At 45.4% G+C, this 44,168-nt stretch carries 44 protein-coding genes; 11 read left to right on the plus strand and 33 right to left on the minus strand.

The annotated features are described in order from the left end of the window. Together AC5EF3_RS11545 and AC5EF3_RS11550 are read right to left on the minus strand one after the other, a co-directional pair. Nucleotides 1-332, minus strand: a 332-nt coding sequence (locus tag AC5EF3_RS11545; protein WP_493548153.1) for a signal recognition particle receptor subunit alpha, incomplete at its 3' end; no start/stop codon positions are given. Between the two features lie 505 nt (nt 333-837). Continuing rightward, on the minus strand, nt 838-1,587 hold the full coding sequence (locus AC5EF3_RS11550) for a helix-turn-helix transcriptional regulator (protein WP_015826361.1): 750 nt from the start codon (nt 1,585-1,587) through the stop codon (nt 838-840). Between the two features lie 235 nt (nt 1,588-1,822). On the opposite strand from AC5EF3_RS11550, the gene AC5EF3_RS11555 reads away from it, so the two are divergent. Then, a complete protein-coding gene (locus AC5EF3_RS11555; RefSeq protein WP_015826360.1) occupies nt 1,823-2,239 on the plus strand; it encodes a TerB family tellurite resistance protein in 417 nt (138 codons plus the stop codon). Between the two features lie 66 nt (nt 2,240-2,305). Here AC5EF3_RS11555 and AC5EF3_RS11560 read toward each other — a convergent pair whose 3' ends face one another. The 7 genes from AC5EF3_RS11560 to cobA form a co-directional block, all read right to left on the minus strand. Then, on the minus strand, nt 2,306-3,043 hold the full coding sequence (locus AC5EF3_RS11560; RefSeq protein ID WP_493548154.1) for a hypothetical protein: 738 nt from the start codon (nt 3,041-3,043) through the stop codon (nt 2,306-2,308). 335 nt (nt 3,044-3,378) lie between these two features. Beyond that, nucleotides 3,379-4,122, minus strand: coding sequence for a phosphoadenylyl-sulfate reductase (locus AC5EF3_RS11565; protein WP_015826358.1), 744 nt, complete (start codon nt 4,120-4,122; stop codon nt 3,379-3,381). Nucleotides 4,123-4,136: 14 nt separating this feature from the next. Next, nucleotides 4,137-4,664 (minus strand): DUF934 domain-containing protein, encoded by a 528-nt coding sequence (locus AC5EF3_RS11570; protein ID WP_493548155.1) that lies wholly within the window; start codon nt 4,662-4,664, stop codon nt 4,137-4,139. Next, nucleotides 4,651-6,306 (minus strand): nitrite/sulfite reductase, encoded by a 1,656-nt coding sequence (locus tag AC5EF3_RS11575; RefSeq protein ID WP_015826356.1) that lies wholly within the window; start codon nt 6,304-6,306, stop codon nt 4,651-4,653. The genes AC5EF3_RS11570 and AC5EF3_RS11575 overlap by 14 nt, the downstream gene beginning before the upstream one ends. A 2-nt stretch (nt 6,307-6,308) precedes the next feature. Beyond that, nucleotides 6,309-6,953, minus strand: a complete 645-nt coding sequence (locus tag AC5EF3_RS11580) for a glutathione S-transferase family protein (protein ID WP_015826355.1) — start codon at nt 6,951-6,953, stop codon at nt 6,309-6,311. Beyond that, nucleotides 6,953-7,273 (minus strand): DUF2849 domain-containing protein, encoded by a 321-nt coding sequence (locus AC5EF3_RS11585; RefSeq protein ID WP_493548156.1) that lies wholly within the window; start codon nt 7,271-7,273, stop codon nt 6,953-6,955. The genes AC5EF3_RS11580 and AC5EF3_RS11585 overlap by 1 nt, the downstream gene beginning before the upstream one ends. Then, nucleotides 7,270-8,088, minus strand: a complete 819-nt coding sequence (gene cobA, locus AC5EF3_RS11590; RefSeq protein ID WP_493548157.1) for a uroporphyrinogen-III C-methyltransferase — start codon at nt 8,086-8,088, stop codon at nt 7,270-7,272. Before cobA ends, AC5EF3_RS11585 begins: the two co-directional genes overlap by 4 nt. 171 nt (nt 8,089-8,259) lie before the next feature. On the opposite strand from cobA, the gene gcvA reads away from it, so the two are divergent. From gcvA to AC5EF3_RS11605, 3 genes are all read left to right on the plus strand, one after another. Continuing rightward, nucleotides 8,260-9,201 (plus strand): transcriptional regulator GcvA, encoded by a 942-nt coding sequence (gene gcvA, locus AC5EF3_RS11595; RefSeq protein ID WP_493548158.1) that lies wholly within the window; start codon nt 8,260-8,262, stop codon nt 9,199-9,201. A 151-nt stretch (nt 9,202-9,352) separates the two neighbouring features. Next, nucleotides 9,353-12,739 carry a hypothetical protein gene (locus AC5EF3_RS11600; RefSeq protein WP_493548159.1) on the plus strand — a complete coding sequence of 1,129 codons (3,387 nt, stop codon included), beginning with the start codon at nt 9,353-9,355 and terminating at the stop codon, nt 12,737-12,739. A 134-nt stretch (nt 12,740-12,873) separates the two neighbouring features. Continuing rightward, complete coding sequence (locus AC5EF3_RS11605) at nt 12,874-13,272, plus strand: chorismate mutase (RefSeq protein ID WP_015826350.1); 399 nt, start codon at nt 12,874-12,876, stop codon at nt 13,270-13,272. Here the strand turns inward: AC5EF3_RS11605 and AC5EF3_RS11610 are convergent. Beyond that, the gene (locus AC5EF3_RS11610; protein ID WP_233356727.1) at nt 13,236-13,604 is read right to left on the minus strand and encodes an Hpt domain-containing protein; all 369 of its coding nucleotides are present in this window, start codon (nt 13,602-13,604) and stop codon (nt 13,236-13,238) included. The genes AC5EF3_RS11605 and AC5EF3_RS11610 overlap by 37 nt on opposite strands. 373 nt (nt 13,605-13,977) lie before the next feature. Here AC5EF3_RS11610 and AC5EF3_RS11615 point away from each other — a divergent pair, with 373 nt between their 5' ends. Next, nucleotides 13,978-14,115: a hypothetical protein gene (locus AC5EF3_RS11615; protein WP_493548160.1), complete on the plus strand. Its 138-nt coding sequence runs from the start codon at nt 13,978-13,980 to the stop codon at nt 14,113-14,115. A gap of 173 nt (nt 14,116-14,288) precedes the next feature. Further along, entirely contained in the window at nt 14,289-16,229 is a 1,941-nt protein-coding gene (locus AC5EF3_RS11620; RefSeq protein ID WP_493548161.1) for a coiled-coil domain-containing protein, read from the plus strand. 64 nt (nt 16,230-16,293) lie between these two features. On the opposite strand, the gene AC5EF3_RS11625 is transcribed toward AC5EF3_RS11620, so the two are convergent. From AC5EF3_RS11625 to AC5EF3_RS11655, 7 genes are all read right to left on the minus strand, one after another. After that, nucleotides 16,294-16,668: a VOC family protein gene (locus AC5EF3_RS11625; protein WP_015826346.1), complete on the minus strand. Its 375-nt coding sequence runs from the start codon at nt 16,666-16,668 to the stop codon at nt 16,294-16,296. Nucleotides 16,669-16,872: 204 nt separating this feature from the next. Beyond that, complete coding sequence (locus AC5EF3_RS11630) at nt 16,873-17,640, minus strand: ABC-type transport auxiliary lipoprotein family protein (RefSeq protein ID WP_015826345.1); 768 nt, start codon at nt 17,638-17,640, stop codon at nt 16,873-16,875. A gap of 17 nt (nt 17,641-17,657) precedes the next feature. Continuing rightward, a complete protein-coding gene (locus AC5EF3_RS11635; protein WP_493548162.1) occupies nt 17,658-18,602 on the minus strand; it encodes an MlaD family protein in 945 nt (314 codons plus the stop codon). A gap of 14 nt (nt 18,603-18,616) precedes the next feature. Further along, entirely contained in the window at nt 18,617-19,393 is a 777-nt protein-coding gene (locus tag AC5EF3_RS11640) for an ABC transporter ATP-binding protein (protein ID WP_493548163.1), read from the minus strand. After that, nucleotides 19,393-20,535: an MlaE family ABC transporter permease gene (locus tag AC5EF3_RS11645; RefSeq protein ID WP_493548164.1), complete on the minus strand. Its 1,143-nt coding sequence runs from the start codon at nt 20,533-20,535 to the stop codon at nt 19,393-19,395. Before AC5EF3_RS11645 ends, AC5EF3_RS11640 begins: the two co-directional genes overlap by 1 nt. A gap of 65 nt (nt 20,536-20,600) precedes the next feature. Beyond that, a complete protein-coding gene (locus AC5EF3_RS11650) occupies nt 20,601-21,761 on the minus strand; it encodes an MFS transporter (protein WP_493548165.1) in 1,161 nt (386 codons plus the stop codon). Nucleotides 21,762-21,874: 113 nt separating this feature from the next. Further along, a complete protein-coding gene (locus AC5EF3_RS11655; protein ID WP_233356726.1) occupies nt 21,875-22,513 on the minus strand; it encodes a hypothetical protein in 639 nt (212 codons plus the stop codon). A 125-nt stretch (nt 22,514-22,638) separates the two neighbouring features. Between AC5EF3_RS11655 and pip the strand changes: the two genes are divergently transcribed. After that, nucleotides 22,639-23,610: a prolyl aminopeptidase gene (gene pip, locus AC5EF3_RS11660; RefSeq protein ID WP_493548166.1), complete on the plus strand. Its 972-nt coding sequence runs from the start codon at nt 22,639-22,641 to the stop codon at nt 23,608-23,610. A 76-nt stretch (nt 23,611-23,686) separates the two neighbouring features. On the opposite strand, the gene AC5EF3_RS11665 is transcribed toward pip, so the two are convergent. The 6 genes from AC5EF3_RS11665 to AC5EF3_RS11690 all read right to left on the minus strand — a co-directional run bounded on the left by AC5EF3_RS11665 (nt 23,687) and on the right by AC5EF3_RS11690 (nt 30,867). Next, nucleotides 23,687-25,090 (minus strand): sodium-dependent transporter, encoded by a 1,404-nt coding sequence (locus AC5EF3_RS11665; RefSeq protein WP_015826338.1) that lies wholly within the window; start codon nt 25,088-25,090, stop codon nt 23,687-23,689. Nucleotides 25,091-25,182: 92 nt separating this feature from the next. After that, nucleotides 25,183-26,322, minus strand: a complete 1,140-nt coding sequence (rodA, locus tag AC5EF3_RS11670) for a rod shape-determining protein RodA (RefSeq protein ID WP_015826337.1) — start codon at nt 26,320-26,322, stop codon at nt 25,183-25,185. Between the two features lie 3 nt (nt 26,323-26,325). Further along, on the minus strand, nt 26,326-28,293 hold the full coding sequence (gene mrdA, locus AC5EF3_RS11675; protein ID WP_493548167.1) for a penicillin-binding protein 2: 1,968 nt from the start codon (nt 28,291-28,293) through the stop codon (nt 26,326-26,328). After that, nucleotides 28,290-28,796 (minus strand): hypothetical protein, encoded by a 507-nt coding sequence (locus AC5EF3_RS11680; RefSeq protein WP_015826335.1) that lies wholly within the window; start codon nt 28,794-28,796, stop codon nt 28,290-28,292. The genes mrdA and AC5EF3_RS11680 overlap by 4 nt, the downstream gene beginning before the upstream one ends. Further along, nucleotides 28,793-29,737 carry a rod shape-determining protein MreC gene (mreC, locus tag AC5EF3_RS11685; protein WP_493548168.1) on the minus strand — a complete coding sequence of 315 codons (945 nt, stop codon included), beginning with the start codon at nt 29,735-29,737 and terminating at the stop codon, nt 28,793-28,795. Before mreC ends, AC5EF3_RS11680 begins: the two co-directional genes overlap by 4 nt. 89 nt (nt 29,738-29,826) lie before the next feature. Next, the gene (locus tag AC5EF3_RS11690) at nt 29,827-30,867 is read right to left on the minus strand and encodes a rod shape-determining protein (RefSeq protein ID WP_015826333.1); all 1,041 of its coding nucleotides are present in this window, start codon (nt 30,865-30,867) and stop codon (nt 29,827-29,829) included. 419 nt (nt 30,868-31,286) lie between these two features. Here AC5EF3_RS11690 and AC5EF3_RS11695 point away from each other — a divergent pair, with 419 nt between their 5' ends. Continuing rightward, nucleotides 31,287-32,516 (plus strand): MFS transporter, encoded by a 1,230-nt coding sequence (locus tag AC5EF3_RS11695; RefSeq protein WP_015826332.1) that lies wholly within the window; start codon nt 31,287-31,289, stop codon nt 32,514-32,516. Nucleotides 32,517-32,584: 68 nt separating this feature from the next. Here AC5EF3_RS11695 and AC5EF3_RS11700 read toward each other — a convergent pair whose 3' ends face one another. From AC5EF3_RS11700 to AC5EF3_RS11720, 5 genes are all read right to left on the minus strand, one after another. Next, nucleotides 32,585-33,253, minus strand: coding sequence for a YiaD family glycine zipper/OmpA-like lipoprotein (locus tag AC5EF3_RS11700; protein WP_493548169.1), 669 nt, complete (start codon nt 33,251-33,253; stop codon nt 32,585-32,587). 206 nt (nt 33,254-33,459) lie between these two features. Next, a complete protein-coding gene (locus AC5EF3_RS11705; protein ID WP_015826330.1) occupies nt 33,460-35,001 on the minus strand; it encodes a 2-isopropylmalate synthase in 1,542 nt (513 codons plus the stop codon). Nucleotides 35,002-35,310: 309 nt separating this feature from the next. Continuing rightward, on the minus strand, nt 35,311-36,036 hold the full coding sequence (locus AC5EF3_RS11710; RefSeq protein WP_015826329.1) for a TVP38/TMEM64 family protein: 726 nt from the start codon (nt 36,034-36,036) through the stop codon (nt 35,311-35,313). Between the two features lie 135 nt (nt 36,037-36,171). Further along, on the minus strand, nt 36,172-36,624 hold the full coding sequence (locus AC5EF3_RS11715; RefSeq protein ID WP_015826328.1) for a DUF3617 domain-containing protein: 453 nt from the start codon (nt 36,622-36,624) through the stop codon (nt 36,172-36,174). A gap of 136 nt (nt 36,625-36,760) precedes the next feature. After that, nucleotides 36,761-37,456, minus strand: coding sequence for a rhomboid family intramembrane serine protease (locus tag AC5EF3_RS11720; RefSeq protein ID WP_493548170.1), 696 nt, complete (start codon nt 37,454-37,456; stop codon nt 36,761-36,763). Between the two features lie 138 nt (nt 37,457-37,594). On the opposite strand from AC5EF3_RS11720, the gene AC5EF3_RS11725 reads away from it, so the two are divergent. Continuing rightward, a complete protein-coding gene (locus tag AC5EF3_RS11725; protein WP_493548171.1) occupies nt 37,595-38,254 on the plus strand; it encodes a hypothetical protein in 660 nt (219 codons plus the stop codon). A gap of 117 nt (nt 38,255-38,371) precedes the next feature. Then, a complete protein-coding gene (locus AC5EF3_RS11730; protein WP_493548172.1) occupies nt 38,372-38,755 on the plus strand; it encodes a hypothetical protein in 384 nt (127 codons plus the stop codon). Here AC5EF3_RS11730 and AC5EF3_RS11735 read toward each other — a convergent pair whose 3' ends face one another. Then, a complete protein-coding gene (locus tag AC5EF3_RS11735; RefSeq protein ID WP_015826324.1) occupies nt 38,756-38,965 on the minus strand; it encodes a hypothetical protein in 210 nt (69 codons plus the stop codon). Between the two features lie 224 nt (nt 38,966-39,189). Here AC5EF3_RS11735 and AC5EF3_RS11740 point away from each other — a divergent pair, with 224 nt between their 5' ends. Next, the gene (locus AC5EF3_RS11740) at nt 39,190-39,861 is read left to right on the plus strand and encodes a hypothetical protein (protein WP_493548173.1); all 672 of its coding nucleotides are present in this window, start codon (nt 39,190-39,192) and stop codon (nt 39,859-39,861) included. 58 nt (nt 39,862-39,919) lie between these two features. Here AC5EF3_RS11740 and ilvC read toward each other — a convergent pair whose 3' ends face one another. Genes ilvC through AC5EF3_RS11760 form a run of 4 tightly spaced genes read right to left on the minus strand, consistent with a single transcriptional unit; the run spans nt 39,920 to nt 44,111 of the window. Next, nucleotides 39,920-40,939, minus strand: a complete 1,020-nt coding sequence (gene ilvC / locus AC5EF3_RS11745) for a ketol-acid reductoisomerase (protein WP_015826322.1) — start codon at nt 40,937-40,939, stop codon at nt 39,920-39,922. A 31-nt stretch (nt 40,940-40,970) separates the two neighbouring features. Then, nucleotides 40,971-41,717: a WecB/TagA/CpsF family glycosyltransferase gene (locus AC5EF3_RS11750; protein ID WP_015826321.1), complete on the minus strand. Its 747-nt coding sequence runs from the start codon at nt 41,715-41,717 to the stop codon at nt 40,971-40,973. 3 nt (nt 41,718-41,720) lie between these two features. Then, complete coding sequence (gene ilvN / locus AC5EF3_RS11755) at nt 41,721-42,305, minus strand: acetolactate synthase small subunit (protein WP_015826320.1); 585 nt, start codon at nt 42,303-42,305, stop codon at nt 41,721-41,723. 24 nt (nt 42,306-42,329) lie between these two features. Next, the gene (locus AC5EF3_RS11760; protein WP_493548174.1) at nt 42,330-44,111 is read right to left on the minus strand and encodes an acetolactate synthase 3 large subunit; all 1,782 of its coding nucleotides are present in this window, start codon (nt 44,109-44,111) and stop codon (nt 42,330-42,332) included. Nucleotides 44,112-44,168 lie beyond the last annotated feature (57 nt).

The following is a 44,168-nucleotide window of genomic DNA, read 5'->3' on the forward strand; positions in this document are numbered from 1 at the left end:
CCTTGCAAACCTGCCATCATGATGACGGCTGGAATATTATCAATGCGAAGCCCTTGGGCTTCTTCATTGCCGCCAAGCATTTCAACCAAGCCATCATTTACGATCTTGATGACTTGCTGTCCCGGCTTCACAGAGCGGATAACATCTTCACCAACGGCTTTAGGCTTAATATCGGCAATGAATTGCTTGACGACATCAAGCGCAACATCAGCCTCAAGAAGAGCTACACGAATTTCACGCAGCGCAGACGACACGTCTTTTTCAGAAAGGGAACCCTTTCCGGTCAGGCCATCAAATACGCCCGAGAGTCTATCTGTTAGCGCGTCAAACATGCGCGATCTCCTTTAATTCTATTGGAATGATGCCGGTTTTAACCATAAGGCCAAGATGGCGTCACTCGCCTTTCCTTGCAACAGTCACGCTCCTCAATTGCACGAATAAAACGCGCACAAAGCAAGTTAACCCCGCTGGGCGCTAGGCGCTGAGCGAGGGTGCTTATGCTGGGCTCATCTGATGAAACAGGGTCGTCCCAGATCAAGGCGCAGGTATAGCTACGCGGAAAGATCGTGGTGTTTAGGCGCAAAGACACAGAAGAGTCAAGGTTGAGACAATTCAACACATTCTCAAGACACTTCATCACCCGCTATATGGAATTTACGTTGAACCAAATAAAAATACGGCCAGCTAATTAGCTGACCGTATTAAGCACGAATATAATGTGCTTGTTGATAGAACACGAATATAGTGTGTTCCTTACGTCCCATTTCAACCCAGAGGTACGCTATATACAATATAGCTAATTGCAAATAAGTCGCAACCTATCAAAATTGATAGGTCTTATATAAAATTCAATCGGATTGCTTTTGCGACAGCATGAGCGTTAGTTGTCGCTTTGAGCTTATATCTAGCATTTCGAATATGCATATTCACCGTGACTGTCGCGATTGAAAGTTCATCTCCAATTCGATCCGGCCGCAGTCCTCGTGCTAGAAATGCGAGACAATCTCTCTCTCTATCAGTTAGTGGTTCTATGCTATATAATAGATCAGCTATGGATTGGGACAGAACTTGGTTCATGAAGTTCATAAAAACCAATATTTCACTCGCCCCAGCTTCCCAGACCTTCAGAAACTCTTTCTCACGCAACTCTGATGCAACCCCAATACCCGCCGGTGGCTTATTATCCATCGGCAAAGACCCTAAAGGAATAACACACCCATTTTGCCAATTTGCCTCAGCAGCGTCTCTTAAATATTTTTCTTCATCGCTGGTAAGCACTTGCATTTTTTTTTGGAGTTCATATCCGACCAATATTGGCGTTGGTCTTTCTTTGCGTAGTTCCCGAACAGCAAAGTCAACTTCTTCATATTTTTCATTCATATAGTGCTCAGCCCAATCGTCACTCATTGTCGAAATGAATTTAAGCGGGGCATCAGCTCTAGAGAAATTCAACGTGTCTAGATATCCAAAATTAAACGACCAGAATCCTTTATTCTCGACAAAACCTTGAATAGCTTTCGTTATTTCTTCCTGACTTTTGGCGGACTGCAAACGATCACAACCATCCATGAAAGTTTGACTAAACATGGTATTCACGGCCTTCTTCACAACAACAGACGTCGAATACCAAATAGACTAGCTCAAAAATGAATAAACTCAATTCGATATTTCCATCAAAGTCACACACTGTGCAGCTGCAATAAAAACATCATCTTCATTTTTAGCAAAAAAATTAAAACTCTTTTTTCTTCAATTAAGCGAGCATTAAAGAGTCTGATGCAAATTAGGGTCATAGGCACACACACTATTGAGGTTCCATTAGATGCTACCATCTAAATTTAGAATGTCTGCAGCTACCCTTCTCATGGGTTTGATCAAAGCTGATCAAACAATCAATGATCAAGAAGTAGACGCAGCCTATGATTACCTGAACAACTTAGGTTCTGATGAACCTGAGCGCCCGTGGGCACCCGGCGATAATGCTGCTTTGGGTCGCACATCTGGCAACCGCCTAAACGAAGCCTTGGGGGCCTTGCGTTATTCTCCTGAAGAAGACCGCATGGACCTTATGGAAGCACTCTGGCATGTCGCTGCTGCGGATGGAAACATCCACGAAGCGGAAGAGGAATTCGTCGCTAGCGCTGCTGAAGCACTCGACCTTCCAAAATCTGTGGTTCAAATTATTCGTCCAGCAATGGGTGATGCTAATTTTGAAATCGCACCGCGTCTCAGCGCCTAATTACAGCGCTTTATTAGATTATGAACACGCCGTCTTAGACCTTATGTCTTGGGCGGCGTTTTTATTTCACTCTCCAACCTGTCCCAAACTAGGTGTTTTTAAGGATGTTGGTGCCCCCCATTGCATTGCAGCTTCACGTGCAGCTTCATTTTTAGGGCGCGGCACAAGACCAGATTGAGTCGCAACCACTTCATAGACAGCTCCATCCGCCATTGGTGCATAAGCACCATTTCCATATATGGCATCTACAGCTTTGAGGTTTTTGAAAATTTCATTCTTGCGAGACAATTGATAGATATCGAGTGCAGCAGATGTACCCACAGGTGATAAATCAAAAGCTTTTGGAGGCGCGTTGTTTTCTTGATTCACTTCATCAAATCGCCCTTGAAGACGATCAAGACGAAAAATAGCATCATACCCGGTAACATTCGCCCAAGGTTTCCACTTCAGAAAACGGGCATCAACACGAAAAGCATCTCCCGTCAGTTCAAAAATGACAGGTTCACCAAAGTCTTCGCCTTGCCCAGTTGGCACGCGCATCGTCGCCGTAAATGCTTGCGGACTAGTTTGTGAAAAAGTAATTTCTGCCGCCGGACGCTCATAGGTTAAACGTGCATAAGTTTGCAAATTCATACCCGCTAAAACAGCCACAGCTGTACCGGATAGAAAGACACCCCCAAACAGGAAACGGCTCAAACCGGAAAACATCTTGAACCGGAATAAACGACCTAAGCCACCGCCAACCATCAAAACACCAATAAGCCCTGTTAGTGCTGGAATTGCCCACCAAATTGAAATATTCATCACAGCATTACCCCTTTGATGCAGCAAACTAACGCGCCCATGGCCAGCTTGTTCCAAGACATGCAGAAATTAACCTGTCATTAACTTGGTTGTTCCGCTCTTAACACGTGATGAATGGATTAGAACAGTCAGATTCATGCCATGAATGAAAAACGGGACTAAATTTCACCTCAATAGCAAACAAAATCAACCTAAAGATGAATGTTTCAACGGAGCATAACCCATGCCCCTTTCTCCAAATTTTACTCTAAAAAGCAGCCTTAAAAGTAAAAAGCACATCCGAACCAAGTTCGAACGTGCTTTCTAACCGCTCATTGTAAGGAACCTCAAATGCCCTAGAAAGGACGAGGACGCCCATTACCTTTTTCAACGTGTAGGCCGCATTCGGTTTTATCCATACCCGCCCAGCGACCTGAACGAAGATCATTTGGATCTTCAGCAGGCTGCGTACATGGCCAACATCCAATTGAAGGATATCCCTGTTCTAGCAATGGGTGACGCGGTAAATTCCGGTTTTTAAAGAATAATTGCACATCTTCAGGTGTCCAAGACGCGAGTGGATTCACTTTATAGCGACCAGCTGCAAATTCAAACACAGGCAATTGCATACGTTCACCACCATGAAAACGCTTTCGCCCAGTTATCCATGCATCATACCCATGCAAAGCAGGCTCTAGCGGTCGCACTTTGCGAATTTCACAACACACATCTGGATCGGTTTTATAAAGATCGTTTTTTGGATCTTCGATCAAGCGCTCTTCTTCATCAGGATGAATAGTTTTCACACCTGTTAGGCCGAGAAATTCGACCAAATCATCACGATATTGAAGTGTCTGATGAAAGTGCATGCCTGTATCAATAAAAAGAACAGGAAAAGATGGGTCCACATCCGCAATCAACGCCAACATCACAGCGCTTTCCGCACCAAATGAGGACACATAACAAATGCGTTCACCAAATTCGCGCTTACGCGCAGCACGGATGATGGTCTGTGCAGACGCATCTCGTAATTCTTTATTCAAACGGAACAAGCGATCTTCGCGTGTTTCATTCGCAGGAATGGTTCCAGTATCGGCCATTAAAGATAGCCTCCTTATTCTGACACCGTTTTTGAAGCCGCATGACGACGCTCAAAAATGGGGACAGTTGCACCTGACGTGCGTTGATATGCATATGTGAAATCGGAGATCGCATCTTCGACCACATTTGACGCTTCACCTGAAGTGGGTTCAAAAACGAAACTGTCAATACCACAACGCGCCATTTGATCCATTTGATCACGCAAAACCTGCCCAATCGCACGCACTTCACCTTTGAATTGAAGGCGACGGCGCAAAAGTTGAGCCTGAGAATAACCGCGACCATCTGTGTATTTACCAAATGTCACTTCAACCAGAGACAAACGGTCAATCACGTCCGTCAGCTCAAGTGCATCATCAGCTTCGCTTAAGCGCACCCCAATGTCGCCATTGCGCGCTAGAATCGCGTCTTTCTCAGCTTTAAAGCGCTCCAAAGATACACATACAGGCCCGTCTGTCGGAATTGTCTGATCTTCTTCAACACACACAAATGCATCTTCAATAATGCCAGCTTTGCCGTTCTCGAATTTAACTGTCGGCATAAAGAGCCTCCTTGAATGGCTCAGCGCCAAGGCGCTCCAGCGTTGAGATAAATTTTTCGTCAGATGCTTCACGAATTTCCAAATATTTCTTGGCCACACGTTCCAGCGCCGGCGTCACTTCTTCATAGCGAAGTCCCGGTCCTTGAATGTCTCCAATACGTGCTTTTTCATCAGCGCGCCCACCAAAGGTGATTTGGTAGAATTCTTCACCTTTTTTATCGACGCCTAGAATACCGATATGGCCAACATGGTGGTGACCACATGCATTGATACAGCCAGAAATATTGATGTGTAACTTACCCAATTCACGGTCATATTTGGAAAACATGTTCTGAATTTCCATCGCAACCGGAATCGAGCGCGCATTCGCAAGGTTACAATAATCAAGCCCAGGACAACAAATCAGGTCAGAAGCCAAATCCACATTGTCAGCCCCAAGACCAGCATCATCTAGTGCAAGATAGACATTATAAACTTCATCCAATTTCACATGCGGCAGCACGATGTTTTGAATGTGGGTAATGCGTAAATCATCAAATGAGTATGCTTTGGCAATATCAGCCACAACTCGCATCTGGGCTGATGTTGCGTCACCCGGCGCGACATTCAACGGCTTCAATGAAATAGTGACAGACGTATATCCATCCACTTTGTGCGCAGACAAATTCGTCTCAGCCCATTTTGCAAACGCTGCATCATTTGCTTTGGCTTCTTCAAACGCTTTTGAGTCAGCTGGCAAAGTTTCAAATGCTGGCGCTTTGAAATAGTCTGAAATACGATCAACTTCTTCTTGCGGCAAACGCACTTTTTCTTCGTCGCGCTGCGCCGCAAATTCGGCATCCACTTGTTGGGTAAACACTTCAGGTGTTAGCTCAGTGACCAAGATTTTGATACGCGCTTTATATTTATTGTCACGGCGACCATGCAGATTGTAAACGCGCATGATAGCTTCAAGCCAATCAAGAATATCATCCTTGGCAACCCAGTCTTTAACCGTGGTTCCAATGACAGGCGTACGGCCAAGACCGCCCCCAACAATGATTTCAAACCCGACCTCACCCGCACCATTACGCTTCATGTGCAAGCCGATATCGTGCACACGAATAGCTGCACGGTCGTTCTCAGCCGCTGTTACTGCAATTTTAAACTTGCGCGGCAAGTGCGCAAACTCAGGATGGAAAGTCGACCATTGACGGATGATCTCACACCAAGGACGCGGATCTTCAATTTCTTCAGCTGTCGCCCCAGCAAACTGATCAGTCGTCACATTACGAATACAGTTCCCAGATGTCTGAATGGCGTGCATTTCAACATTCGCCAACTCTTCCAAAACAGTTGGGATATCCTTTAGCGCAATCCAGTTGAACTGAATGTTCTGACGTGTCGTGAAATGGCCATAGCCTTTATCATATTTCTCGCCAACATCCGCCAATGTGCGCATTTGTTTAGACGACAACTGCCCATAAGGAATTGCAATACGCAGCATATAAGCGTGCAATTGCAGATAGACACCATTTTGCAAACGCAATGGTTTAAAATGGTCTTCATCCAATTCGCCAGATAGACGACGCGCAACCTGACCTTTGAACTGGGCCACGCGATCACGAACCATTTGTTCGTCAAATTCATCATAACGGTACATATTTATTCGTCTCCGTGGGAAAGTTCAGGATGGGCATGTTCAAGCCCTAAATCCGTTTCAACGCGTGCTACCCAACGGCGCACAGCGGGAAATTCATTAATATCAAAGCCACCTTCATGCGCCCAGCGTGTGTATGCGACACACGCAATATCGGCCAAAGATAGCGCTTCACCGACAAGATAGTCAGAGTAATTAAGCTGCATTTCCAATGTTCCAAGGGCGCGTCGCCCTTTGGCCATTAACTCAGGATCAATCTCGTCATCGGCTTGTTTTAGGTACACTTTCTTAAAACGACGCACTGCAATCGCAGGTTCGTGCGTGTATTGCTCCCAAAACAACCAAGACATCATTTGCGCCCGTTCAAAGGCTGAATCTGGGATAAGGTCAGATCCAGCTTCTTCCGCGAGATAAAGCATTATTGCGTTAGATTGAGGCAAAATGCGCCCATCCGGCCAGCGCGCCAAAGGCACTTGCCCAGCAGGATTAATCGCTAGAAATGCTTCTGAACGCGTATCACCTTTTAACAGATTCATTTCCACCCAATCATAGGGTGTTTCTGTCAATTCAGCGACCCAACGAGCCTTCAGGCAGTTGCCGCTTATGCTATCTCCATAGAGAGTCATTTTAGAGATATTACGAGAAGGCATTATGCGTCTCCAGCCTGACGCCCATATTGGGGGTGACATGTCGGACCATTCGCACGAATGCTCTCTCTTAGAGTTTCGCGCCCGATAATCTGACCATCTTCTGAGACTTCCATCAAATAGGGGTCATTTGCACGCGTTTGATCTTTAACAGCTAAAGCCAATGCTTCATCTGCGGCGTCATGCGTCACGACCTCAGCTTCAGAAACTTTTTGCGTCCAGTCACCAGAGGCTGTGCGATAAATCGTATAACCATTTGGCGCATCCCAAGCCGTCACAACTTTAGGCACTTCAGGTTTTAGTTTTGGACGTACAGAACTCATTGTACTGCCTCCCCAGAAAAATGTTGAAATTCAGATTCAGCCAACGTTCTCAAACCAAGCGCTGAAACCTCACCAATAACCAAAAGCGCTGGTCCGGCAATATTATTTAATTCGAGCAAATCAGGCAGGCGCTCTAGTTGCCCATACACAACTTTCTCATCAGCCCGCGTACCATTCTCAATGATTGCTACAGGCGTTGATCCATCACGACCAGCACGCATCAATCGGTCTGTAATAGCCGGTGCAGTGCCAACGCCCATATAAACGACCACAGTCTGATTAGCGCGCGCCAGCGCATTCCAATCAAGATCAGGTATATCGCCTAATTTCGCATGGCCAGTCACAAATGTAACCGATTGAGCATGATCACGATGCGTCAAAGGAATTTGGTGAGCCGCCGCACATCCAAGCGCTGACGAAATACCCGGCACAACTTCACAGGCAATGCCTGCTGCCCTTAACGCCTGCACCTCTTCGCCGCCGCGTCCAAAAATAAATGGGTCACCGCCTTTAAGGCGCACCACACGCAAGCCAGCTTTCGCCGCTTCTATCAGTTTTTCATGTATTTGCGTTTGTGGAACGGAATGGTCGCCTTTGGATTTCCCCACAGGCACACGCACCGCATCCTCAGGTATCAAATCCATGATATCAGCACCGACAAGACGGTCATAAAAGACAATTTGCGCCAACTGAAGGCGCTTCAATGCCTTGAGCGTGAGCAATTCAGCATCACCTGGCCCTGCTCCTATTAGACAAACTGATCCACTCGCAAACGATTGAGAATGAGACTTGTCCACTTTGGGAGAATGCGTCATAGTTGAACCCTTTAGTTTTGCTCAAGACTTAAGCGCTTTAAGCCCACGCAAAACAGCCAATACTTTAGAAGGGTAAATACTATCTACCCTACATCACAGACCATAAGTGGCGCCGTCTGCGCTCCGTTACAATGCAATTGAGCTAAGCTGAAACATTAGAGCATCTTCACAATGACTGAATCTGATAACCCAATAGACCGTCTTCCGCCCTTAAATGCGCTTCGCGCTTTTGAAGCAGCAGCTCGCAGATTGTCATTCACGAAGGCAGCAGAAGAGCTAAATGTAACACCCGGTGCGATTTCGCAACAGATCAGACACCTAGAAGAATTTGCAGGTGCACCATTATTTCGCCGCACAGGACGTCAGGTTTTATTGACAGATGTCGGTGAAGCCACGCTACCTTTGCTAACCAATGCGTTTGAACAATTGGCCGAAGCTACACATGTATTGCGTGCGCCAAAGCGCCGAAACCGTTTAATGATTTCATGCGCCCCGTCTTTTGCAGCAAAATGGCTGGCGCACCGGCTGGATAAATTTCAACATCTCCACCCCGAAGCAGAAGTCTGGGTTTCAGCAGATATCGCTGTTGTGGATTTTGCAGGCCCAGAAATTGATCTCGCAATTCGGTATGGCGGCGGAAATTATGACGGCCTACGCATCGAAAAACTTATGTCTGAAGAAGTTCTGCCCGTTTGCTCACCTACACTTTTAGAGGGTGAACATCCGCTTCGCACCCCAGCTGACCTTAAACATCACGCACTTTTGCATGATGAAAGCCCTGAAAATGACCCATCCTGTCCAGATTGGGCAAGCTGGTTGGCTGCACGCGATGTTGAGGGGGTCGATTCCTCTCGTGGCCCGCGCTTTAATCAATCGGCAGTCGTCGTAGATGCTGCCGCCTCAGGACGCGGCGTCGCACTAGCAAAAAAAGCAATCGCGGCTGGCGACCTTGAAAGCGGGCGATTAATTGCCCCGTTTGCAGACGGCACAAATGAAATAGATTTTGCATATTGGACTGTTTGGCCACGCGGCCGCACCCAATCGCCAATTGCACGCGAATTCATCAAATGGATCAAGGAAGAAGCACAATCAGATCAAGTCGTTGGTGTATAGTTCCTAACACACTTCTTCATACGCGAATCTCATAGACTCTCGACAATTTATGTGAAATCCGTTTCAATGGTTTAACGATTGATTAAGATTAACCTTCTGGACACTTCGTGCTAGTGTACGAGCGTGTATAGATTCTATTGGGCGAGTTACCATGACTTTTTGGCGTCAAGGCAGCAATGATTCATTAAATGACAAACTGGTGCGTCCACGCAGCAGCGGTTCATACTGGGATAGCAAATCTCAATCAAACGCAAAAGAAGAAGCCGTAGAGACTCCTCTAAAAGATGCACAAGATGTGTTTTCAGACGTGTCTGAGCAAATCAGTGAGAGCGCTGAATCAGCTTTAGATGATACAAAAGATGAAATCACAAAAGCGGTAGAACAGATTTTCCCAGAAGATCTAAAAACAGACGATTCGACAGACTTACCTGATATTCCATCAGATCTACCCGACCTTGATGCACCAACAGACACGATTCAGCTCGAAGAAGCAGATCTTGACGACGTATTGGCAGCACCTCCAGTTCTTGAAGATTTAGATGAATTGGACGACAGCCTAGAGCTAGAAGAATCATTGGAAGATTCAGACGTCACTTCAATTGAATCTTTATCGTTTGATCAAGAAAACGAATACAGTCTTGAAGATGAAGACGACACAGAAAAATTCACTTTAGGTACTCCTCCGCCACCTCCAGAAGACGAACTGATTGCACTGGAAGAAAGCGAAAGTCTAAATATTCCTGACATTGACGTTAATGATTTAGAAACCCCAACTCTAGAAACTACTGATATAGAAATTCCAGAATTGGAAGATGCTGAACTTGTTTCAGACGCTTCCGAAATTGGCAAAATGCCACCCGTCCTGCCAGTCAGTGGACGCGGCTCTGGAAACACAGCCCACAAATTGGATCAGGAAGAGTTTCGAGACAATGACACCAGTGTTGACACAGAAAGTGATGAATTAGTCGTGCCGGATGCACGACTAGATAGCGACGAACTCGACACTAAATCGAGTCAAAACTCGCCATCAGAAGACAAAAACGGATCTGGTCAGGTTATTGCCTTCCCGCCAAGTCAGGGCAAATCCAGTCAAACTGACACCCAAGCAGATGATGGTCTCACTGAAGAAGAACGCTTGGCAGTGTCACTTTCCGCAGGTGCCGGCGCAGCGCATTCAACCACGAAAAATTCACCGTTCAACACCCGTCTGGCAAAACCAAAACACAATAGTCCAATCGTAACACCCCGCCAAACTGCAGCGACATATTACGATTCTGACGAGCAAGTTTACGAACCAGGCATAGATGACAATGATGGATATTATGTTCCATCACAGGACGATTCTGATGGCAGCGGACGCCGCATCGCCCTATATCTAGCGGGTGCTGCATCAATTTCAGCTATATGTGCTGCTGTATACTTCATGCTGCCTAAAGGCGATGATGATAGTGTTCAAATCGCTGATGCTGGAAATAACACTGCGCCAAGCCAGCCAAATATCACTGCACGTGATACGACGACAACAGATGCGGCAACAACAGCTTCCAGTTCAACATCTGCCGATGCACCGCTCAACGACCAGCGTGTATTCTCAGACCTAACAGCAAGCGGAACAGAAAATTCTGACACCGCAATTAGCGAACCATCCAGTGAATTATTTGCTTCAATCCCTAAAGAGAGCGAAACAACAACACCTACGGATTCTCGTACGCTATCTCCAAACTCAACAACTCTTTCTTCACCAGATCTAAAATCTGCTGAAATTACAAAGCCTAAAGTGTCTGAAAAAGCGCCAAGCTTGACGCTTTCAAAACCCGCCGCGCCGATCATCGCGCCGCCTACACCTAAAGCGACATCACCTGAAGTAACGCAGCCCACCACTTCTGCGAAAGTGACAGCTCCGACAATCGCACCTAAACCAGCGAAACCTAAATTGTTCGGAAATTCCACTTCAACAGCAAAAACGAAGCAGCCACTTCTATCTAAAATCCTGCGCCCGAACACAGCAAAAGCAATAGCTCCGGTAAGTGTTAGTGTTGGAGAGCGTGTATATGATGGCGTCATGCGCTCTGGCAGCATGCCGCAAACCATTATTGATGCATTGTTTGCAAACGGATCATATCTGGCCGCTAAAGAACAAAAGCAATTTGCATACAATGTACGTCACGCCGCCAAAACGACTCCAGATGGTGAAGTCAATTCAATCATCACACAAAATGGAACACGCGTAGATCTTCACTTCCTATCTACACAGAATGAAGTTCGTCCAACTTTTGTATCGCGAGCTGATAACATCGAGCCATTGCCGCGCTACATGCTGCTCAAAGATGACTGGGTGCGCGTTACAACACCAACAAAACTACATGCCGCTCCACGCCAATATGATCAGACTGTACTGAAAAACCTACCACTCAGCACAACGCTTGAGCGCATGGGCTCCGTCACGGATTCATCTGGTGAGCAATGGTCTATGGTTGGCCAAAACGGGGTCGCGATTGGATATGTCCCCTCTCTCGATCTTGTCAGCCTGTCAGACACGCAAACTCAAACAGTTAGCCCATTTACAACGACCGTATCACAAAGCGTTGTAGAACGTATCGATGTCAGCACGCCTTGTCGTGACTATACAATATCTGTTGGTGGTGCTGGTTCAAGCCATGCTGCTTGCATGACACCAGATGGTGATTGGATGACAAAAGAAGGTGCCACATCTGGTCTTTCTTTTGTAAACACACCGACGCCTTCAATGATCACGAGCGCGCCTCTCGCTTCAAATGAGCTCGCATATTCAAGTTCAAATGACACTTCGCGTTCCGCTCTATCAGAAGAAGCTGAAGCTATTTTATTTGAACCTGAAACATTGCGCCGCGATGCCCGCCATGGTCGTGGCTCTGCAAGCCAACGTATCGGCACGCTGTTCAGTCAGACAAACACGATCAAAGCTGTGAGCATTTCTTCACCCGATGGCCAAACTGGCCAATTATCCTTTGATGGAAAAACAGCTAACTCTGAAACATCCGCTCAAACAGCGACGCCAATCGCTCTGACAACAAGCCTTGTTAAACTTGAAAAACAAGTTCGTTTAATGAATGCTCCTGGTGGTACAATTGTACCAAATGCTGACACAGTTATGCGCGGCGAAGTTTTAGAAGCTGTTTCTGTATCAACAACACCAACCGGCGAAAGCTGGACATTACTTGGTGAAAACGGTGTTGGATATGGATATGTGCGCACAGATTACACGTCGACAATTTCAGCGTATGAAACCGACGCATCAATGCGCTATGATGGCTTTAATGCAGCCACAGCTTTAGGCGGAACTGTCAATTCTGCAAGTGACGTTTCAGGTGATGAATATCAACCTCCTGCCCCAGACTGTCAAACAGCGACTTATGCAACAGGCAGCGAAACTGGTATTTTAAAGGCTTGCTTGCAACCAAACGGCTTGTGGACAGCGGACGTTCAGCCAAATACTGGCTATGACATTCGCTCAACAGCACAAATGGATTTCCTACAGGGTGGTTCAAATCTCTGGTAGAAGACACCAGAATTTAAACATATTGAAAACAGGCCGCGTGAAAATGTCGCCTGTTTTCTTTGACTTCTTGTCATAACGGTAAGTTCAGCATACCCCTTCCTCATCATTCCTTCATAAAATGAGCGAGATAAGAATTGAGTAAGTCCACCTCCCAAAGCGCCTCAGATGGCTCTGACACAAATCACATCACGGGTGAGACCTATAATTCCGACCCTCGCAAGAAAACAGGCCCTGAATGTGAAAGCATGACGGATGTTCGATACGAGATAGACCGAATAGACCGCCTCCTTGTGGAGATACTCGCTGAACGTACAACTTATATAAAAGCTGCTTCGCGCATTAAACCAGATAGAGAAATGGTTCGCGATGTGCCGCGCATTGAAGATGTCGTTGCAAAAGTGTTAGCTCATTCCAAGGAACACAATCTACCAGCAGAGATTGCAGACCCTGTCTGGCGGTTATTGATAGAGCGCTCCATCGCCTATGAATATAGCTCTTACGATGCCTTAAAGGATTCTGACATCGACAATTGATGCTCAACCTTTGCTAATGCTTCGGTGGCTTCGGTCATTTTATCTTTGATTGCGCTGATCAACACACCCGCTTCTGCGGCGGAAACATTTCCTTCACGACCACGTATTTCTGCCGCATGGCATGCTTCTCCTAGCTCCATTGCACCAATACTGCGCGCCGACCCTTTAATTGAGTGCGCAGCATCAGCCCATTGCTCGCACGGCGCGTTAACATCAAGCAGTCGCCCCCAAATGTCACTTTGATGTTTAAAAATACCTAAAACCTCTCGCGCAAGCTCTACGTCACCGCCAGTCATGGCGTTAAGGTGGTCCAAATCGATTATTTTACTCATCATTTCTCGCCTATTGGTCCTGTAGAACGTCGCACATTAAATTTGCTAAGCATTATATGAGCAGCAAGAGAATAAAGATGCCTTAATGGTTAAGTCTGCCTGACAAAAAATCCAAAAACCACCAATTGGCATAACGGTTCAGCTCGTTCCGAAATGATACAATTCCGGTGTTGATTGTCCCAAATATAAACAGTCGCAGATCTAACATTACAATTCCTCGCCAAAGACATCCTGTAAATACAGATCTTCCCTCTTCTATGCTCCAACCAGCCTTGAACCACTGTCAAATATTCGTTTTTCGACTTTAGAATGAAGTTTAACTTGATTTTTGACTTTTTTGACATCATTGTCCCGACAAACTGTGGAGGCAATTATGCTGGGTCTTTTAATTCTCGTTCGCGATTCTTTGCTTGTTTTATTGATGTCTTGGGCTGGTTTAGACGTTACTCCAGAGAAACAAGACGACACGAATAAACCACAAGCGTCTGCAAGCGCCCAACGTCTGTTTTAATTAGTCACACCGTCATCAAGGCATTCTGAGCACGAGTATTTGTGTTCGATTATAAGAATACTCAGGTTTTACATGGGTATATTTTCGAAAAATTCGCTTAACTGGCTAATTTGACATGTAATGGCCCAGATCTTGACTGTATAAAGACAGAGTCATCTGTATAGTTGTATGTCATGAACAAAGTAGCCAAACCTATTCAAAGCAAAAAAGACCTCGAAATAAGGTTAAGCCAAGCCCGCAAAGCCGGTAGCTGGATGCCTTGGGGCACGACCGCTCTTGCCTTCACATGGTGGGGCGGAGCAGCAGCCTATTCAATCGGCAAATATGGTGTTGCAGCCCTTCAGGAAATGCCTCCTGCGGAGCTAGCAGGTGCTGTCGCTATGGCCGCAGGGCCCGGCTTAGCTTTAATCATGTCTGGATTCATGGCACGGGAATCAACACGCTCCGCAAGAGCAAATGAACTCGTACTTGCTGCAACTCAAGAATTGCTTTCACCGGCTTCCGCTTTGTCCGGCGAAGTGGATACACTTGGATCTGTAATAGCTCAGCGTTCTGATGAAATCTACGATACACTCAACGAGACTGAAGCCCGCGTTCAAGTCATCCGTCAGGATATGGAAGAAAGCTCAAATGCTGCAATAAAAGCTGCTGAGATTGTGCGCGCTGATACTGAAGCGCTCAAATTCAAACTTGCAGCTGAACGTGATGAATTGTCCAGCCTGTCTAATTCTATTCGGTCTCAAGCAGCTTCATTGTCTGAAGCCATCCCGATGCATGCTGAAAAAATGACGCGTGCAGCCACGATGGCTCAAAACGAAGTTCAAAAAGCCGGCAAACAATTAGACGATCGCCTCAACACTATTGAAGTGACCGGTAAAAATCTCGCTGCCTCTGCCGCAAACCTTGATCATATGACAGCCGAAAGCCGCAAACGTGCACAGCAATTGGTGCAGTCACTTATGTCTATCAATGAAAACCTACTTGGTTCATCGCGCACAGTTGATAATGCACTGAAAGCCGGCGACATGGCCGTTGAAGCTTCCAAGGCAACAGCCGCAGCAATTCGTCAGGCCATGGATAATGCCCTAGATGGTGCACGGATTTCATCCGAACAAGTTGCTCAACAAGCTTCAAAAACAAATAGTGAAGCCGAAGAAGCAATGAAACGCCTGATCGAAACAGCAGCACGTGCTGAAGGTCTTGTAAAACAGGCTATGGAAACAACCAACAGCCATGTTGAAGAGACTGAAAAACGCATGGACCGTATGGGCGAGCACATGTACACAGCTGCTACGCGCGCAACACAAGCAGCAGAAGCTGGACTTGATCGCGCTAGGTCTCGTATCGAACGCGCATCTCAACTTTTAAATGATGGTCTCGACGACACTGTCTCACATGCTCGTAGAGTAGAAACACCTTATGAAGCACCGGCTCCACGTGTGTCAAAACCGGCCCCGCGCCCTTCTCGCACTGAAGAAACAGTTACACCAACGAGAGTTGAACCAAAACACACACAAGAACCAGACTTTTCACCCTTTGATCCTCTAGAAATTGAAGACTTAGACAACACTTCTTCAACACCAGATTACCAACGTGGCGGCGCCAAACCAACAGCAACAGCAGAACCTTCTAGTGCGACAGCTGCAGCAGCTCACGAAGCTCATACTCTTGAGCAAGAAAAAAGACGCTCAAAAACAACACAACAAGACGCCCAGTCCAGCATGTCTTGGCGTGACCTGCTTTCAAGCATAGGGACAGAAGGCAACGAAGAAGAGCATCACCAAACAGCGCTAGCTTTCGTTGAACAATTGGACCGTTCAGGCATTCGACTAAAACGCGCAATTCGTTCTTCTGACCTACGTCGTATTGCAGCAGCAACTGCAAGAGGTGAACGCCAGCGTCGTCGGGCAACCAAGCAAGCAGCCCCAGGTGAGCTTACACAAATACAACGTCTACTTACCCAAGACGAAGACTTGCGTATTGCAGCTGAGAGCTATCTCGCACTCGAAGAAAACGAAGCCATGAAATTTTTGGAAAGTGCTGAACGCTCACGTGAAGATGCAGACCCGAGACTAGCAGCCTATTTGCTACTGGATGCTGCACTAACAAAATAACTTAGAAAACAATGAAATCCCGCTAGAATATAGAATTCTAGCGGGATTTTTTATAAGCAGGTCTTTATTCTGCTACGATGCAAAAAGCATTCAATTTATTGCCATCAAGATCGCGGAAATAAGCGGCATAAAACCCACCGCCACGTGGGCCCGGTTTTCCTTCACAACTCCCACCGAGTTCGATGGCTTTCTCATAAAGAGCCTTAACCTGATCTGGCTTTTCTACCGCCAAGGCAATCATAACGCCGTTTCCGACAGTCGCCGCTTTGCCATCATGCGGCTTTACAACAGAAAAAGCTGTCGCTTCAGGGCTTGTGCCCCACACAACATATCCATCGGTTTCCATTGTACGTTTTGCGCCAAGTTCTGCAAAAAATGCATCATAAAATTTAGTTGCGCTTTCAAAATCATTTGTGCCAACAGTTGTATAGCCAATCATGATTAAACCCCTTGCATATCAATTAAACGATGCAACGTTGATACATGCCCTGCTGACACAAAACTGACAGTAGAGATTCCATTATTTATTCTTTAGAAAAGAATCACGAGTGCCGCTTGGCAGTAGACAAAGAACCAGTCGCAATAAAAAACCGCCTAAACAAAGAATGTTTAGACGGTTTTATAAATTATTTATAATATGAAATCAGGTGTTTAATTGAATTTCAGGTGGAAATTCTGGAATAATCTCTTCTGGCTCCAACTCATTTTCTAATTCGTCTTTGGCCGCATCTTCATCCTGTTGCTTTCTACGTTCAGCGCGCTTTTCAAGACGTTTAGCGCGACGTTCAGCATCAAGATCATATGGCTGTGCATGTGTTGCCACAAAATCAGCGGTAATTTCCGCGGCATTGCTAATCGCACGCGCCAATGCCTCAGCGCGATCTACAGATTTTTTATTCTCTAGCAACTCAACAGCTTGCAAAACATCCGAAGCAATAATGCTCTTATCACCAGAACGAGTCAGCACCACACGTACCTTACAAACAGCTTCTTCTTTTTCATTATCTACTGTCAGGTCCAATATGCTCAGTCTAAGATCATATTCACCACGCGCACCAACCTGCACTGGCACGGCTAACCCATCGCCTTCGGAGACAGTTAGTGCATCCACGACAGCAGCTTGGAACAATCGGGCTGGCGAGTCTGCCCAACGCACATCATTGATATATTGAATACGTTGGTTATCAGACGCAGCGATTTCAGCACCAGAAATAGCCCCCATGGCATCAGGAATATGAACAACAATATTCGTGTTCAATGGAGAGCTGGCACCGCGCATCCCAGATGTTGGCAACCGTACCAAAGCATCAGGCTGTTTAGGCTCTGGCAGTACAGATACACACCCGCCCAGTCCCATTCCAACAAGAATAAGAGGAAGCACATACATTTGCTTTTTCAAACGAATAAACATTTTCTATCTATTTCCCATTACTCATATGGTTTGACATCGCCAAGCACAAATTCTCGTGGATCGCGTTCAAGTTCAGCAACAACACCGTCCAGTCTCTGCACAAGCAATTGCACATCCTGTAACGTCGTCGACAATTCGCTCATAACTTCTTCTGCGCTCGGTGCAAGTTCGTCCATAACAACCCCCTCAACTGAGCCGACTGCATGATCTGCACTTTTAACAACATTCTGCATGTCTTTAAGCAAAAGCATTGTATCTTTCGTCATCAACGCCACATTCGCATCAAATTGGACACTCGCAGCATCCACAGCCACAGCAGCATCATTCATGGCTATACCGGCCCCCTCCAGCGCTTGAATAGCGCGCTGAGCGTCAGCAGCAATTCCATTCTGACCATTCGCCACAGCTGTTAAATCTTCGATATTTGCTAGAATATTAGAGATGCGGGTCACGTTTTCATCTCTAAACATTCGGCTAACGCGATCCAGAGCATCCGTACTCGATTCAATGAGCCCCTCTCCCCCTGAAAAGATTTTATCCAATTGCGTCTTGTCCGTTTTAATACGCGGCGGATAGGGACGAATGCCTTTGTTCAATAGCGGTTCATCAGGGCTACCTGCTTTGATCTGAATGAACGTCATGCCCGTAATACCAAGCAGCCCTAATTCAGCACGAGAATCTGACTTAACCGGCGTGTTTGCATCAACGCGAATTCTCGCGATCACATTATTTGGGTCTTGTGCATCAAGCCCTAGATCAGTGACCTCTCCAACTTTGATACCGTTAAAGCGAACCTCTCCACCTTCAGACAACCCATTAACTGCCCCTTCGAACACAACGTCAAAGACTGAAAATTCTTTGGAGAATTGAACCTTGGATATCCAAACTGCGAACAGCACAAAAGCCACCATCGCCATAAGAACGAAAGCCCCGATCAGTCCGTAATTTGCGCGCGTTTCCATTTGAACCGCCCTTTCTAACTATTACCCAGAGCTGCGCGTCCACGCGGCCCGGAAAAGTATTCTTGTATCCAAGGATGAGGGTTTGCTCGAACTTCATCCATCGTCCCAACAGCCAACACTTTGCCATCATTTAAAACTGCTATCCGATCACAAACAGCATGTAACGAATCCAAATCATGCGTCACTAAAAATACAGTAAGCCCCAACGCATCACACAAAGAGCGCAATAACAGATCAAAATTTCCCGCACCAATTGGATCCAGTCCAGCAGTTGGCTCATCTAGGAATAACAATTTTGGATCAAGCGCCATAGCACGCGCCAAAGCAGCACGTTTGCGCATTCCACCAGACAGATCAGAAGGACGTTTAGGAGCTGCATCCCCTTCCAAACCAACCATTTGTACTTTCATACATGCCAATTCTTGCATCAATGCAATAGGCATATCTAGGTGTTCGCGCATGGGTGCCATAATATTTTCTTGGACGCTAAGCGTTGAAAACAATGCTCCATCCTGAAACATAACACCCCATTTTTGTTCAATCACTCGCCGCTCTTCTCGATCAAGCGATGTAAGGTCTTGCCCGTAAACTTCGATATCCGCTTTCTTAGGTTGAATAAGTCCAACTATCGAACGCAGCAACACAGACTTCCCTGTACCTGAAGGTCCGATCACACCCATGATTTCACCATCACGCACATCAAGGTCTAGATCTTTATGCACCACTTTAGTGCCAAACTGATTGGTCAGATTACGCACACGAATAGCAAGTTTGTGACCATCTTCCATCATTACAATCCCATCTCCATATAGAGGATGGCAAAGATTGCATCGATGACAATGACAAGGAAAATGGCCTGAACGACAGATGAAGTGGTGCGCTGACCAAGAGATTGAACATCACCTGATACAAGCAATCCCTGACGACACCCGACCAGCGCAATTACAGTTGCAAACACAGGCGCTTTTACAATTCCTACCCAAAAATTCTGACCTGGAACGGTGTCTTGAATGCGTTGAATGAACATGGCTGGGGAGATATCCATCACACCCCACATCACCAACAAACCTCCCACGAGTCCCGAAATCATCGCAAAAAATGACAGGAAAGGTGTCATCACAAGCAATGCTATTAACCTTGGAGCCACCAATACTTCCATCGGGTTCAACCCCATGACCCGCATTGCATCGACTTCTTCCCGCATCTTCATTGCGCCAATTTCAGCCGTAAATGAACTATCCGTTCGCCCCGCCAGCAAAATAGCCGTCAACACCAAACCAAATTCACGCAACATCAGAAATCCGACCATTTCGACAGTGAAAACTTGCGCCCCAAAAGATTGAAGCAAATTCACCCCCAAAAAGGCGATCACGATACCGATAAAGAAAGATAACATCGACACGATTGGAAGCGCATTCAAGCCTGCTTCTTCCATTATAGCGACAACGGATGTCCACCGTATTTTCTTGGGATTTAGAAGCAAAAAGAAAACAGTTGTGAATGCCTCACCGATGAATTCCAAAATACCCCAACCCTCTTTTAAGGCATCGACAGTTCCATGGCCAACTCGGTCAAGCAATTGGGTGAAGCCATGCCTATCTTTTGCTTTCTTAACTGGCTCAGGTTTGGCAGCGTTTACAGCGGTAAGCAGGGACATAACACTATGTGTGTCTCCAACTATTTTCGCCAAACTACCAGAAGGGGCACCCAATTGGCGAAGCGTACGATCCACAACATACGCACCGGCAGTATCAAAATCTTCTAATTGAGAGACATCTAACGAGACATCTTTACTGACATCTTTGGACGTGAGTTGACGTAAGGGTTTATCAATTGCACCAACAGTGAATGCCGTCCACGCTCCCTCCAGCACCATAACAGGATCACCCGCTAGGTCTGTAGTGATATCAAATCGAGCTTGGGCATGTGCCAAGAAGCGCTCCTATCGCGTCCATTCTTGACTTAAACTCTACTAAATAGCTTTAAAAATCACCTACTTTATCGTTCAAGGCGAGTAGATATCCTTAACATCATCAAGCACGCGAATAAGCCTCCAATTGCCGCCAATGCAGCCATAGCCCAATATCCTCGAACGCCAATTCCTTCGTATAAATAGCCAGATAATACCCCAGCAGCCCCAGTCATCGCGCCAGCAATCGCAGCAAGAAGAGACAATGCCAAGGTCTGATCTTGTTTGGCAACCTCGCTATGCACCATGCGAACACCTCCGATAAATGTCGCAGCAAAGGTTAATGCATGGAGATTTTGCAAAATAAAAGCACTTAACAGATCAGGGGCAAACCCATACGAAACCCAACGCAGCACTGCCCCTATCGCCCCTATCAATACGAGACGCTGAGGTGTAACCCATGCTGGAAATTTAGATGCAAAAGCAAGAAATGCTATTTCTAGCAATACGCCTGTTACCCATAAAAAACTAATTTCTGTCCCCGAAAACCCCTGCTTTTCCCAGATCACTGTGGAGAACCCATAATAAAATGCATGAGCTGCCTGAATGCAGGACGCGCTTATCAAAAGCAAATATAAGGTAGGACGTCGATATAATCGGATACCTCGTGCCATACGCGACCATAGCCCAGCTTCTGTGCCGCTTTCTCCCAAGGGAATGGACGGCACCAACCAACCTATCAGCATCAAGCCAACAAAGAGACAAGTGATCACCGGCACCAAACTGGACACACCAACATATTGGATAAGAAAACCACCAGAAAATACGCCGAATACAAAAGACAGGGATGCTAGAGCACGCCCTTGACCAAAACTTGGTCTGCTTTCGCCAGCCACGAGTAAAAGGCTAGATTCTCCCAACGGGATGATAGCGTGCACTATCGACATCAAAAAGAAGCCAACAATCGCAAGAAAAATTGGATCAAAGGTGAGATTTAATACAAAATAACCAAATCCGGCCCCAGCAGCCATTAGAACCGAAGCAATTTTTGCTGTGCGCGCATCGGCCCATCCAGAAATCACCGGTCCAACGATAACACGCGCCAAAAGAGCACCAAATAGTACGAAGCTGATCTGAGGCCCATCTAGACCACGCGCAGTTTCCAGCCAGACCGGCAAATAGGGTAATTGAAGCCCAAAAATAAAATAGAAAAGACTTAGATATGCTGTGGCTCGCCATGCGTTACTCATGTCGAGCAAATTCCTTCAATCAAACTGTCTTAGCTTAGACTATTTAAACAAGAAATTTCTTGGCGCAATTAAAAATATCGCACTTTTCAGATCAATCGACCCAATTGAAATTATTATGAAGTGGGCTCTTCCAAGGATGCCAGAACTTCAGACATACGTGCCGCAGCAAGTCCATCCACAATCAAACGCGCCAATTCCAACTCTTTGTCGAATGGCTCAAGAACTTTAACCGGGTCAATATCTTCCAACGCGGAACTATCTGTTTGCTTTATTCTTAAAAATGATGCTGCAAATGTTTCCCGCGCCTGTCCGGCGTGAATCACGACGCGTTCAAATTCACGTACATCAGCATTTCTAGGCTTGGTTACAGCCCCATGAGATGGCAATAATGCCTGCGCGAGTTGATTTACCTCGGCGAGACTTTCAATCGCACTTGAAACATCATAATTGACTAATTCAGCAATTTCACTTGCGTCAGGCTCAAACTGCGTAAGATGTTCCCAGTAAGCTTTGCCAACCTCATTGTCACCGCCCCATATTTTCATCAGTGCTGAAAAGTTACTTTCGCCATTTGCCCATTTTGAGTCCTGACTTGTTTCACAAAAAGCGACTGATGCTTTATGTAATTCAGACTGGGGTTTCGTAAGCTGTATCTCAGTTTCAGATACAGTTTCAAAAACAGCAACTGTGGCACAGCCACTAGACAACAGAGTAGTTCCAGCAATGATTCCGACGAAAATTCTACGCGACAATACCTTTTCCCCGCTTAACACCGTTTCACCCACCCTGTTGCATATAACAACAATTTAGAAGAAACGTGAACATCTTTTAACGAGAGTCCTTCAATTCTTTATAAAACAGTACTAGTGAAGCAGTCATGAACAATAATCGATCACGCAAATTTCTTTTTCCCAGAATAGACTCGAATAAAGTTGGGCGTCTTCGTGTATCCGACATTCACGAACTATACTGGGAAGAATCTGGAAATCCCGACGGTATCCCCGTTATCGCTCTTCATGGTGGCCCTGGCGGCGGCTCAAACCCAGACATGCGCCGTTTTTTTGACCCGACCAAATACAGAATCATTATTTTTGACCAACGTGGGTGTGGTCGCTCTTCTCCATTTTCGGAATTGCAAGAGAACACGACTTGGGATCTCGTTTCGGATATGGAAAAACTTCGCGAGCACCTGAAAGTCGAAAAATGGCTATTATTTGGTGGATCATGGGGAAGCACACTCGCCCTCACATACGCAGCCGTTCACCGATCAACGACACTAGGCCTAGTATTGCGCGGTATTTTCCTTCTCACAAAAGCAGAAATTCAGTGGTTTTACCAAGAAGGTGCGAGTCGCCTCTTTCCGGACGCGTATGATAGATACGTTGCTCCAATTCCTAAAGCTGAACGTAACAACCTCCTTAAAGCCTTCTACACGCGCCTCACAGGTGACAACCAAGAAGAGCGCGCGGCAGCAGCTAAATCCTGGTCACAATGGGAGGGAGAAACTCTTTCCATACGAGGCCCATCAATGCTTCCTTCAAAATTTGAAGAACAAGCATTTGTTGATGCCTTTGCTCGCATTGAATGCCATTATTTCTGGAATAAAGGCTTTTTTGAAAAAGATGGCTGGTTATTGGAACAAGCAGCAAGCTTTGGAAATTTGCCAGGCGTCATTGTTCACGGTCGATACGATGTTGTCACGCCGCTTTCGTCGGCATGGGCACTGAACAAAGCTTGGGATGGTGCAGAACTAAAAATCATTGGTGATGCTGGGCATTCCAGCATGGAACCAGGAATAGTGGATGAGCTCATACGAGCCACAGAATTGATGGCAGAAAAATTTAGTTAGCTTCGCCGTAATATTCAATAAAAAGGCAGCTTCGAAATTTCGAAGCTGCCTTTTTTATTATCAATAATCAGTCGCCTTAAACGGATTTATTGCTACCAATTAGGCTTTCCATAAATGCTGGCATTTGCACCCCAAATGTGTCCTGCAATCCATCGAAAATTCCAAAGAACAGAATAATTCCGACAAAAACAGGCACAAACCATCTCAGTGCCGTATACCAAACTGCATGCAATTTCTGATCTTCGATTTCTTCCAGCATATCTAATTTTGGCAAAACCCAACCAATAAAGATCGCTATAAATAGCGCTCCCAGAGGCAGAAGAATATTCCCCGTCAAGAAATCAACGAAATCCAGATAATCTCCAGAATAAATATATGCCACGCCAACAACAAAAAGAATGAATGCCATTCCCATGGATGCACCCATGCGATGAACACCATGACGCTCTTCGAGCCAAGAAACTGACACCTCATAGAGTGAAATTGAGGATGTGAAAGCTGCAAATAATGCTAATGAGAAAAATACCATGGCAATAATGTTACCGCCAGGAATACTCCCAAAAGCGACCGGAAGAGACACAAAGAACAATCCAGGCCCGCCTGCGGGGTCAAGTCCCGCTTGAAATACGATTGGAAAAATCGCAAACCCTGCGATAATCGCAACCATTGTATCCGCTCCCGCTACGATAAAGGATGACCGCGGGATATTAGTGTCTCTTGAAAGATATGACCCGTAGGTAACCATCAATACAGATCCAACACTCAATGAGAAACAAGCTTGACCAAGTGCTGCTAGGAACGTGCTAAAATTCACAGCACTCCAGTCTGGTGAAAGAAGAAATGATACAGTCTGTTTCAGGTCACCCGTTGTAACCGCAAATGCGACAACTCCTAAAAGCATAATGAAGAAAGCAGGCATCAAAATAGTTGCTGCTTTTTCAATGCCGCCTTTCACACCGCGCCCAACAATCACAGCATTGGCTATTAGGAACACCAATAATAGCCCCATTATATTGCCGCGATTACTGATCGTTTCACCGAAATTCTGACCAGATTGTTCAGGCGTGATCCCTGCGAAATTACCGCCTATCGCTTGAAGTACGAAAGCTAAAATCCACGCGGAAATCACCATATAGAATGAAACGATGAAAGTTGACGCAAAAACACCAACCCAACCGATAATACCCCAATTTTCGGATTTACCTGCATTTCGCGCTAAAGATTGAATACCCTCAACTGACGACATACCAGCTTTACGGCCCAATGCATATTCTCCCATGAGAACAGGCAAACCGATTGCCACGACACAGAGCAAGTATATCAGAATAAAGGCCCCGCCTCCATTCTCTCCCGCCGTGTATGGAAAGCGCCAGAAATTTCCAAGGCCAACAGAAGATCCAACTGCCGCCATAATGAAACCAAAACGTGATCCCCAAGTATCACTCTTTCGGCTAATATCCCCCGATGGATTGCCCACCATATAATTATTGCTCCGCTTGTCTATTTTACGCAAATCAGCACTAGAACTTCACCGAACCGAGCACGAAGGTCAATCATTTCATTGAAATTGCGCTAAAGAACCCCTTTAAGGACCATTGTTTGATCACGGTGGATGTGAACCATTAAAAGAATAGAAAACCCTAACATTACCGTCATCATCGCCGTCCCACCATGCGAAATCAACGGCAATGGTACACCAACAACGGGCATCAACCCCATGACCATTCCGATATTAACCACGACATAGAATGCCAACGTGGCGACCACTCCCGCCGCCGCCAACGCCCCAAACACTGTTGTTGATCGATTGCCGACCAAGAGACCAAATATCAAAGCAACAGCCCATGCGGTCAAAAGCGACATTGAACCGACAAATCCAAATTCTTCTGCAATAATCGTAAAAATGAAATCGGTGTGCTGTTCAGGAATATAATTATTCTGAGACTGGGTGCCTTGCATAAAGCCTTTGCCTTGAAGGCCTCCAGACCCAATTGCTATTTTTGCTTGCTGTAATTGATAGCCCGCACCAAGCGGATCTCTTGAAGGATCAAGGAACGTATAAACGCGTTCTTTCTGATAATCTTTCAAACCAAACTGATAGACGGGCCAAATAGACAAAAGCACCCCGAGTATGCCCGCTATAATTATTTTCCATGATAATCCAGCGCAAAAAATAACAACTCCGCCTGTGGCAGCCAGCATCAATGACGTTCCCAAATCAGGTTGCTTCAATACAAGTATTGTAGGAACGATGATAATGATTCCCGCCATAATATGATTCCACAAATTGGGCGGGCTGTTTTCACTCGTTTGATGATAATATCTTGCCAAAGCGAGCAAAATAGCAATTTTCATAAATTCCGATGGTTGAATCAAAACGGGTCCGATATCCAGCCAACGCTGAGCACCTCCTCCAATTGTTCCAAACAGTTCAACTAAGACAAGTAAGAAAAGCGCCCCCAAATATAGTGGATAGGCGATCATCGCCCATAATCGAATTGGGGCCAGCGCTAAACCGATTGTTGCAAGTAACACGAACACAAACCGCGTTATATGTTGCCACGGAATATCCGCCATACTTGGGTCTTTAAGCGTGACGGAAACCAAAACTGCCGTACCAAAAGAAGCAATCGCAATGAATGTCAGCAATAATGACCAGTGTAAGTTTCTCAACTTATCAATCAAAGTTAGCTTTTCGGCGATAATCCGCATGAATTAAATCGCCTCACTCGTGGAAGTTTTATTTTCTTCCTGCGCCATTGGGCTTGCCACTTTGTGCGTCTCTTTTGAAACGGGGTCTCGCTTCAACGTTTCTGTCATTATATCTCTTGCTATGGGGTAAGCTGCACTCGACCCACCACCATGATCCACAATCACACTACATACATATTTAGGATTGTCGGCAGGTGCATAACATACAAACAAGCCGTGATCTCGCAATTTCCAAGGCAATTGGTCGTTCTTAACAACACCGGTGACACGTTCTGCTGTTGAAATACGGCGCACTTGCGCTGTCCCCGTCTTACCGGCCAAACGTTGACCATTTCCGACATCACCAGCACGCAATGCTGTCCCTCCTGGTTCAGATGTCACGGCATACATACCAGCTCGCAATTGATCAGCAATTTCAGAATCCAAAGGTTCATAATGCGGCACCCCCGGATCAGGCGCAGCTGCGCCGCCAATAAATACTTTTGGCGACGGTGAGGCATTTTCTGCGGCAATTCTGGCTGTCATCACGGCCAATTGAAGCGGCGAAGTCGTCAAATATCCCTGACCAATACCATAATTGAGCGTTTCACCCTCATACCAAGGCTCCTGTTTAGCAGCTTGTTTCCAAGCCGGATCAGGAACCACACCGGCATTCCCACCAGTCATTCCCAACTCATATACTTGTCCTAGCCCCATTTTCCGGGCCATATCCGCAATTCCCTGCACACCAATGCGACGTGCAATATCATAAAAATACACATCACAAGATTTCTGAATTGCGCCCTTCATATTGACAGAACCATGCCCGCCACGCTTCCAGCAGTGGAAGTCCCGGCCACCAAACCATGTTTTTCCGCCGCAATACACATGATCATTAGGTGTTGCGACGCCTGCTTCCAAAGCTGCTGCCGCGACAATCATCTTAAACGTTGACCCTGGAGGATACAGACCATCATAAGCTTTATGATAAAGCGGAGATTTTTTATTGCCTAAAAGGTCATTATATTTTGCCTGAGATATACCAGATACAAAGTCATTCGGATTGAACGCTGGTGTTGAAGCCATGGCAATGAGTTCACCACTCTTAATATCCATGACAACTGCACTACCGCTTTCTTCACCAAAACGGGCAATCGCAAATTTCTGAATTTCCGCATCAAAGCTTAAAACAATATCTCCACCGTCTTTGGGGGCGACATCATCACTTGGCAGCCGATCTACGATACGACCTGAAGCATTTACAGCAATCCGTTGGAAGCCAGGTATCCCTCTCAAATATGTTTCGGCATGCTGCTCAATCCCTTGGCGGCCCAAACGCATATCTGGGTGGCGATAAATTCTTTGCATGCGGCTTTGAATTTGCCGTTGTCCCGCAAAATCATCAGGACCAATTTGCAAACGGGCAATTTCCGCAGCTATCAAACTATCAAGCTCTTCCCTATTGGGGCGTGCGACATAGCCAATTGTGTGCGCAAAAGCTGCTCCCATAGGGTAAGAGCGCAATTCGCCAACTTCCGCATAAACACCTCTAAACTCTGGTGCATGCACATTGATACGTGAAAAATCTTGCCAACTTAAATCATCAGCGACTGGAATGGGCACAAACCGAGCCTGCTGCCGCGCTTGCAATAAAATTTTACGATGTTTACTTCCTGAGATGGGAATATATCTGCCTAAATGAGTAAGCGTATTCTCAAGGTTATCTGTCTCTTCAGGAACAATCAGCACATAAAAATTTCTTTTATTGGATGCTAGTCGCTGTCCAAACCGATCAAAAATCACACCTCTACGTGCAGGCGCAGGGTCTAACCTGATCCTATTTTCCGTTGCTAATTCCGCGTATTCGTCACCCTCAAACAATTGCAGCTGCGTTAACCGAGCAGCCAGTCCTGTCCATAACACAGCTCCCGCTGCTCCCATAACTATGGAACGGCGAGTAAATTCAGCATCTTTTGATCTATTAGCACTCATACAGACAACGCCTCGTCATATGGGGCAAACAACGGACTTAACAAATAATATAACCCAAGAGTCCAAATGAGGTCTCCAACTAAGGACAAGTCGATAACTTGAGCACCGCCAGCAATATCTCCAGCTAAAGACAGCCCCATCAAACCTGCAATACTACCGATAATTATCGAAACAAATTCAACTGGTATTGAAGCTGACATCGCTCGAAAACTGCCTCTTGCCACTAGGCCTGCACCATATCCACACAAACCAGCCAACGCCCATGCACCAAGGGGAGCTTCGCATATGAAATCTTGAAACAAACCTACGAACACAATCAAGACAGCGGCCCAAATAGACATACCCAACCGTACAGTCGAAAGTGCATAAAGCAGCACGGCAATCGGCCAAGTGTCAGTCAATGGGAAAGGCATATGGTGAAGCAACGGCGTTGCACCGAGCATACATATGACTATCGCAAAAACCGCTCCAAGAAACAGCCTTATGCGTGTGGTTGTGTTCAAGGGCGACCTCCAACATTCGTACCACCCTGCTCAGAATTTGAAGCTTCTTCAAAACTTTGACTTGTGAGATTTTCATCCGTATTAGGTGTTAAAAGCTTGCCATCACTTATCATCAATTCCTCAGGTGTAACGAAGCTTGGAGGTGGCAAAATTCTTACGAAATCTATCGCATCGCGTTGCATAGCCAAGTCTAAACGCCATCCATCTTTATCCTGATGAGCAAAGCCCACACGAAGGCCGCGCTCAAACAACCCGTCATCACCAGATGTGACCCACTCTTCGCCCTCAACAATTTTATCCGGCGTTTCGGCATGCAATATGCGCGCGCCCACTTTTTTATCTCCAACAAGCAAAGCGCGGTCCAACGAAGTTCTACCCATGACAGGAATACGACTATTATAATCTGTCAAAAGCAAAATTCGAGACGTGCGATGACCAGTTCGAACAACCCGCCCTAACAGGCCGTGTTCATTAACGACGGCGAATCCATCAAAAACACCGTGAACTGCACCCGCATTTGCAATCCGTGAATGCGTGAATGGACCATTTGTTTCAGCAATGACGCGGGCTGTAACACCGCCGATTTGAGGCTCTCCCATTAGATCAAGCATATTCTCATACTCAACCATGCGCAGCGACATCGTTCTTGATGCTTCTCGCCAACGTTCTAAGGAGTGAACCTGACTTTCAAGTTCACGAATGCGCTCTTTGGAGGCTTTGTTTGCAAACAACCATGTGTATCCGGCAAAATGATGATTGGCCGCACTTGATAGTTGCGATGTGATCCCATCCATACGTGCTCGGGCAGGCTGCAAAGCCCTGCGAACATCGGAGGAAGACTGAACCATCAACAAGCCAAGTAAAGCGATAGCAATACCCGCAATTCCGGCACGCGCTGCAAAGCGTGGTGCACCGACTTGATGTCGCGCATGCCTAGCCATGAGACTGCCTCCATTCTGAATATGGAAGCCTCCCATGCAGAGAGGCACCCAAAACGCTACTACACTTTACCCTGATTTGGTCTAATCGTTTAGACGTCGGGCGCAAGAATATCTTTCATGTTTTCGAAATCTTCAAGAACAATACCGGAGCCTTTAACGACACATTTTAAAGGATCATCAGCAACTGTCACTGGTAATTGAGTACGCTCTTTAAGCACAACATCAAGGTTGCGAAGCAGCGCGCCCCCACCGGTCAACACAATACCCTTATCAACGATGTCAGCTGCAAGCTCTGGCGGCATTGCTTCTAGTGCTTGTTTAACCGCTTCAACAATTTCAGAAACCGGATCTTGAAGTGACTTAGCAACCATTGCTTCAGAAACAGATGCCTCTTTGGGCACACCATTCATAAGGTCACGTCCACGCACCTCAATGGACATGCCATTCCCATTGTCAGGAATTTTTGCAGTCCCAATTTCTTTCTTGATACGCTCAGCAGACGCCTCACCAATCAATAGATTTTCTTCACGCCGCAAGAAGTTCACAATGGCCTCATCCATTTTGTCACCACCCATGCGAACCGAACGCGAATACACAATTCCACGCAAAGACATCACTGCGACTTCGGTTGTACCACCACCAATATCGACGACCATTGAACCAGATGGTTCATCAATGGGTAGGTTGGCACCGATAGCAGCAGCCATTGGCTCATCAATCAAATGCACCTGACGTGCTCCAGCCATAAGCGCAGATTGGTGAATTGCACGACGTTCAACCGGCGTAGCACCGGTTGGCACACAGATTATAATAAGAGGAGAAATCAACGAACGCTTCTTCATCACTTTCTGGATGAAGCTTTTGATCATCTCTTCAGCGACTTCAAAATCAGCAATGACTCCATCGCGCATAGGGCGAATAGCTTCCATCCCGAATGGCGTTTTACCAAGCATCAGCTTGGCTTCAGAACCAACGGCGTGCACCACCTTACGCCCGTTTTGTGTGACGTACGCCACCACTGAAGGCTCATCAAGCTGTACGCCTTGTCCTTTAACATAGACAAGGGTGTTGGCAGTCCCCAAATCAATGGCCATATCAGTTGACATCATGCCAAGAAGTTTACCAAACATACATTCGCCACTTTCAATACTAATTGGAACGTTACGTTCCGCATTACAGTTAATTCTACCCTTTATACCTGTTTGCCGTTTCAGAACAATTAAAGCAAGGGGGGCAATCAAAGGTATTGGAATTTAACGGAACGATCAGTACCGTTATGACAAAATACTGTTTTTAAATGAAATTATGAGAATTGCCTCATAATTCAAAGCCTGACGCTCAATTATGGGATATAACAATTTTTCAATCAAAACCACGAGAACGACAACTAATTTCCCGTCTTTTCGCAATTACCAGCTCATCTTACCAACTTTCAGCAATGCATTTGTTCAATTTTCAAACTTCAGAATGATAATAGTTATAAGTTCCATTCTAGACATTTCTCAAATATGGGAACGAATTGGCGTAAGCTATTGCAGGAATCTCAGACATGTCTCAAAAGCGCTTTGCAGCCTTCCAACACAATTCTTATGTCCGCTACTTTATCGCTAGATTTTTAACAACATTCGCTGTTCAAATTTTATCTGTTTCCGTAGGTTGGCAAATATATGATCTCACCAAAGAACCAATCTGGCTGGGATGGATAGGTCTCGTTCAATTCTTGCCTGCTTTATTATTAGTGTTTGTAACTGGCCTATCAGCTGATAAGTATGGGCGTCGCCTCATCATGGGTATCTCATACGCTGTGGAAGCATTGTGTGCAGTTGCGATTTTAGCCTTAGCAATGTTCAACCAGATATCTCCGATACCAGTCCTTATCATCCTTACAATCTTCGGAATTGGACGGGCGTTTGCCTCCCCAGCTGTTTCAGCCCTCGCCGTGAATGTCGTTCCCAAAGAAGATTTCGCAAACGCCGTGGCTTGGAACTCATCTTCTTGGCAATCAGCCACAATTGTCGGTCCAGTGATTGGAGGCTTGTTATATGGCATTTCCGCAGAAACGGCTTACTCCGCTGCATCACTTTTCCTCATAGCATCAACACTTTTAGTCTTTACCATTCCTAAACCTAAACAACGCAAATCCATCGGAGCCACATCCTTTGCAACCGTCGTTGGAGGTTTCACTTTTATCTGGAAAGAAAAAGTAATCTTAGGCGCAATTTCACTAGATTTATTTGCGGTACTATTGGGAGGTGCAGTTGCCCTCCTCCCCGTATATGCATCAGATATTTTGCAATTAGGTCCAGCAGGATTAGGGCTTTTGCGCGCGGCTCCAGGCATAGGCGCATTAATCATGGTGGGAATCATTACATCTTTTCACATTCGAAGCCATGTGGGCCTTATCTTATTTGCTTGCGTTGCTCTATTTGGTGCATCAACTATCGTGTTCGGATTCTCCACAAGCGCTTGGGTTGCGATACCAGCACTCATGTTCATCGGGGCGTTTGATATGGTGTCCGTTTATATCAGGGAAACATTGCTGCAATTGTGGACACCCGATGAGATGCGTAGTCGTGTCAACGCAGTAAATTCGATATTCTTAGGTGCCTCCAACGAACTCGGTGAGTTTAGAGCCGGCACAATGGCACACGCCTTTGGTGCAGTCTCAGCAGTTGTCATAGGTGGATTTGCCACAATCGGAGTAGCTGCGTCTTGGGCACTATTATTTCCAGCAATAAGAAAAACCCAAAACCTCGATGTAGAAGAAAAATCACTCTAAACACAAAAATGGCACCGCTCTCCACAGTTTGGACGACGGTGCCATTAATTCAAAATATATAGCTTAATTTAATTTGTGTATGGCTCCAAGCGGATCTCTACCCGGCGGTTTAACGGTTCGTTGACCCCATCGCCAGTTGGTACTTTAAGGCGGCTCTCACCATAGCCTGTAACAACCAATCTACCACCTAAAATGCCTTCTTGCATTAAGCGAGCAGCAACATTGTTCGCACGCGCTTGAGATAGTTCATCGTTTTTCTGATAAGATCCCACAGTGTCCGTGTGACCATCAATAAAGACAACAGTCTTATCAAACTCTTGCAATACCAATCCAACATCTTGGAGGACATAATCAAACTGATTGTTAATTTCCGCGCGGCCTGTTGCAAAAGTGATATCACCCGGCATCACTAGCTGGATTGTATCACCAACGCGGGCAATACCCACACCAGTTTCATCTAAGCGCTCACGCAATTTCTTTTCTTGCTGGTCCATATAGCGTCCGCTAGCACCCCCAGCGATTGCACCGATGCCTGCACCGATCATAGCATTTTTGGCAGCCTGCTCACCACTAGACGTATTTGTTAATGCGCCCAAAACAGCCCCACCCAAGGCACCAATGGCTGCGCCTTTTGCAGTATTAGAGGTTTTTGTTTCCCGAGAATAGGGATCTGTTGTTTGACAGCCTGCCACCAAAATTGTGGTGCTCAATGCCGCCAAAGCAATAATATTTTTCATAGTAGACTCCCAAATAGGTAACTTAAATTACGTCACCCGCCCAAAGGCTCAAATTGCATATTCATTGTGTTAAACGCTGAACTGACCTTATGGTTCCACCTATTCCCAGAATTTGTTTTTTTCTTGACCTTTCTATCGCGAAATAAAAAAGAGCAATGCTTCAAAGCATTGCTCTTTAGAAAATTCACATCAATTCTAATAAACGTTTAGATATTTGAATCTGAGCTTTTACTACGGCGTATTTCAAGCTTGTTAAAAGCATGAATATAAGCTTTGGCAGCCGAGACGAGTGTGTCTGGATCTGAAGATTTTCCAGTTGCTACCAATCCATCTTCGCTTAATCTAACTGACACTGTTGCTTGCGCATCCGTTCCTTCGGTCACCGCATGAATTTGAAACAATTCCAACACAGCGTCGTGTGGAATAATTGCACGAATGGCATTGAAAACAGCATCAACAGGCCCATTGCCTTCCGCGCGCGCAGATTTGATTTCACCCTCAGTTTCAAGCTCAATCTCTGCGATTTGCGGTCCCTCAGTACCAGCAACAACTTTCAAGGCATGAAGTGATATGAGTTCGTCCGTCCCAGACAATTGATCATCGACCAATGCCATGATGTCTTCATCAAAAACATCTTTTTTCTTGTCAGCCAAATCCTTGAAGCGCCTAAAAGCATCATTCATCGCCTCATCATCTAATACATAACCTAGATTTTCTAGCTTATCTCTAAAAGCATTGCGACCAGACAACTTACCTAAAACCAAAGATGTAGCCGATACACCCACATCTTCCGGGTTCATGATTTCATAGGTTTGATTATTCTTCAGCATCCCGTCTTGGTGGATACCGCTTTCATGCGCAAAGGCATTCTTCCCGACAATCGCCTTATTAAATTGAACAGGAAAACCAGTAATCTGGGACACACGTTTAGAGGCACGAGACAATTTAGTAGCATCAATATTTGTTTCGTAAGCAAACGCATCTTTACGCACACGCATTGCCATAACAATCTCTTCAAGCGCGGCATTCCCCGCTCTTTCGCCAAGACCATTAATTGTACATTCAATTTGACGCGCACCACCAGCAACACCAGCTAAAGAATTGGCAACTGCCAACCCGAGATCATTGTGACAATGTGTGGACCAGATTGCTTTATCTGAATTAGCAACATTCGCGATCAAACGCTCAAACAATTCCTGATATTCCTGTGGGTGTGAATACCCGACAGTATCAGGAATATTGATTGTTGTTGCACCTGATGCAATCGCTAGATCACAACAGCGACACAAAAAATCAAAATCCGTGCGTGTCGCATCTTCTGGCGACCATTCAACATCCTCAACATAGCCACGTGCCTGTGCGACAGATCGGCCAACAGCCTCTAGCACAGCATTTTCACCCATTTTCAGCTTATGCTTCATGTGCACTGGGCTTGTAGAAATAAAGGTGTGAATACGGGGTCGCTCTGCCTTGCGTACAGCCTCACCACATCTTTCAACATCACGAGGCACAGCGCGAGAAAGACCAGCAACAATTATTGAAGAAGATCGACGGGCTACTTCGCTGACGCATTCAAAATCACCGGACGACGCAGCAGGAAAGCCAGCCTCGATAATATCTACGCCCATGCTTTCTAGCAATTCGGCAAGCTCTAGCTTTTCATTCAAAGTCATAGACGCACCCGGTGATTGCTCACCGTCACGCAAGGTCGTGTCGAAAATACGGATTTGGTTATTTTTCTCTGTCATATCATTCGCTCAGATTTCTGTATTGGCGCGGAATATTTGAAATTCTATCTGCACCCCTGAACACGCGCCGGTTGCTACCAGCTAAAAGTCAAACGCATCCAGGGGCTGATCAGTGACAGCCCTGCAAGACGCAGTAAGGATAGAAGAGAATTTTTCATGGGATGGATATATGTATGAGCAAAGTGCCAAGTCAACAAATCTAGTGATATTCAACGAAAATAAATTCAACTCAAATCAATTCTAACGCAAAAATATCTCAAAATATTTGCAGGAATTTAGAAAAATTTGGCGTATTCATCTATATACTCATTAAACTGAGACATCATCTTGCTCGGTTACGCGTCTTCGCGCAAAAAGCATCAACGGAGCCCATATTAACAAGGAACCAAGCACTGCTAGAAGTGCCAACCATGGATTCCCCTTTATTGCCGCCATTACAGCACCGCCGCCAAAAGCAACGAGAGCTGTTTTGGGAATAACACCGATTCCAGCACCAGCCCAAAAGCGCCAGAATTTCGCATGGCTCACGCCAAATGCCATATTCACAATGATAAAAGGAGCAGTCGGCACATTACGCACAATCATGGACGCAAGAAAGTCATTCTTCCCAACAAATCGAGATATCCGATTTACGGTATCACCACCATATTTACGGACAGTTTCCACTCCCATAAACCGGCCGACCCAAAATGTCATTGCCATAGAGCACATTGCTGCAATCCAAGCATATACAAAACCCAGCACCGGACCGAATGCAACAACCGCAACAGCTATCAATCCAAATTGCGGCGCACCGATAAATGCCATTGTGCAGAATAACAAGATAAGTGCAGGCAAACCCAATGGATGATCTTTTAAAGAAACCAGCAAGAGCTCGACTTTAGACAAAATGCCCTCACCGCTCTCACCATTCATCAATACAAGTTTGCCAAAAACCAGAATCGCAGCCACAACAACAAATAGCGCTGCCGATACACCTACGGCACGCCAAGCGGATTTATCCATACGGTTCAAAAATTTAAGTACTGATCCCATTCGCGCCCTTTGCCGTCAGCACACGCATACGTCAAGTCTCAATCCAACACCTATCGAAGTTATAAGCAATCTAACTCGTTTCGAATGCAATTTACGCGTATTTTTATCACACAAACAATGACGTTGTGATTATCATTACTCACAAGCACCAACATATTTGGCATCAGCCTGAATTGTGAATGGAGCCATCATCCCATAAAAAGAAGCCGCTCCACTTGCATTCAAGGAAATCGCTCTACGTGAAGCGCTTAACTCTCCATTCGCAATACCTTTAACATCCCCGTCACAATTGAGCTTGAAAGCATAGCCTTTTTCAGTCGTCGTTACGTCAGCCATTGCACAATAACCCGACAGATCTTCAACAATATCGTTTAAAGATACTGTCGCTTCATCGGGAGTTACACATTGAGTCTCCGTGCTTGTTATGGGTGCAGGGCCAATCATTGTCTCATGCGTCCATTCCCAAGCCCCAGGCTCGATAGCAATAATGCGTTTGCCTTCGGTTTCATTGGGAGCAGCAAGTGCAGCAGACATGGCAAGCGTCAATGATGCTGCGATTGCACCAAATGTTGTAAGCGATTTCACCATTTTAACTCCTGCTCTCAAAAACACCTTGCTAGAAACATTTCGAGGTTTTTGATTCAAATACATTATTATTCACCTTATATGATTTGAAATTGAGGCAAGATCACGGCTCTTTGCGTCCATATTAGATGCATTTCCATTACGATTCAGCAACATATCTCAACATAATCGCAGCAGATAAACCACCAACAATATATCCACCCACATGCGCTTCCCATGCAATTACACTCCCCAATAATGTAGGACCAACAACAGCAAGCATCACATTACCTAATAAGAAAACACAGCTTAAAACACCAAATTGCCGCGAAAGCATTTGTCCCTTGGCCATCAATAAGAACACTGCGCCAGTCAAACCAGAAACTGCTCCCGACGCGCCCACAGCAATAGAAGTATCCCCGCCCATTATTTGTCCAAAATAAAGATAAAATAGAGCACCACCAATTTGTGACGCCACATAAATAATCAAGGTCCGCCAGACACCTAATGCTCGGACAACCCCTGTCCCAAACGCAAGCGCAAACACCGCATTCATCCCCACATGCGCCCAATCGGCATGCAAGAGTCCATGTGTCAGAAAAGTCAGAGGACCATCATACCAATTTGCATATGCTTTAAAACTTCCGGCTTCTGCAAAATACCGGTCAGGAAACAATGCATAATCGACTAAGATAGCAAATTTTGTCTCTTCACCTTGCAGTGAATAAACGAGATAACACACGACCAGCAAAGCACTTAAAAGAACCATACTAATAGGTGCATTGAACACAGGCTCTTTAACACCTTCATCAGAACTTATCTCATTGGGATCAATTGGCGGTTCTTTATTAACCATGTTTTCAATTCACTTATGCAAAATCAAATTCAAGTTGTATGTAGGAAGTTTTGAGCTTCAACACACCCATTCATATGCAAGTGAACGGAAATAAACATAAAATGACTCAAAACTTCGCTAGATCTTGGATATAAAGCGATGAAAAAATTAGCTCTTGCTATCACAGCATTTTCAACTGCCTTCGTCTCGCTACCCGCAAAGGCAGAAGAGGCCGAAAAATTACTGCCGAATTTAAAGCTTCAATCAGGACTCGCGAAACTTGCTGCGATAAAAAAGGAACAATTATTAGATTATGTCACGCACAGTGACACCGTATTCCACTTAAAACGCACGCTTCACACCAAACCAGCAAAGAAACAAAATAACAAAGCAAGCCTAGCTGGTAGCCTGCACCCTTTTGAAAACAAAATAATTTTTTCAAGTTCTTTATATATTGGTGAAAAAGCTATTGGTGGTGCGAAAAACATAACTGCGCCTATTCGGATAAACGGACATCTTGTTTCCGACAATCAATTTGACACTCAAGATCTTCAAGGGCGCATTGGAGACTCAGCTGCTTACACTGGTATTGGTATAAACACGTCTGATTCAACGCGTAAATCATGGGGATTTAACATCATGGTCGGGGCAATGTTTTCCCAAAACCCAGAGTTTACGATCGCAACGAGTGAACGACTCTATTCAGATTCCCTCATAAATCTCGAGAATCTTGAATCCAACCAATTGGCTCTTACCGAAGAGCTCTCTCAATTCAAAATTACGCCAGTCTTCAACGCGGGTATTTCTTACAGATTTTAACTATTTCCTAAAAACTCCTGCTTGCTCTGTCATTACAAAAATGTAAGCCTCTTATTAGTGCCGCCAAAATGAACATGAAACACATGCAGATTGGTGACTTAGACAGGGGTGTATATTATGGGCTTAAAAATTCACAGTTCAGCATTCATTGCTGTTTTGACTTCAATGACATTGATAACAGGATGCGCAACGACAAACACGGCAATCTTACCGCATTCCGTTCCCTCTCTTTATGGACCGACAGCAGCTGACATGCCTTCAAATATAAGCGCGAACCAAGAGCGGTGTGCAGCAATATTTGAAGAAATAGATTCCTTAAACGCTAAATTAGATCTTGCTGCAGTTGATGAAGACAAAGGTATTTTCAAACCGGCAAAATTTAACCGAGGCGAAGTAAGGCGGGCATATCTTATGGGATTAGCACGAGGCATTCCTTGCCCTAAAACCTCTTTAGAAGCCACAATCAGGGCCTCAGGCGGGAAAAGTCAACCTACCAGCTAATCAGACAGGAATCAGCTGTTTCATTTCCCATTGAAGCCAAGATCTATGCGCTTCCAATCGTTCTACAAAACGAACATCAGCCTCTGGACTGGTCAACACTTCGTCACGCCAACGCTGAAGAATGAGGTCCTGCGTCTTCAGCCAATTGAGAAGGTTCTCCTGTGTTTCGAAAGGAAGGCAACGAATAGAATTATTTTGAGTTTGAGCCATTTTCTTTCCCAATATTTGAAATTAAGAATTATTCTCAATATCTATCACGCCGCGGCAGTCGTCAAGTTAAATGCGAATTATTCTCATAACGATCTCAGATAGCAAATACATGCGTAATTCCGATAACGTTGAAAAATTAAAGGGCCAATTAACAAAACATCGCTAAAAATTAAGAAGCCTCCGCGCAATAACGCATCCTTCTTTCTTCAATTGGACCACTTACAATGTTAAAATCCACAACTTGCCTCATGGCAGGAGTTACTCTGGCAACCATTCTTCCGCTCTCTGCGAATGCCGAGACCAATTGGGCCGTATCAGGTGGACTGGGGACTCTTGGAGGAAATGCAGAGATCAAAGTTCAGCTGAATGACTATTTTGATGTTCGAGGCGGTTATAATTATTTCACTGTCGATGTAGACGAAACCTATTCAGGTATAACTTACGAAGGCGATTTAGATATGTCTGGTCTAGGTGCCTATATAGATCTTCGTCCGTTTAAAAATAGCTTCATTCTCAGCGCTGGTGCGCATTTTGGCGACAAACTTATAGACCTTGAAGCACGCTCCAACGAAAACATTTCTATTGGTGATCAGGTTTTCACACCCGCGCAAGCAGGTGTTCTTGATCTCAAAGCAGAGCTAACAAACCCAACACCATTTTTGGGATTGGGCTACGACTCAACTTTTCAGAATGATGGACCTTGGGGTGTGAAGTTATTAGTTGGTAGCCTATTTACTGGTGAAGCAGACGTAACACTGGAATCACGAGATGGACTATTCTCTACAGATCCAACATTTTTAGCGGAACTTGAAAAAGAACGCTTAAAAGTTGAAGAAGAAGCTGAAGATTTTAAATTCTATCCAGTAGTGCAAGCTGGGCTAAGCTACCGCTTTTAAAATGAAAAAACCCCGCCTCTTTGTGAAGCGGGGTTTCTTTTATTTCGCACCTGAACTTTTAGTTCTTAGATTTATCTACCAATTGGTTAGATTTAGACCAATGCATCATGCCACGAAGCTTTTCACCAACTTCTTCAATGTTGTGGTCATTCATGCGAGCGCGCATTGATTTAAAGCTTGGCGCACCAGCTTGGTTTTCAAGAACCCAATCACGTGCAAATTTACCGTTTTGGATATCTTCAAGCACAGCTTTCATGGCTTTCTTTGTTTCAGAAGTCACCACGCGCGGACCAGAAACATACTCACCATACTCAGCTGTGTTAGAGATTGAGTAGTTCATGTTGGCGATACCGCCTTCATAGATCAGGTCGACGATAAGTTTTGTTTCGTGAAGACACTCAAAATATGCCATTTCAGGAGCGTAGCCAGCTTCAACAAGTGTTTCATAACCAGCTTTAATAAGTTCAACAACACCACCACATAGAACAGCTTGCTCACCAAATAGGTCTGTTTCTGTTTCTTCTTTGAATGAAGTCTCGATCACACCAGCGCGCGTGTTACCAATCGCTTTTGAGTAACTAAGCGCAACTTGCTGTGCTGTTCCTGTTGCATCTTGGTGGATCGCAATAAGACCTGGGAGACCAAAACCTTGTGAGAACTGACCACGCAGCGTGTGCCCCGGACCTTTAGGCGCTGACAAAGACACATCCACATCTTTTGGTGGAACGATCAAGTTGTAGTGAATGTTAAAACCATGACCAAACATGATGTGCTGGCCTTTACGAACATGTGGTTCGATTTCATTTGCCCAAAGTACAGCTTGCTTTTCATCTGGAACAAGAATCATCACAACATCAGCCCACTGTGTGGCTTCAGCAGGTGTCATCACTTTGAGACCTTCAGCTTCAGCTTTAGGCTTAGACTGAGACGTTGCTTGCAAACCAACAACAAGCTCTTTAACGCCGCTTTCGCGCATGTTCAAAACATGTGCGTGTCCTTGTGAACCATACCCAATGACAGCCACTTTCTTGGACTGGATTAAAGCTAGGTCTGCATCGTTTTCGTAATATACTTTCATCGGAAAGGCTCCTTAGGGTCAATTCTATAATTTAAGTTATTTTGGGATTAGCTTGGGTCACGCATAATATCAAACCACGCGTGAGAAAAATGACATTTCCAACCACGTATCGGCCGAATAGTCGTTTAGGTTCTTGAATGAGACGGTAGAGCCATTCCATACCCAGCTTTCGCCAAGTTTCTGGTGCGCGGTTAACGCGTTCAGCAAGGAAATCAATAATAGCTCCACCATTTACTATTGTCGTCGGCCAGCTCGCTGCTGCCCGCAAAGCCATAGAAGTCATTTCTTGCTTGGGCATTCCCATAGCAAGAATCACAAGGTCGGGTTTAGAGGTCTCAATCGCTTCAATATAAGCTGCTTCATCTTGGAAACCATTCAAACGCGATACGATTGTTCCACCACGCGTTTCAATGACATCACAGCCTTTAGACAACCAAGGCTCCTGAGTTCCAAATACAGCGACCTTCATACCATCAAATTTCTCAATAATGCGTGGTATTAGATCTGTACCATTCAGGTTTGCACCCGGATTTTGGTTTAGCCATTTCATTAAAATCTTCATGCCTGAACCATCTCGCAATAAAATATCCGATCCGATCAGCGCTTTGAACAAGCCCTCATCTTTCACCATCAAATTTACAGCGTGTGCATTCACAAACGAAATCACCTGAGGTGAAGTCGCATCCGGCAATCCATTTAGCAATGCATCCACATTCGCTTCCGTTTCAGGAACCGTTAAATGTTCTAGCATGTCGTAAATTTTCTTACCGGACGACATAATCTACCGACCAGCTCCTGCATGCGGGCCACGTTGAAGCGATAATACACCCGTTCTTGAGACTTCCACCAAACCAAGCGGAAGCATAAGTTCGACCATCTGATCAATTTTGGCAGACGTTCCAGTCACTTCAAAAACGAAGCTTTCATTTGTCGTATCAACAACATTGCAACGGAAAATTTCGCTTATCCGTAAAGCTTCCACACGTTTCTCGCCTTTACCTGCAACCTTTAACAGCGCAAGCTCACGCTCAATTCCAGACTTTGAATTCGTGATATCAATCACACGAGCCACAGGCACAAGGCGTAACAATTGTGCTTCAATCTGCTCAAGTGTGTGATTAGTCCCATTACTCACAATCGTTATGCGAGACGTGTGGGATTTAAAATCAACTTCGGCAACAGTGAGACTTTCAATGTTGTATCCACGTGCGGAAAACAGTCCGACAACCCTTGCCAGAACTCCAGGTTCGTTATCAACAATGATAGCAAGTGTCCGCTTCTCGATAATATCTTCACCATGGTGAAGATCATATGCGGAAGCAGGTTCCATCGCATCTTGCATGGCTTCAATTTCTGCATCAGTCATGTTCGTAACTCCTTCAGCCATGCCTTAAACAAGCTGCTTACCAGCTTCATCAATTTCATCACCTGTAATATCAGACAGGATCATCTCATTGTGTGCAGCACCCGACGGGATCATTGGCAAACAATTTTCTGCTTTTTCAACCATACAATCAAAAATCACAGGCCCATCATGGTTGATCATTTCAAGAAGTGCATCATCAAGCTTTGTTGGATCGCTACACTTTATTCCATGCCCACCAAGAGCTTCCGCCAACTTCACGAAGTCCGGTAAAGTTTCAGAATAAGAACTTGAGTATCGTTCACCATGCAATAATTGCTGCCACTGCCGAACCATGCCCATCCATTCATTATTTAGAATAAAGATTTTAACCGGCAATTTGTGCTGAATGGCAGTAGAAAACTCCTGCATGCACATCTGGATAGAAGCTTCACCAGCAATATCAACCACAAGCGCACCGGGATGTGCTTTTTGAACACCGACTGCCGCCGGCAATCCATACCCCATAGTCCCAAGCCCACCAGAGGTCATCCAGTGATTTGGTTCTGCAAATTTAAAATGTTGCGCAGCCCACATTTGATGCTGACCAACTTCAGTCGTGATATAAACATCGTCACGCTCTTTTGTTAGTTCATATAACCGCTCAATTGCGTATTGCGGTTTAATCACTTCATCCGATTTTGGATAGGAAAAAGACTGGCGCGCTTTCCATTCATTAATCTGGCTCCACCATGCTTTTAGAGATGGCGTTCTTTTCTTATTCTCTCGCCAACCTTCAAGCAAAGCGCTCAATGCTCTTTCACAATCACCAACAACAGGCACGTCAACACGCACAACCTTATTTATGGATGATGGGTCTATATCAATATGGATTTTTTTAGAATTTGGAGAAAACGCATCCAAACGCCCCGTTACACGGTCATCAAAGCGCGCACCGACACAAATCATCACATCACAATCATGCATCGCATTATTAGCTTCATAAGATCCGTGCATTCCCAGCATACCAAGGAATTTTTCGTCTTCACCCGGATACGCACCAAGCCCCATCAATGTAGAAGTGATAGGAAAACCTGTTTCTGCCACTAATTCACGCAACACTTTAGAAGCTTTTGGCCCCGAATTGATAACACCGCCACCAGTGTAGAAAATCGGCTTAGATGCGGTTTTCATCAGCTCTAAAGCTTGTTCGATACGCTTTTCTTTAGGCTCCGTACGCGGCTGATATGTACGGTGTTCTACAGCTTCCGGCCCGCAATATTCACCTGAAGCAAACTGAACATCCTTAGGAATATCAATAACAACGGGGCCCGGACGCCCGCTAGTCGCAACATAAAATGCCTCATGCATAATGCGCGCGAGATCATTTACGTCTTTAACAAGGTAATTGTGTTTACAACATGCCCGCGTCACACCAACCGTATCACACTCTTGGAAAGCATCTGTCCCGATAAGGTGGGTTGGAACTTGTCCAGTTAGAACAACCATTGGAATGGAATCCAGCATTGCATCAGCAATCGGCGTCACCATATTGGTTGCACCTGGTCCAGACGTTACAAGCGCAACACCACATTTACCCGTTGAGCGCGCATATCCTTCCGCTGCATGGCCTGCCCCTTGCTCATGACGTACTAAGACATGCTCAACAGCATTTTGATTATAAATCGCATCATAAATTGGAAGAACTGCACCACCAGGATAACCAAATATGGTATCAACGCCCTGCTCTTTCAGCGCGCGCAACACCATTTCTGCACCGGTCAAAGTTGTAGGGGGATGCGATTTCGAGTTTTTATTTTTTGGAGCCATGGGGTCTCTCCGGAATCTGATTTTTTTAAAAAATATATGATCGACTGGGGCAACGCG

This window comes from Hirschia sp., assembly GCF_058892565.1.

Bases quoted from the DNA above. Each gene is read 5' to 3' on its own strand.
- AC5EF3_RS11550 (WP_015826361.1), bottom strand. From the start codon at position 1,587: ATGTTTAGTCAAACTTTCATGGATGGTTGTGATCGTTTGCAGTCCGCC.
- AC5EF3_RS11555 (WP_015826360.1), top strand. From the start codon at position 1,823: ATGCTACCATCTAAATTTAGAATGTCTGCAGCTACCCTTCTCATGGGT.
- AC5EF3_RS11560 (WP_493548154.1), bottom strand. From the start codon at position 3,043: ATGAATATTTCAATTTGGTGGGCAATTCCAGCACTAACAGGGCTTATT.
- AC5EF3_RS11565 (WP_015826358.1), bottom strand. From the start codon at position 4,122: ATGGCCGATACTGGAACCATTCCTGCGAATGAAACACGCGAAGATCGC.
- AC5EF3_RS11570 (WP_493548155.1), bottom strand. From the start codon at position 4,664: ATGCCGACAGTTAAATTCGAGAACGGCAAAGCTGGCATTATTGAAGAT.
- AC5EF3_RS11575 (WP_015826356.1), bottom strand. From the start codon at position 6,306: ATGTACCGTTATGATGAATTTGACGAACAAATGGTTCGTGATCGCGTG.
- AC5EF3_RS11580 (WP_015826355.1), bottom strand. From the start codon at position 6,953: ATGCCTTCTCGTAATATCTCTAAAATGACTCTCTATGGAGATAGCATA.
- AC5EF3_RS11585 (WP_493548156.1), bottom strand. From the start codon at position 7,273: ATGAGTTCTGTACGTCCAAAACTAAAACCTGAAGTGCCTAAAGTTGTG.
- cobA (WP_493548157.1), bottom strand. From the start codon at position 8,088: ATGACGCATTCTCCCAAAGTGGACAAGTCTCATTCTCAATCGTTTGCG.
- gcvA (WP_493548158.1), top strand. From the start codon at position 8,260: ATGACTGAATCTGATAACCCAATAGACCGTCTTCCGCCCTTAAATGCG.
- AC5EF3_RS11600 (WP_493548159.1), top strand. From the start codon at position 9,353: ATGACTTTTTGGCGTCAAGGCAGCAATGATTCATTAAATGACAAACTG.
- AC5EF3_RS11610 (WP_233356727.1), bottom strand. From the start codon at position 13,604: ATGAGTAAAATAATCGATTTGGACCACCTTAACGCCATGACTGGCGGT.
- AC5EF3_RS11615 (WP_493548160.1), top strand. From the start codon at position 13,978: ATGCTGGGTCTTTTAATTCTCGTTCGCGATTCTTTGCTTGTTTTATTG.
- AC5EF3_RS11620 (WP_493548161.1), top strand. From the start codon at position 14,289: ATGAACAAAGTAGCCAAACCTATTCAAAGCAAAAAAGACCTCGAAATA.
- AC5EF3_RS11625 (WP_015826346.1), bottom strand. From the start codon at position 16,668: ATGATTGGCTATACAACTGTTGGCACAAATGATTTTGAAAGCGCAACT.
- AC5EF3_RS11630 (WP_015826345.1), bottom strand. From the start codon at position 17,640: ATGTTTATTCGTTTGAAAAAGCAAATGTATGTGCTTCCTCTTATTCTT.
- AC5EF3_RS11635 (WP_493548162.1), bottom strand. From the start codon at position 18,602: ATGGAAACGCGCGCAAATTACGGACTGATCGGGGCTTTCGTTCTTATG.
- AC5EF3_RS11640 (WP_493548163.1), bottom strand. From the start codon at position 19,393: ATGATGGAAGATGGTCACAAACTTGCTATTCGTGTGCGTAATCTGACC.
- AC5EF3_RS11650 (WP_493548165.1), bottom strand. From the start codon at position 21,761: ATGAGTAACGCATGGCGAGCCACAGCATATCTAAGTCTTTTCTATTTT.
- pip (WP_493548166.1), top strand. From the start codon at position 22,639: ATGAACAATAATCGATCACGCAAATTTCTTTTTCCCAGAATAGACTCG.
- AC5EF3_RS11665 (WP_015826338.1), bottom strand. From the start codon at position 25,090: ATGGTGGGCAATCCATCGGGGGATATTAGCCGAAAGAGTGATACTTGG.
- rodA (WP_015826337.1), bottom strand. From the start codon at position 26,322: ATGCGGATTATCGCCGAAAAGCTAACTTTGATTGATAAGTTGAGAAAC.
- mrdA (WP_493548167.1), bottom strand. From the start codon at position 28,293: ATGAGTGCTAATAGATCAAAAGATGCTGAATTTACTCGCCGTTCCATA.
- mreC (WP_493548168.1), bottom strand. From the start codon at position 29,737: ATGGCTAGGCATGCGCGACATCAAGTCGGTGCACCACGCTTTGCAGCG.
- AC5EF3_RS11690 (WP_015826333.1), bottom strand. From the start codon at position 30,867: ATGTTTGGTAAACTTCTTGGCATGATGTCAACTGATATGGCCATTGAT.
- AC5EF3_RS11695 (WP_015826332.1), top strand. From the start codon at position 31,287: ATGTCTCAAAAGCGCTTTGCAGCCTTCCAACACAATTCTTATGTCCGC.
- AC5EF3_RS11700 (WP_493548169.1), bottom strand. From the start codon at position 33,253: ATGAAAAATATTATTGCTTTGGCGGCATTGAGCACCACAATTTTGGTG.
- AC5EF3_RS11705 (WP_015826330.1), bottom strand. From the start codon at position 35,001: ATGACAGAGAAAAATAACCAAATCCGTATTTTCGACACGACCTTGCGT.
- AC5EF3_RS11710 (WP_015826329.1), bottom strand. From the start codon at position 36,036: ATGGGATCAGTACTTAAATTTTTGAACCGTATGGATAAATCCGCTTGG.
- AC5EF3_RS11715 (WP_015826328.1), bottom strand. From the start codon at position 36,624: ATGGTGAAATCGCTTACAACATTTGGTGCAATCGCAGCATCATTGACG.
- AC5EF3_RS11720 (WP_493548170.1), bottom strand. From the start codon at position 37,456: ATGGTTAATAAAGAACCGCCAATTGATCCCAATGAGATAAGTTCTGAT.
- AC5EF3_RS11725 (WP_493548171.1), top strand. From the start codon at position 37,595: ATGAAAAAATTAGCTCTTGCTATCACAGCATTTTCAACTGCCTTCGTC.
- AC5EF3_RS11730 (WP_493548172.1), top strand. From the start codon at position 38,372: ATGGGCTTAAAAATTCACAGTTCAGCATTCATTGCTGTTTTGACTTCA.
- AC5EF3_RS11735 (WP_015826324.1), bottom strand. From the start codon at position 38,965: ATGGCTCAAACTCAAAATAATTCTATTCGTTGCCTTCCTTTCGAAACA.
- AC5EF3_RS11740 (WP_493548173.1), top strand. From the start codon at position 39,190: ATGTTAAAATCCACAACTTGCCTCATGGCAGGAGTTACTCTGGCAACC.
- ilvC (WP_015826322.1), bottom strand. From the start codon at position 40,939: ATGAAAGTATATTACGAAAACGATGCAGACCTAGCTTTAATCCAGTCC.
- AC5EF3_RS11750 (WP_015826321.1), bottom strand. From the start codon at position 41,717: ATGTCGTCCGGTAAGAAAATTTACGACATGCTAGAACATTTAACGGTT.
- ilvN (WP_015826320.1), bottom strand. From the start codon at position 42,305: ATGACTGATGCAGAAATTGAAGCCATGCAAGATGCGATGGAACCTGCT.
- AC5EF3_RS11760 (WP_493548174.1), bottom strand. From the start codon at position 44,111: ATGGCTCCAAAAAATAAAAACTCGAAATCGCATCCCCCTACAACTTTG.